Origin of the sequence: Rhodococcus sp. SMB37 (assembly GCF_004345605.1) — a bacterium.
Lineage (GTDB): Bacteria > Actinomycetota > Actinomycetes > Mycobacteriales > Mycobacteriaceae > Rhodococcus.
Genome location: NZ_SLVY01000005.1, coordinates 286336 through 344006 on the forward strand (window position 1 = coordinate 286336; position 57671 = coordinate 344006).

Annotated in this window: 56 protein-coding genes (2 of these 56 only partly in view); 28 read left to right on the forward strand and 28 right to left on the reverse strand. The window is 65.5% G+C overall.

Features of this window, described 5'->3' with window-relative positions; translation table 11 throughout:
• Positions 1–784 carry the 3' portion of a glycosyltransferase gene (locus tag EV641_RS10965; RefSeq protein ID WP_132471798.1) on the forward strand. It extends 455 nt beyond the left edge of the window, so 784 of the gene's 1239 nt are visible here — the last part of the coding sequence; its start codon lies beyond the left edge, outside the window; it ends in the stop codon at positions 782–784.
• A gap of 152 nt (positions 785–936) precedes the next feature.
• Here EV641_RS10965 and EV641_RS10970 read toward each other — a convergent pair whose 3' ends face one another.
• Complete coding sequence (locus tag EV641_RS10970) at positions 937–1362, reverse strand: STAS domain-containing protein (RefSeq protein WP_132471799.1); 426 nt, start codon at positions 1360–1362, stop codon at positions 937–939.
• Between the two features lie 303 nt (positions 1363–1665).
• On the opposite strand from EV641_RS10970, the gene EV641_RS10975 reads away from it, so the two are divergent.
• Positions 1666–2100: an ATP-binding protein gene (locus tag EV641_RS10975; protein ID WP_054713266.1), complete on the forward strand. Its 435-nt coding sequence runs from the start codon at positions 1666–1668 to the stop codon at positions 2098–2100.
• Positions 2097–2879 carry a SigB/SigF/SigG family RNA polymerase sigma factor gene (locus tag EV641_RS10980; protein ID WP_054713265.1) on the forward strand — a complete coding sequence of 261 codons (783 nt, stop codon included), beginning with the start codon at positions 2097–2099 and terminating at the stop codon, positions 2877–2879. The genes EV641_RS10975 and EV641_RS10980 overlap by 4 nt, the downstream gene beginning before the upstream one ends.
• 26 nt (positions 2880–2905) lie before the next feature.
• Here EV641_RS10980 and EV641_RS10985 read toward each other — a convergent pair whose 3' ends face one another.
• The 4 genes from EV641_RS10985 to aceA form a co-directional block, all read right to left on the reverse strand.
• A complete protein-coding gene (locus EV641_RS10985) occupies positions 2906–3967 on the reverse strand; it encodes an NAD(P)-dependent alcohol dehydrogenase (protein WP_132471800.1) in 1062 nt (353 codons plus the stop codon).
• A gap of 60 nt (positions 3968–4027) precedes the next feature.
• Positions 4028–6313: a 5-methyltetrahydropteroyltriglutamate--homocysteine S-methyltransferase gene (gene metE / locus EV641_RS10990; protein WP_132471801.1), complete on the reverse strand. Its 2286-nt coding sequence runs from the start codon at positions 6311–6313 to the stop codon at positions 4028–4030.
• Between the two features lie 71 nt (positions 6314–6384).
• Positions 6385–7281, reverse strand: coding sequence for a 3-hydroxybutyryl-CoA dehydrogenase (locus tag EV641_RS10995; RefSeq protein WP_054713631.1), 897 nt, complete (start codon positions 7279–7281; stop codon positions 6385–6387).
• 172 nt (positions 7282–7453) lie between these two features.
• Positions 7454–8743: an isocitrate lyase gene (aceA, locus tag EV641_RS11000; protein ID WP_132471802.1), complete on the reverse strand. Its 1290-nt coding sequence runs from the start codon at positions 8741–8743 to the stop codon at positions 7454–7456.
• Between the two features lie 528 nt (positions 8744–9271).
• Between aceA and EV641_RS11005 the strand changes: the two genes are divergently transcribed.
• From EV641_RS11005 to EV641_RS11065, 13 genes are all read left to right on the forward strand, one after another.
• A complete protein-coding gene (locus EV641_RS11005) occupies positions 9272–10432 on the forward strand; it encodes a globin domain-containing protein (RefSeq protein WP_241997047.1) in 1161 nt (386 codons plus the stop codon).
• Positions 10433–10486: 54 nt separating this feature from the next.
• Positions 10487–11899, forward strand: coding sequence for an acetate metabolism transcriptional regulator RamB (gene ramB, locus EV641_RS11010; protein WP_132471803.1), 1413 nt, complete (start codon positions 10487–10489; stop codon positions 11897–11899).
• A gap of 15 nt (positions 11900–11914) precedes the next feature.
• Complete coding sequence (locus EV641_RS11015) at positions 11915–12316, forward strand: TIGR03618 family F420-dependent PPOX class oxidoreductase (protein ID WP_054713632.1); 402 nt, start codon at positions 11915–11917, stop codon at positions 12314–12316.
• Between the two features lie 261 nt (positions 12317–12577).
• Complete coding sequence (gene urtA, locus EV641_RS11020) at positions 12578–13846, forward strand: urea ABC transporter substrate-binding protein (protein ID WP_054713633.1); 1269 nt, start codon at positions 12578–12580, stop codon at positions 13844–13846.
• A gap of 31 nt (positions 13847–13877) precedes the next feature.
• Positions 13878–14762 carry an urea ABC transporter permease subunit UrtB gene (gene urtB, locus EV641_RS11025; RefSeq protein WP_054713634.1) on the forward strand — a complete coding sequence of 295 codons (885 nt, stop codon included), beginning with the start codon at positions 13878–13880 and terminating at the stop codon, positions 14760–14762.
• Complete coding sequence (urtC, locus tag EV641_RS11030; protein ID WP_132471804.1) at positions 14762–15886, forward strand: urea ABC transporter permease subunit UrtC; 1125 nt, start codon at positions 14762–14764, stop codon at positions 15884–15886. The genes urtB and urtC overlap by 1 nt, the downstream gene beginning before the upstream one ends.
• A complete protein-coding gene (gene urtD, locus EV641_RS11035) occupies positions 15883–16665 on the forward strand; it encodes an urea ABC transporter ATP-binding protein UrtD (protein WP_132471805.1) in 783 nt (260 codons plus the stop codon). The genes urtC and urtD overlap by 4 nt, the downstream gene beginning before the upstream one ends.
• 1 nt (position 16666) lies before the next feature.
• On the forward strand, positions 16667–17359 hold the full coding sequence (urtE, locus tag EV641_RS11040; RefSeq protein WP_132471806.1) for an urea ABC transporter ATP-binding subunit UrtE: 693 nt from the start codon (positions 16667–16669) through the stop codon (positions 17357–17359).
• Complete coding sequence (locus EV641_RS11045; RefSeq protein ID WP_054713636.1) at positions 17359–18045, forward strand: GntR family transcriptional regulator; 687 nt, start codon at positions 17359–17361, stop codon at positions 18043–18045. The genes urtE and EV641_RS11045 overlap by 1 nt, the downstream gene beginning before the upstream one ends.
• 51 nt (positions 18046–18096) lie before the next feature.
• Positions 18097–18636 (forward strand): carboxymuconolactone decarboxylase family protein, encoded by a 540-nt coding sequence (locus EV641_RS11050; protein ID WP_132471807.1) that lies wholly within the window; start codon positions 18097–18099, stop codon positions 18634–18636.
• A 231-nt stretch (positions 18637–18867) separates the two neighbouring features.
• A complete protein-coding gene (gene uca, locus EV641_RS11055) occupies positions 18868–22476 on the forward strand; it encodes an urea carboxylase (protein WP_132471808.1) in 3609 nt (1202 codons plus the stop codon).
• On the forward strand, positions 22473–24188 hold the full coding sequence (gene atzF / locus EV641_RS11060) for an allophanate hydrolase (protein ID WP_132471809.1): 1716 nt from the start codon (positions 22473–22475) through the stop codon (positions 24186–24188). Before uca ends, atzF begins: the two co-directional genes overlap by 4 nt.
• Before the next feature lie 104 nt (positions 24189–24292).
• On the forward strand, positions 24293–24949 hold the full coding sequence (locus tag EV641_RS11065) for a GAF and ANTAR domain-containing protein (RefSeq protein ID WP_241997048.1): 657 nt from the start codon (positions 24293–24295) through the stop codon (positions 24947–24949).
• Positions 24950–24966: 17 nt separating this feature from the next.
• On the opposite strand, the gene EV641_RS11070 is transcribed toward EV641_RS11065, so the two are convergent.
• The 3 genes from EV641_RS11070 to EV641_RS11080 are packed head-to-tail and all read right to left on the reverse strand — an operon-like array spanning position 24967 to position 26754.
• Positions 24967–25302, reverse strand: coding sequence for a hypothetical protein (locus EV641_RS11070; RefSeq protein ID WP_054716632.1), 336 nt, complete (start codon positions 25300–25302; stop codon positions 24967–24969).
• Positions 25302–26114, reverse strand: a complete 813-nt coding sequence (locus EV641_RS11075) for a class I SAM-dependent methyltransferase (protein ID WP_054716635.1) — start codon at positions 26112–26114, stop codon at positions 25302–25304. Before EV641_RS11075 ends, EV641_RS11070 begins: the two co-directional genes overlap by 1 nt.
• A gap of 28 nt (positions 26115–26142) precedes the next feature.
• Positions 26143–26754: an ATP-binding cassette domain-containing protein gene (locus EV641_RS11080; protein ID WP_158289143.1), complete on the reverse strand. Its 612-nt coding sequence runs from the start codon at positions 26752–26754 to the stop codon at positions 26143–26145.
• Between EV641_RS11080 and EV641_RS29185 the strand changes: the two genes are divergently transcribed.
• The gene (locus tag EV641_RS29185; RefSeq protein ID WP_054716641.1) at positions 26743–27768 is read left to right on the forward strand and encodes an ABC transporter substrate-binding protein; all 1026 of its coding nucleotides are present in this window, start codon (positions 26743–26745) and stop codon (positions 27766–27768) included. The genes EV641_RS11080 and EV641_RS29185 overlap by 12 nt on opposite strands.
• A 5-nt stretch (positions 27769–27773) precedes the next feature.
• The gene (locus tag EV641_RS29190; RefSeq protein WP_158289144.1) at positions 27774–28592 is read left to right on the forward strand and encodes an ABC transporter permease subunit; all 819 of its coding nucleotides are present in this window, start codon (positions 27774–27776) and stop codon (positions 28590–28592) included.
• Here the strand turns inward: EV641_RS29190 and EV641_RS11090 are convergent.
• Positions 28555–29337: a hypothetical protein gene (locus EV641_RS11090; RefSeq protein ID WP_132471811.1), complete on the reverse strand. Its 783-nt coding sequence runs from the start codon at positions 29335–29337 to the stop codon at positions 28555–28557. The two genes, EV641_RS29190 and EV641_RS11090, sit on opposite strands and share 38 nt — an antisense overlap.
• 83 nt (positions 29338–29420) lie before the next feature.
• On the opposite strand from EV641_RS11090, the gene EV641_RS11095 reads away from it, so the two are divergent.
• A complete protein-coding gene (locus EV641_RS11095) occupies positions 29421–30104 on the forward strand; it encodes an ArsR family transcriptional regulator (protein ID WP_241997049.1) in 684 nt (227 codons plus the stop codon).
• 38 nt (positions 30105–30142) lie between these two features.
• Here EV641_RS11095 and lpdA read toward each other — a convergent pair whose 3' ends face one another.
• The 3 genes from lpdA to EV641_RS11110 form a co-directional block, all read right to left on the reverse strand.
• Positions 30143–31546 carry a dihydrolipoyl dehydrogenase gene (lpdA, locus tag EV641_RS11100; RefSeq protein WP_054715849.1) on the reverse strand — a complete coding sequence of 468 codons (1404 nt, stop codon included), beginning with the start codon at positions 31544–31546 and terminating at the stop codon, positions 30143–30145.
• Positions 31547–31624: 78 nt separating this feature from the next.
• Positions 31625–32440 (reverse strand): ABC transporter permease, encoded by an 816-nt coding sequence (locus EV641_RS11105; protein WP_054715845.1) that lies wholly within the window; start codon positions 32438–32440, stop codon positions 31625–31627.
• Positions 32437–33378: an ATP-binding cassette domain-containing protein gene (locus EV641_RS11110; RefSeq protein WP_241997050.1), complete on the reverse strand. Its 942-nt coding sequence runs from the start codon at positions 33376–33378 to the stop codon at positions 32437–32439. Before EV641_RS11110 ends, EV641_RS11105 begins: the two co-directional genes overlap by 4 nt.
• Before the next feature lie 93 nt (positions 33379–33471).
• Between EV641_RS11110 and EV641_RS11115 the strand changes: the two genes are divergently transcribed.
• On the forward strand, positions 33472–34170 hold the full coding sequence (locus EV641_RS11115) for a TetR/AcrR family transcriptional regulator (protein WP_241997052.1): 699 nt from the start codon (positions 33472–33474) through the stop codon (positions 34168–34170).
• 47 nt (positions 34171–34217) lie between these two features.
• Here EV641_RS11115 and EV641_RS11120 read toward each other — a convergent pair whose 3' ends face one another.
• The 6 genes from EV641_RS11120 to EV641_RS11145 all read right to left on the reverse strand — a co-directional run bounded on the left by EV641_RS11120 (position 34218) and on the right by EV641_RS11145 (position 39533).
• Complete coding sequence (locus EV641_RS11120; RefSeq protein WP_132471813.1) at positions 34218–34859, reverse strand: response regulator transcription factor; 642 nt, start codon at positions 34857–34859, stop codon at positions 34218–34220.
• Positions 34856–36085 carry a sensor histidine kinase gene (locus EV641_RS11125; RefSeq protein ID WP_241997054.1) on the reverse strand — a complete coding sequence of 410 codons (1230 nt, stop codon included), beginning with the start codon at positions 36083–36085 and terminating at the stop codon, positions 34856–34858. Before EV641_RS11125 ends, EV641_RS11120 begins: the two co-directional genes overlap by 4 nt.
• Before the next feature lie 56 nt (positions 36086–36141).
• On the reverse strand, positions 36142–36894 hold the full coding sequence (locus EV641_RS11130; RefSeq protein ID WP_132471815.1) for an ABC transporter permease: 753 nt from the start codon (positions 36892–36894) through the stop codon (positions 36142–36144).
• Between the two features lies 1 nt (position 36895).
• Entirely contained in the window at positions 36896–37819 is a 924-nt protein-coding gene (locus EV641_RS11135; RefSeq protein ID WP_054715836.1) for an ABC transporter ATP-binding protein, read from the reverse strand.
• 98 nt (positions 37820–37917) lie between these two features.
• Positions 37918–38757 carry an SDR family oxidoreductase gene (locus EV641_RS11140; RefSeq protein WP_132471816.1) on the reverse strand — a complete coding sequence of 280 codons (840 nt, stop codon included), beginning with the start codon at positions 38755–38757 and terminating at the stop codon, positions 37918–37920.
• The gene (locus EV641_RS11145) at positions 38742–39533 is read right to left on the reverse strand and encodes a MerR family transcriptional regulator (RefSeq protein WP_132471817.1); all 792 of its coding nucleotides are present in this window, start codon (positions 39531–39533) and stop codon (positions 38742–38744) included. The genes EV641_RS11140 and EV641_RS11145 overlap by 16 nt, the downstream gene beginning before the upstream one ends.
• 41 nt (positions 39534–39574) lie before the next feature.
• Here EV641_RS11145 and EV641_RS11150 point away from each other — a divergent pair, with 41 nt between their 5' ends.
• Positions 39575–40027: a DUF6194 family protein gene (locus EV641_RS11150; protein WP_199233208.1), complete on the forward strand. Its 453-nt coding sequence runs from the start codon at positions 39575–39577 to the stop codon at positions 40025–40027.
• 3 nt (positions 40028–40030) lie between these two features.
• Here EV641_RS11150 and EV641_RS11155 read toward each other — a convergent pair whose 3' ends face one another.
• Entirely contained in the window at positions 40031–41359 is a 1329-nt protein-coding gene (locus tag EV641_RS11155) for a wax ester/triacylglycerol synthase domain-containing protein (RefSeq protein WP_132471818.1), read from the reverse strand.
• A gap of 143 nt (positions 41360–41502) precedes the next feature.
• On the opposite strand from EV641_RS11155, the gene EV641_RS11160 reads away from it, so the two are divergent.
• On the forward strand, positions 41503–43512 hold the full coding sequence (locus tag EV641_RS11160) for a prolyl oligopeptidase family serine peptidase (protein WP_132471819.1): 2010 nt from the start codon (positions 41503–41505) through the stop codon (positions 43510–43512).
• A gap of 57 nt (positions 43513–43569) precedes the next feature.
• Here EV641_RS11160 and EV641_RS11165 read toward each other — a convergent pair whose 3' ends face one another.
• Together EV641_RS11165 and EV641_RS11170 are read right to left on the reverse strand one after the other, a co-directional pair.
• Complete coding sequence (locus EV641_RS11165) at positions 43570–44427, reverse strand: alpha/beta fold hydrolase (protein WP_132471820.1); 858 nt, start codon at positions 44425–44427, stop codon at positions 43570–43572.
• A gap of 4 nt (positions 44428–44431) precedes the next feature.
• Positions 44432–45508, reverse strand: coding sequence for a patatin-like phospholipase family protein (locus EV641_RS11170; protein ID WP_132471821.1), 1077 nt, complete (start codon positions 45506–45508; stop codon positions 44432–44434).
• A gap of 96 nt (positions 45509–45604) precedes the next feature.
• Here EV641_RS11170 and EV641_RS11175 point away from each other — a divergent pair, with 96 nt between their 5' ends.
• From EV641_RS11175 to EV641_RS11190, 4 genes are all read left to right on the forward strand, one after another.
• Positions 45605–45994 (forward strand): phage holin family protein, encoded by a 390-nt coding sequence (locus tag EV641_RS11175; protein WP_054714615.1) that lies wholly within the window; start codon positions 45605–45607, stop codon positions 45992–45994.
• Positions 45995–46185: 191 nt separating this feature from the next.
• The gene (locus tag EV641_RS11180) at positions 46186–46506 is read left to right on the forward strand and encodes a hypothetical protein (protein ID WP_132471822.1); all 321 of its coding nucleotides are present in this window, start codon (positions 46186–46188) and stop codon (positions 46504–46506) included.
• Positions 46507–46583: 77 nt separating this feature from the next.
• Positions 46584–46784: a PspC domain-containing protein gene (locus EV641_RS11185; protein ID WP_054714624.1), complete on the forward strand. Its 201-nt coding sequence runs from the start codon at positions 46584–46586 to the stop codon at positions 46782–46784.
• Between the two features lie 137 nt (positions 46785–46921).
• On the forward strand, positions 46922–47122 hold the full coding sequence (locus EV641_RS11190; RefSeq protein WP_054714620.1) for a PspC domain-containing protein: 201 nt from the start codon (positions 46922–46924) through the stop codon (positions 47120–47122).
• Between the two features lie 520 nt (positions 47123–47642).
• Here the strand turns inward: EV641_RS11190 and EV641_RS11195 are convergent.
• From EV641_RS11195 to htpG, 6 genes are all read right to left on the reverse strand, one after another.
• Positions 47643–48590 carry an alpha/beta hydrolase family protein gene (locus EV641_RS11195; protein ID WP_347238231.1) on the reverse strand — a complete coding sequence of 316 codons (948 nt, stop codon included), beginning with the start codon at positions 48588–48590 and terminating at the stop codon, positions 47643–47645.
• A gap of 304 nt (positions 48591–48894) precedes the next feature.
• On the reverse strand, positions 48895–49908 hold the full coding sequence (locus tag EV641_RS11200; RefSeq protein ID WP_132471879.1) for an alpha/beta hydrolase family protein: 1014 nt from the start codon (positions 49906–49908) through the stop codon (positions 48895–48897).
• A gap of 249 nt (positions 49909–50157) precedes the next feature.
• On the reverse strand, positions 50158–51783 hold the full coding sequence (gene groL / locus EV641_RS11205; RefSeq protein ID WP_132471823.1) for a chaperonin GroEL: 1626 nt from the start codon (positions 51781–51783) through the stop codon (positions 50158–50160).
• Positions 51784–52043: 260 nt separating this feature from the next.
• A complete protein-coding gene (locus EV641_RS11210) occupies positions 52044–52571 on the reverse strand; it encodes a DUF6764 family protein (RefSeq protein WP_132471824.1) in 528 nt (175 codons plus the stop codon).
• Positions 52572–52657: 86 nt separating this feature from the next.
• Positions 52658–53434: an HAD-IIA family hydrolase gene (locus tag EV641_RS11215; protein ID WP_054720823.1), complete on the reverse strand. Its 777-nt coding sequence runs from the start codon at positions 53432–53434 to the stop codon at positions 52658–52660.
• Positions 53435–53465: 31 nt separating this feature from the next.
• A complete protein-coding gene (gene htpG / locus EV641_RS11220) occupies positions 53466–55391 on the reverse strand; it encodes a molecular chaperone HtpG (protein WP_132471825.1) in 1926 nt (641 codons plus the stop codon).
• Positions 55392–55515: 124 nt separating this feature from the next.
• On the opposite strand from htpG, the gene EV641_RS11225 reads away from it, so the two are divergent.
• Positions 55516–56784, forward strand: a complete 1269-nt coding sequence (locus tag EV641_RS11225; protein WP_132471826.1) for an FAD-dependent oxidoreductase — start codon at positions 55516–55518, stop codon at positions 56782–56784.
• Here the strand turns inward: EV641_RS11225 and EV641_RS11230 are convergent.
• On the reverse strand, positions 56758–57315 hold the full coding sequence (locus EV641_RS11230; RefSeq protein ID WP_054720784.1) for a PadR family transcriptional regulator: 558 nt from the start codon (positions 57313–57315) through the stop codon (positions 56758–56760). The two genes, EV641_RS11225 and EV641_RS11230, sit on opposite strands and share 27 nt — an antisense overlap.
• A gap of 84 nt (positions 57316–57399) precedes the next feature.
• On the opposite strand from EV641_RS11230, the gene EV641_RS11235 reads away from it, so the two are divergent.
• Positions 57400–57671, forward strand: partial view of a DUF1707 domain-containing protein gene (locus tag EV641_RS11235; RefSeq protein WP_241997055.1) — the 5' portion only. Its footprint extends 370 nt past the window's final position; the window shows 272 of its 642 coding nt (coding positions 1–272); it begins with the start codon at positions 57400–57402; its stop codon lies beyond the right edge, outside the window.

A 57671-nucleotide genomic window follows, 5' to 3' on the forward strand; every position in this document is an offset into this window, starting at 1 on the left:
CCGTCTGGAGAAGCTCGTCGCCCGCGGTGCCACCAGAGTGGTAGCAGCCTGCACCGACGAAGTGTCCGAGCTCGCTCGCATGGGCCTACCTCGGGCTCGCACATCGGTCGTGCCCTGCGGCGTCGATGTGAGCCGATTCGAACCGGTGGGCCCCACACTCCTCCCCCGGCGAGCGAAGTATCGCATCGTTACCATCGGACAGCTCGTTCCTCGAATGGGTTTCGATGTCACGGTCGAAGCCCTGAGTGCACTTCCCGACACCGAACTCGTGGTGGCCGGAGGCCCACCTGACGGCGGCCTGGCCGAAGATCCGGAAGCATCACGGCTCTCTGAAGTCGCACGGCGGTGCGGTGTAGACGACCGAGTACGGATGCCCGGCAGGATCGCGCACTCGCAGGTGCCCGCTCTATTGCGTTCAGCAGATATCGTCGTGAGCAACCCCTGGTACGAACCATTCGGCGTCGTACCCCTCGAGGCCATGGCGTGTGGACGACCTGTGATCGCGTCCGCAGTCGGCGGCGTACTCGACATCGTGGTCGACGGTGTTACCGGCGATCTCGTACCACCCCGATTCCCCGGGGCCCTCGCGAAGGCCGCACGGCAGCTGCTCGGCGATCCGACTACACGCGACACCTACGGGATCGCGGGCCGCGACCGCGCCGTCGCACGATACTCGTGGGATCGCGCCGCTGCGGACACCGCCCGCGCGTACGACCGGTGCATCCCGCTGCCGCGCGAGGAAGCCCCCCGTCGAGTGGGAACGAGTCGAGTGGGAATGCGATGATCCGCTCTCGTCCCGCAACCCGCAACGCGGACACCGACATCACATAGCGTGAACATCGTCGAAAACACCGTTGCCGTGCAAGCATTCATCATGCACGGCAACGGCTTCGCGACATACTGACCACTACAGTCTGCCGCGTCCTTCGAATGGCATCACGCCGCGTGGCTCAGCGATCGCATCGCACTCTCCAGGGAAAAGTGCTTGGGGATGCGCTGTTCGGGGTCGGCAGCACGCAGTAGTCGCTCGACCGGTCTTCCGCAGACGAGCGCCCAACGTGCACTGTTCTGGCGAGTCACCTCATCGAGCTCGTCGAACACCGTCAGACCCGGCGTCCCGAAGAACCCGACTTCGGACAGGTCGAGGATCACCCGGGGCGAAGACCGAAGCTGCGTACAAGAATACTCGCTCAGCGCAGCCGCGTTACGGACGTCGATTTCTCCCCCGACGCCGACACGGACCAGGGCGGAGCTGATCTGCTGCGCGCAGAACTGAGCGCCCGCGGCCCAGCGGGTCGCGGCTCCGGGCGGACCAGCACGCATGGGCAGGGTCCGTACGGCAATGTTCTCGGTAGCTGTCATTGCACTTCCCAACGTCTGAGAAATTTCAAAGGCGCTGGAGGCGCAGACGCAGCGGCACAGAATCGCCCGCCGGAATACCGCCCATCACGCGGCACCTTCGACTTCCAGGCTGTGTGCTCAACCGTCTTCAACACTAGTGCAGACCCGACGCACGCTCAACCGGATCGGAATTTCTCCATCCGCAGTAATGGCAGCGTGGAGGATCCGGTGGGTTGAAACATCTCCGACTGGGTAGTCTCCCCCTGGAAACAGGAAGCAGGACATTACAGCACCGCTACACGCAGTCACGGAGAACAGGCACCCATGGCGAATTCCGCGTCGGTAGATTCGGCACACGAAGATGCACCCCCCACAGTCGAGCTGCGGGTAAGGGCCGATGCCGACCAGCTTTCGGTGCTGCGCGCGGTCGCGGCAGCGATCGCATTGCAACACGACTTCGATCTCGACACCGTCGAGGACATCAAACTCGCAGTCGACGAGGCAGCAACCCGGCTGATCGTGAACTCCACAGATCTGTCGACTCTTCTGTGCAGCTTCCAGGTCTCCCCGTCGGGGGTGAAGATCGCCTTGTCGGCACCCACCCGCACGGATGCTCCCACCCGGCAGCCCCGCTCGTTCGGGTGGCATGTGCTCAATTCGCTCACCGATTCGGTGTCGGTGTCGTCCGGTATCGACGACCACGGTGACACTGTGAGCACCATCGACCTGACGATCTCCGAACGTAGTGCCGCTCGGTGAAAGAGAACAACAGGAGGACGAACGACGATTACGCCGACGTCTTCGACGATCTGAAACGGATCGCTGTTCTCGACGTGAAGGATGCGGAACGCTCCCTGATCCGCGAGCATGTCGTCGAACGTTGTCTCCCTCTTGCAGAGCACATCGCGCGTCGCTTCGATGGGCGCGGTGAGGCGTTCGAAGACCTGGTCCAGGTCGCGCGTCTCGGGTTGGTCAACGCGGTCGACAGATTCGACCCGGAGCGCGGGGCCGACTTCGTATCGTTCGCGGTACCCACCATCATGGGTGAGGTGCGCCGGCACTTCCGGGACACCGCGTGGGCGGTGCGGGTTCCCCGTCGCATGAAGGAACTGCACCTGTCGTTGAGCCATGCGACCGCCGACCTGTCGCAGCGTCTCGGGCGCGCGCCCTCGGCGAGCGAGCTCGCGCAGGAGCTGGGTATCGACCAGGAAGAAGTGCTGCAGGGGTTGGTCGCGGGGAATGCCTACACCACTATTTCCGTGGATCGGTCGTCGCCACAGACCGACGACGGACTGACCCTGGCCGAGACACTCGGCGAGTACGACGCGGCCCTCGACGAGGTAGAGAACAATGAAGCACTGCGTCCATTGCTCGAGGCGCTGCCGGAACGCGAACGTTCCATCGTCATGTTGCGGTTCTTCGGCAATATGACCCAGACGCAGATCGCCGAACGGGTCGGGGTGTCGCAGATGCACGTCTCGCGTCTGCTGGCAAAGACTCTCGCGCAGCTGCGGGATCAGCTCGGCGACAACTTCTGACCCGTCCCGTTCCCCTCGGTTCCGGCTCAGAAGGTCGCGGCGTCGATGACGAATCGGTACCTCACGTCGCTCGCGACCACGCGTTCGTAGGCCTCGTTGATGCGATCGGCGGAGATCAGCTCGATCTCTGCGGCAATTTCGTTCGCCGCGCAGAAGTCGAGCATCTCCTGGGTCGACGCGATACCGCCGACATTCGATCCCGCTATCGCCCGGTCGTTGTTGCCGAGGGAGAACGCTCGCAGGGACAGCGGATTCTCGGGCAACCCCAGCTCGACGAGGACACCATGCAACGACAGCAGCGACAGGTACCGGTCCAGGTCGAGGTTGACCGACACGGTGTTGAGGATCAGGTCGAACTTGCCGCGAAGTTCCCTGAAGATCTCCTGATCGGTGGTCGCGCGGTAATCGACGGCGCCGAAGCGCAGGCCGTCGTCCTTCTTCGCCAAGGAATGGCTGAGCACGGTCACCTCCGCGCCGAGTGCGGCGGCGATCTTGACACCGACATGCCCGAGCCCACCCATTCCGATGATCGCGACCCGGGTTCCGGGGCCGGCCTTCCAACGCTTCAACGGTGAGTACAAGGTGATGCCGGCGCACAGCAAGGGCGTCGCCGCGGCAGGATCGAGCCCGTCGGGAATCCTCAGCACGAAGTGTTCGGTGACGACGATATGCGTCGAATAACCGCCCTGGGTGACCTGGCCGTCACTGCCGACGGAGTTATACGTCGCGGTGACCCTGTTGACGCAGTGTTGTTCGAATCCGGCACCACACGGATCGCACTCGCCGCACGAATCGACGAAGCATCCCACGCCGACCCGGTCGCCGACGACGTGCTTCGTGACGTCGGTGCCGATGGCGGCGACACGTCCGACGATCTCGTGACCGGGCACGACCGGGTACTTCGTGCCGCCCCACTCGTTGCGGGCCACGTGGATGTCCGAGTGACAGATGCCCGCGAATTCGATCTCGATCAGGACGTCGCGCGGCCCCAACGGGCGGCGCTCGATCGTGGTCTTCGTCAGTGGGGCGTCTGCGGATGTGGCGGTGAAGGCAACAGCAGTGATGGTCGGAACAGGCGAGTCGCTCATGCTCCTATACCTACTCGCTTGCGAAGCGCCGCGCACCCGGGGGCCTCACGGCCGGGGGCGTTACCGGTGTCGGTCCCCGGCTGCGGCCCGGCGACGGACCCTGCGCGCCGCCGCGACGAGGTTGCGCAGCGACGGTTCGAGTTGCCAGTTCCTGCGAGACTTGAGGCCACCATCCGGATTCGCCCACAGTCGGTCGAGGTCCACTGATCGGGCTGCTTCGGTCAGCAACTCGTCGAGCTCGTCGATGTCGGGGATCCGCGCCGAGCGCGACTCGTAGACACCCGGCCCGACACCGTGGGTCAGGGCCTGATCCTTGATCGCCTCGAGCACCCAGCCGATCGACCTGGTCGCGACGATCGCGGTGACGTCGGCATCGAGCCGTTCGATCGCGTCGACCACCGACTTCTGACCCGAGTACGTCAGGTGTGTGTGGATCTGGGTCTCGGGCGCTGCCCCACCGGTCGCGAGGCAGAACGCATCGACTGCCCAGTCGAGGTACTCGGCGCGCCCGTCCTGCCGCAGCGGCAGCAGTTCACGGATCGCCGGTTCGTCGACCTGGATGATCGCGATCCCGGCCTTCTCCAGATCGGAGATCTCGTCTCGGATCGCGAGTGCCAGTTGGTCGGCCGTCTCGTGACGCGGTTGGTCCGCCCGCACGTAGGAACGCGCCAGCATCGTGACGGGTCCGGTGAGCATTCCCTTGACCGGTCTGTCTGTGAGCGACTGCGCGAACGCGGTCCACTCGACCGTCATCGGTTTCGGCCGCACGATGTCGCCGTACAGGATCGGGGGGCGTGTGCAGCGCGACCCGTAGGCTTGCACCCAGCCGAAATGGGTGGTGGCGAAGCCCTCCAGCAGTTCGGCGAAGTACTGCACCATGTCGTTGCGTTCGTGTTCGCCGTGCACGAGGACGTCGAGGCCGATGTCCTCCTGCAGCCGGATCGTCGACTCGATCTCGGCCTCGATGAGCGTGGCGTACTCCTCGTACGACAGTCGTCCCTGGTCGAGCTCGTACCGCGCCTTCCGCGCCTCGGCTGTCTGAGGGAACGAACCGAGGGTGGTCGCGGGAACGGGCGGCAGCTTCAGGCGCTTCTGCTGGGCGACGCGACGCTCCTCGTAGGGGGCGCGGACTCGATGCTCGGCAGTGAGCGCGTTGAGGCGGGCACGCACCGTGTGCTTCTGCTTGAAATGCACCGAGACGGGCGGCCGGCGCCACTTCTCCTCGGCTCCGGTGGTGAGTGCCTTCGCGAGCGAGACGACCTCGCCGACCTTCTGCTTCGCGAACGCGAGCCGGTCTGCGACGTCACCGGGGATGTCGTATTCCATGAGGAGGTCGTACGGCACATGCAGCAACGTGGAGGACGTCGAGACGACGAGATCCGGCGCGATCGCAGCGAGCGACTGCAGATATTCGAGTGTCCGGCGCCGATCGACCTTCCACACGTTGCGGCCGTCGACGACGCCCGCGTAGATCCGCTTGCGCTTCAGGCCGGGGACAGCGGCGAGTTCGTCGGGAGTCATCCGTCCGTTGACGAAGTCCAGGCCGAGCGCTTCGATCTTCGACGCCGCCAGGATCGGCAGTGCTTCACCGAGATGGCCGTAAGGCCCGGTCACGAGGATGCGGGGCCGCAACGGTGCGTGCGAGAGCACCTCGTAGGCCCGCTTCAGCGCCGCGAGTTCGTCGGCGCTGCGGTCCTCGGTGAACGATGGTTCGTCGAGCTGCACACATGTGGCACCGCGCTTCGCGAGTTGCTCGAAGAGTCGCTCGTATTGTTCGAGCAGCGGATCGAGCAGGTCGAGCGTCGCGAATCCGTTCTGCGGGGAAGTCGGCGCAACCTTCGACAGCAGCAGCAGCGACACAGGACCGAGCACGACGGGCCTCAGTTCGACACCCTCGGCCATGGCCCGATCGAACTCGTCGAGCAACGCGGACGAGTTGAGTTCGAAGACGGTGCGCTCGTCGAGTTCGGGCTGACGGTAGTGGTAGTTGCTCCCGAACCAGCGGACCAGTTCGAGGGGCGGGAGGTCTGCGCGGCCACGACACATCGTGAAGTAGAAGTCGAGTGGGTCGAGTTCGTCGACGAGTGGACGGAACCGCTCCGGGACCGCACCGAACAGCAGTGCATTGTCTAGCACGTGGTCGTAGAAGGAGAACGTGTTGCCGGGGACTTGCGTCAACCCGGTGGCAGACAGTTCACGCCACATGTTCTCCTGCAGTTCGCGACCGACCGCGATGACATCGGCGCGTGTACCGTCGCCGTGCCAGTAGGAATCGAGAGCACGCTTGAGTTCACGACGGGGTCCGATGCGCGGGTAACCGAGAATGCTCGAGCCGTGGCCTGCCATGCCGGAATCGACCTCTCCCTGAATGCACGTCGCGCCCGGTGCGCGACAACTTCTCGGTGGGTGCCGCCTGACTAGCCGGCCTTCTTGGTCGCGCGACCGTTGTCGGCGTACTCGTAGAAGCCTGCCCCCGACTTCTTGCCGACGAGTCCGGCTTCGACCATACGGAGAAGCAGCGGAGGTGCCGAGTAGAGCGGCTCCTTGAACTCGTCGTACATGGAGTCCGCGATCGACTTGACGGTGTCGAGCCCGACGAGATCGGTCAGTTCGAGCGGACCCATCGGGTGGGCGCAGCCCAGCACCATCGTCTTGTCGACGTCCTCCTTGGTGGCGAAACCGGATTCGACCATCCGGACTGCCGAGAGGAGGTAAGGCACGAGGAGGGCGTTCGCGATGAAACCTGCCCGGTCGGACGACCGGACGACCTGCTTGCCGAGGATGTCACTTGCGAAGGCCGCCGCGCGTTCCGACACCGCGCGGCTGGTTTTGAGAGTGGTCACGACCTCCACGAGAGGGAGAACCGGCACCGGGTTGAAGAAGTGCATGCCGATGACGCGTTCGGGTGCCGTGGTCGCGATACCGAGCTTCATGATCGGGATCGACGACGTGTTGGAGGCGAGAACGGCGTTGGGGTCGGTGACGACCTTGTCGAGCTCCGCGAAGATCTCGGCCTTGATCTTCTCATCCTCCACGACCGCTTCCACCACGAGCTGCCGATCTGCGAAGTCCTCGAGGTCGGAGGTGAAACGAAGCCGCCACGCAGCCTGTTCACGCTCACGTTCAGTGATCTTCCCGGTGCTCACGCCCCGGTCGAGGGACCGGAGGATCCGTGCGCGTCCGGCCGCGGCGAGTTCGCGGGTCTTCTCGAACACCAGCACATCGACATGAGCGCGTGCACTCACCTCGGCGATACCCGAGCCCATGATGCCGGCGCCGATCACACCGACGCGCTGAATCTTGTCGCTGGTCACTCGAATCTCCTCAACTTGCCTGTGCTCGGTGACAACGGATGCAGGCGAGTACATGGGTAACTCACCGGGTACGCCCATCAGCCCCCGGATTCCGGACAGGCGGCCCGCAACGCGAAGTGCGGGCCGCCTGACTGGTGCGCTGAAACCGCGGAGAGGCGGTACAGTCCAGCTCCTAGTGGAACTGGCCTTCCTCCGTGGAGCCCTTCAGGGCAGCCGTGGAGGTGTTCGGGTCGACCGTGGTGGCGATGCGGTCGAAGTAGCCTGCGCCGACCTCACGCTGGTGCTTGATCGCGGTGAAGCCACGCTCTTCTGCGGCCTTGAACTCGCGCTCCTGCAGATCGACGAAGGCGGTCATGCCCTCGCGGGCGTAGCCGTGCGCCAAGTCGAACATGCCGTAGTTGAGCGAGTGGAAGCCGGCGAGGGTGATGAACTGGAACTTGAAGCCCATCGCGCCGAGCTCCTTCTGGAACTTCGCGATGGTCGCGTCGTCCAGGTGAGCCTTCCAGTTGAAGGACGGCGAGCAGTTGTAGGCCAGCAGCTGGTCGGGGAACTCGCTGCGCACAGCCTCGGAGAACTTCTTGGCGACCTCGAGATCCGGCACGCCGGTCTCCATCCAGATGAGGTCGGAGTACGGGGCGTACGCCTTGGCGCGAGCGATGCAGGGCTCGATGCCGTTCTTGACGCCGTAGAAGCCCTCGGCCGTGCGGGTGCCGTCGAGGAACTCGCGGTCGCGCTCGTCGACGTCGGAGGTCAGCAGGGTTGCAGCCTCAGCGTCGGTGCGGGCGATGACGACCGTCGGGACGTCGGCAACGTCGGCTGCGAGGCGAGCCGAGGTCAGGGTGCGGATGTGCTGCTGGGTCGGAATGAGCACCTTGCCACCGAGGTGACCGCACTTCTTCTCCGACGCGAGCTGATCCTCCCAGTGCGAACCGGCAACGCCGGCCGCGATCATGGCCTTCTGCAGCTCGTAGACGTTCAGGGCGCCGCCGAAGCCGGCCTCACCGTCGGCGACGATCGGAGCGAGCCAGTTGTCGACGGAGGTATCGCCCTCGACCTTGGCGATCTCGTCGGCGCGGAGCAGCGCGTTGTTGATGCGGCGAACGACCTGCGGGACCGAGTTCGCCGGGTACAGCGACTGGTCCGGGTAGGTGTGGCCGGACAGGTTGGCGTCGCCGGCGACCTGCCAGCCGGACAGGTAGATGGCCTTCAGACCGGCGCGAACCTGCTGAACGGCCTGGTTGCCGGTGAGGGCGCCCAGCGAGTTGATGTAGTCCTCGTTGTTCACGAGGTCCCACAGGATCTCAGAACCACGACGGGCGAGGGTGGCTTCCTCGACGACGGAGCCCTGCAGCTTGACGACCTGCTCGGCCGTGTAGTTGCGGGTGATTCCCTTCCAGCGAGGATTGGTGTCCCAGTCCTTCTGGATTTCTTCAGCGGTCCTCGGGGTGCCGGTGGTCGACATCAAAGCTCCACTCTCTAGATCTACTCCGCTCGGCGTCAGCAGTACGTCTGTACTACTTCACATCCTTTGCGGCCCATTCGGATGTACAAGACGACAATGACACAACTGAAAACCCCTCGCTACCTGTTGCTAATGCCAATCTCGGCAATTTTTACCCCCCTCTTTGCAAAGATTGCTAATCAATGGTGAGGCCAACGACCACGGCACCTGAGGCGAAAGTTACCCACCGGTAGCACTGACCTCGACTTTTACGGCCCGCGTGTTGCCGGTCGCGATGTAGCACCTCGACGCCGTGACCGGCCCGGAAAGCCCTCTGGCAAGTTCCCCACTGTGACCGTCTTCACACGACTTCGCGACCTACACACGCCATGTAAATGACCTTGAAAGCGCCCATCCCGGTCGTACGATGTGCCGCACGACCGGATCGGGGCCGGTCGCGCAGAGTGCTGCGCGCCTCCTGCTTCGGTTTGCCATCCGCACAACCGAGGAGCAGTCATCCTTTCACCTACGTCGCGTCCGATCGTCGAGATGACCCTGCCTGTGGTCGGGGCACACATCGGCGTGATCTCCGAGGTGTTCTACGAGAAACTGTTCACCGCAGTCCCCTCGCTACGCACCAACCTGTTCAACAGGACGAATCAAGCGAGCCGCACCCAGCAACAGGCGCTCGCAAGTTCGGTTGCTTCCTTCGCAACGCTGCTCGTCACCCAGGAGCCCGGCGACATCGACTCGATCATGTCCCGGATCGCCGCCAAGCACGCGTCCCTGGGCGTGACATCCGACCTCTACGAGGTTGTACGCACCCACCTGTTCGCCGCGATCGTGGAGGTCCTCGGCGACGCCGTCACTCCCCAGGTCGCAGCCGCGTGGAACGAGGTGTACACCCTGATGGCCAACTCCCTGGCCGAACAGGAGTCGCAGCTGTACCGGGATGTGGGTGTCGCCGAAGGCGAGGTGTGGAGGCAGGCCCTGGTCGCTGCGCGCGAGTACGACGGCGCCCACTCCGCAACCCTGTTCCTGCGTCCTCTCGACGGCAAACCGTTCCGCACCCACCGCCCGGGCCAGTACACCTCGGTCCGCATCCGCTTCGCCGACGAGACAGAACAGATCCGCCAGTACACCGTCACCCACGGACGCCAATCGGGTGAGTGGGCACTGTCCGTCAAACGGGTGCCGGACGGACTCGTGTCACCGATCCTCGTCGACAAGGTCGCGGAGGGTGATCAGCTCACCGTGTCGCAGCCGTTCGGCGGCGTCGTGGTCGACAACGACGACTCTCCATTGCTCCTGATCTCCGCCGGAATCGGCGTCACCAACACACTGGCGACCCTCCAATATCTGGCCACGTACAACCCCGGGCGTGAGGTGACGATCGTCCATGTGGAGAGGTCCGCGTACGAACACGTGAGGCGCATCGAGTTCAGCACCGTGGTGAAGGCCCTACCCAACTCCGAGCTGTTCCTGCGCTACAAGGATTTCGACGGCGAGCACGAGGACGGCCGAAACCCACTGACGCGCGTCCCGTTACCGTCGGGTGCCCAGACGTATGTGTGCGGACCGGTCGAGTTCATGCGGTCCATCCGTCGCGAACTGATCGGCGCCGGACTACCGCCGGCATCGATCCATTTCGAAGCGTTCGCCCCGGGCTCGTGGCTCGGGCTCGAGAGCGAACATGCACCCGTCCCTTAGCCAGGTTGCAAACCCTACGTTGCAAAGCTGGTGGAAGCGCCTTACGCTGGGCGAATGGCCAAGACCTACGTCGGCGCCCGCCTGCGCCAGCTACGGACCGAGCGTGGACTCAGCCAAGCCGCACTCGCGAAGACACTCGAGATTTCCGCGAGTTATCTCAATCAGATCGAACACGACGTCCGGCCGCTCACCGTGCCGGTGCTGCTGCGGATCAGCGAAGTGTTCGGCGTCGACACGACGTTCTTCTCGTCGCAGGACGACACCCGCCTGATCGCCGAGATGCGTGAGGTCGCGCTCGACCAGGAGATGGGTATCGAGGCCGACGCACAGGAGATCGCCGAAATGGTCGCGGCGCATCCCGGTCTGGCGCGCGCGATGGTCAACATGCACCGCCGATTCCGCAACACCACAGCACAGCTCGCCGCCGCGACGGAAGACCGCTACAGCGACGGCAGCGGAAGCGGCGCGATCACGATGCCGCACGAAGAGGTCCGCGACTACTTCTATCAGCGGCAGAACTACCTCCACGAACTCGACACCGCGGCCGAGGAGCTCGCCAACCGGATCCGATTCCACCGAGGTGACGTGGGTGGCGAGATCGCCAAACGCATGGCCGCGGTCCACGACGTACAGGTCGTCAAACGCATCGACCTCGGCGAGAACGTCCTGCACCGCTACGACCCCGAGACCCGGGTGCTCGAGATCGCACCGCAGCTGTCCGGAGGACAGCAGGTGTTCAAGCTCTCCACCGAACTCGCCTACCTCGAGTGCGGTGATCTCATCGACAAGCTCGTCGACGACGGGGGCTTCACCAGCGACTCGTCGCGCACACTCGCGCGTCTCGGGCTCGCGAACTATTTCGCAGCAGCACTGATTCTCCCCTATTCGCAGTTCCACGAGATCGCCGAGGACTTCCGCTACGACATCGAGCGTCTCTCGGCGTTCTACGGTCAGAGCTACGAAACAGTCGCGCATCGCCTTTCGACGCTGCAACGTCCGAAGCTGCGCGGTGTGCCGTTCTCGTTCGTGCGCGTCGACCGTGCGGGCAACATGTCCAAGCGGCAATCCGCCACCGGATTCCACTTCTCGACGAGCGGTGGCACCTGCCCGCTGTGGAACGTGTACGAGACATTCGCATACCCGGGCAAGATCATGACCCAGATCGCGCAGATGCCTGACGGTCGCCGTTATCTGTGGGTCGCGCGGACGGTCGAACGCCGCGCCGCCCGCTTCGGGCAACCGTCGAAGACCTTCGCGATCGGCCTCGGCTGCGACCTGCGCCATGCGCACCGGCTCGTCTACGCGGAAGGCCTCGATCTCGACGAGTCGAACCCCGGCACTCCCATCGGCTCCGGCTGCCGGGTGTGCGAGCGGATGAACTGCCCGCAGCGTGCATTCCCTCCCCTAGGCAAGGACATCGACATCAACGAACACCGCAGCTCTGTCTCGCCTTACCTCGTCCGCTGAGTACCCTCTAGCCACATGTCACGCACTTCCGCCGCACTGGGCGACCGGGCCCTCGAGTTCCTGTCCGAATACCACCTCGCGACCCTCACGACGTTGCGCAAGGATGGGACCCCCCACGTCGTCGCGGTCGGGTTCACGTGGGACGCCGATACCGGACTCGTCCGGATCATCACGTCGGAGGGCACGCAGAAGGTACTCAATGCCGAGCGAGGCGGATACGCCGCCGTCAGCCAGATCGACGGCCGGCGGTGGCTGACATTGGAAGGTCCGGCGCGAGTCACCCGCGACAGCGACTCCGTCGCCGAGGGCGAGCGCCTATACGCGGCCCGCTACCGCGAGCCCCGTCCAAACCCCCGACGCGTCGTCATCGAGATCGTGGTCGAGCGGGTCATGGGTTCCGTCCTCGACCCTGCGTAGCCTCTTCCCGCGAGGGGATTTGCCATCCGCGGCCGCGATCGCGGCCGCGGGAAGCAGAAGATGTCGCGACCAGCGTGCGTGCGCCAAGCGAACAGCAAACCCACTCGCGCACGAGTGTGAGCACGACGTAACACCGATGTCATCATCGTCATGGAACGGTCACCGGAAGACACTCCGGCGCAATAACACCCACCTATCGTATGGATCCACGGATACAGCGCTGTATACGCCGCCCGGTCCCCTTCCACGAAGGACACCTCCATGACAGTTGCCCGATCCAAGTTCGCCACGAGCGCCGCAGCGCTGGTCGCCGTCGGACTCACCCTCACCGCGTGCGGAAGCAGGGCTGCGGACACCTCCGCGGGAGACACATCCGCCTCCGCCGGTGCGTCGTGCGTCGACACCGCCGGTGACAGCATCAAGGTCGGCTCCTTGAACTCGCTGTCCGGAACCATGGCGATCTCCGAAGTCACCGTGCGCGACTCGATCGCCCTGGCTGTCGAGCAGATCAACGCCGACGGCGGCGTGCTCGGCAAGCAGATCCAGATCGTCGCGGAAGACGGCGCCTCCGAGCCGACCGTGTTCGCAGAGAAGGCCGAGAAGCTCATCAGCGCCGACTGCGTCGCAGCGGTGTTCGGCGGCTGGACGTCGTCGAGCCGCAAGGCGATGCTTCCGGTGTTCGAGGACCGGAATTCATTGCTGTACTACCCCGTTCAGTACGAGGGGCTCGAGTCGTCGTCGAACATCTTCTACACCGGCGCGACGACCAATCAGCAGATCGTCCCCGCACTCGACTACCTGAAGGAGCAGGGCGTGCAGTCCCTGTACCTGGTGGGTAGCGACTACGTCTTCCCACAGACGGCCAACCGCATCATCCGCGCTTACGCCGACGCGAACGGCATGGAGATCAAGGGCGAGGACTACACGCCGCTCGGCTCGACCGACTTCTCCACCATCGTCAACAAGGTCCGTACGGCCGACGCCGACGCCGTGTTCAACACGCTCAACGGCGATTCCAATGTCGCGTTCTTCCGGGAGTACACGAACGCGGGTCTCGATGCCGCAGAGATGCCCGTCGTGTCGGTCTCGATCGCCGAAGAAGAGGTCGTGGGTATCGGCGCGCAGAACATCGAGGGCCAGCTCACCGCGTGGAACTACTACCAGACGGTGGACTCCCCCGAGAACACCGCCTTCGTCGAGGCGTACAAGGCGAAGTACGGCGACGCGAAGCCGACATCCGACCCCATGGAAGCCGCCTACACCTCGGTGTACCTGTGGAAGAACACCGTCGAGAAAGCCGGGTCGTTCGACGTCGCAGCGATCCAGGAGGCCGCAGACGGGGTGACGTTCGACGCGCCCGAAGGCACCGTGACGATCGACGGCGACAATCACCACATCACGAAGACCGCCCGCATCGGCGAGATCCGTGGCGACGGCCTGATCTACACGGTCTGGGAGTCCGACGGACCGGTCGATCCCGATCCGTACCTCGAAACCTACGACTGGGCCTCGTCCCTCTCCGGGAACTGACCGGTACCGACCGTCGACGAGGAGGACCGACATGGATATTGTTGCAGGACAGTTGTTCACAGGATTGAGCATCGGATCGATCCTACTGCTGGCGGCACTGGGACTGTCGCTGACGTTCGGTCAGATGGGCGTCATCAACATGGCCCACGGCGAATTCATCATGGCGGGTAGCTACACCGCATTCGTGGTACAGCAGGTGATCTCGTCCGCAGGCATCTCCCTGTTCGTGTCCCTCCTCGTCGGTTTCCTCGTCGGCGGTGCACTCGGCGTCCTCCTCGAGGTCACCCTCATCCGGCGGATGTATCACCGCCCCCTCGACACACTCCTCGTCACGTTCGGCGTAGGCCTGCTCCTCCAGCAGCTCGCCCGCGACATCTTCGGCGCACCTGCCGTCAACGTCATTGCACCGGAATGGCTTTCCGGTGGGGTCGAGATCCTCGGTGCGGTGGTTCCCAAGACCCGCCTGTTCATCCTCGTGCTCGCCACCGCGTGCGTGGTCGTCCTGATCACCGCGATGAAGTATACGTCCATGGGTCGCCGGATCCGCGCGGTCGTGCAGAATCGCGACCTCGCGGAAACCGTCGGGATCTCGTCCCGCCGCACCGACCTGACCACATTCTTCCTCGGCTCCGGACTCGCCGGCCTCGCCGGGGTGGCGCTGACGCTCATCGGATCGACGAGCCCGACCATCGGATCGGCCTATCTCATCGACGCGTTCCTCGTCGTCGTCATCGGCGGCCTCGGCCGAATCGAAGGCGCCGTCATCGCCGCTGTGGCCCTGGGCCTGCTCAACTCGTTCATCGAGTACTCGACCACCGCATCGATCGCGAAGGTGATCGTATTCGTGCTCATCGTGATCTTCCTCCAGGTCCGCCCGCAGGGCCTGTTCGCGGTCAAGACAAGGAGTCTGGTCTGATGTCGACGACCTTCCACCCCCGCGACCTCACCCGCCCCGGTCCCCTGCGCACAGCCGCGGGATTCGCCCTCGCCGCCTCGATGCTCTTCGCCGTCGCCCCCGCAGTGCTGTCCGATTTCCGCCTCGGACTACTCGGCAAGTTCCTGTGCTTCGCGATCGTCGCCGTGGGTATCGGACTCGCGTGGGGCCGCGGCGGAATGCTCACACTCGGCCAGGGCGTGTTCTTCGGACTCGGGGCCTACATGATGGCGATGCACCTCAAGATCGCCGACGCCGAACTCCGCGGCGACACCGTCCCCGATTTCATGCAGATCGCCGGAATCCGAGAGCTACCCGGCTATTGGGCGCCGTTCTCCTCTCCGATCATGACCGCCCTCGCGATCGCCCTGCTCCCGGCCCTCCTCGCACTGCTGCTCGGCCTCGGCGTCTTCAAGCGTCGTGTCAAGGGCGCGTACTTCGCGATCCTCTCGCAGGCGCTCGCCGCTGCCTTCGCGATCCTGCTCGTCGGTCAGCAGTCGACCGGAGGATCCAACGGCCTCAACCGATTCCGGAGCTTCTTCGGTTTCGATCTGGCAGATCCCGCCAACAGGCGGATGTTGTTCTTCATCGTCGCCGCAATCCTGCTGCTCGTCGTTGCCGCGACCCGCCAGCTCATGCAGTCCCGCTACGGCGAACTACTCGTCGCAGTCCGCGACCAAGAGGAACGCGTCCGATTCCTCGGATACGACCCCGCCAACATCAAGGTCGTCGCCTACACCGTCGCCGCGTTCTTCGCCGGAATCGCAGGCGCGATGTTCGTTCCGATCGTGGGCATCATCTCTCCCGCCGACATCGGGATCGTGCCCTCGATCGCCTTCCTCATCGGTGTCGCGATCGGTGGCCGCACCACTCTGCTCGGCCCCGTCCTCGGCGCGATCGGTGTCGCATGGGCCCAGACCACCCTGTCGGAAAGCTTCCCCTCCGCCTGGACCTACGCGCAGGCCCTGCTGTTCATCGTTGTCATCGGCTTCTTCCCCGCCGGAATCGCCGGGCTCGCCAAGCTCCGCAGACGCCGCGCGAAAGCGGATTCCACCGACGATCCGACGACGTCCCCGTCCGAACCCGAACTGGAGCCGGCCCGATGAGCGCACCCGAATTCGGCGGCAACGCCGGAATGTCCGCCGAGTACCTCGAAATTCGTGATCTGCGAGTCCAATTCGACGGGTTCACTGCCGTCGATGGTGTCGACCTCACCCTGTTCCAGGGCGATCTGAGGTTCCTCATCGGCCCCAACGGCGCCGGCAAGACGACACTCGTCGACGCGGTCACCGGTCTCGTCCCCGCGACCGGATCGGTCACCAAATCCGGTGTCGAACTGCTCGGCAGGAAGACCCACAAGATCGCCCGTCTCGGTGTCGGCCGCACCTTCCAGACCGCATCCGTGTTCGAGGAACTGTCGGTGCTGCAGAATCTCGACATCGCCGCCGGCGCCGGACGCTCACCGTGGCAGCTGCTCCGCCGCCGCAAGGACGTCCTACCCGAGATCGAACAGGCCCTCGAGACGATCGGACTCACCGCTCACCGCGACACCCCCGCCGGCATCCTCGCTCACGGTCAGAAGCAGTGGCTCGAGATCGGGATGCTGCTCGTGCAGAACGCCGACGTCCTGCTCCTCGACGAACCGGTCGCCGGCATGAGCGGTGCCGAACGCGAGGAGACCGGGCAACTGCTCCGGCGGATCGGCGCGCAGCGCACCGTGGTGGTCGTCGAACACGACATGGACTTCATGCGCGCCTTCGCGACGTCGGTGACGGTGCTCGCCCGCGGCAAGGTCATCGCCGACGGCACGGTCGAGGAAGTACAGAACAATCCGCAGGTCCAGCAGGTCTATCTCGGGACCACTGCTGCAGTACAGGAGGCGTGAGATGCTCGAACTCGTCGACGTGCGCGTCGCATACGGACGCACCGAGATCATCCACGGCGTCTCCATCGAAGTCCCCGGCGACGGGGTGGTTGCCGTGATGGGCCACAACGGAGCAGGTAAGACGACGCTGCTGCGTGCCGCGGTCGGCCTACTGCCCGTCACGCAAGGAAAGATCCTCTTCGACGGCGAGGACATCACCGGCCTGCGACCCGCCGCCCGCGTCGCGCGCGGCCTCGCATACGTGCCGCAGGGCCAGCAGTCGTTCGGTCAGCTCACCTGTTCCGAGAACCTGCAGGTTGTCGCCGACGGACGCAAGAACGGCAAGAAACTGATCGCGGACATGCTCGAACTCTTCCCCGCGCTCGTCCCGCTCCTCGACCGACGCGCCGGACTGTTGTCCGGTGGTCAGCGACAGCAGCTCGCCATCGCTCGAGCGCTCATCACCGAACCGCGCATGCTCATACTCGACGAACCCACCGAGGGCATCCAACCGTCGGTCGTCGCGGAAATCGAGAACACCATCGTCGAACTGAGCCGCTCGGGCAATCTCGGCGTGCTGCTCGTCGAGCAACACATCGGATTCGCGCTCGACAACGCCCTGCGCTACTACGTCGTCGAATCAGGCCGCGTCACCTCTACCGGTGACGGCGGCGCCGAGGCGGCACACACCGTCCGCGAAGCGATGGCGATCTGATGACGACCGCTACCCACCGCGACCGGGTGTACCGGGCATTGCGCGACGACCTGATGTCCGGGGCATTGGCGGCCGACGAACGACTCGGCGAGGAGAAGCTCGCGGATCGCTACGAGGTATCCCGCACACCCGTGCGCGAGGCATTGGCGAGGTTGGTTTCCGACGGGCTCGTCGAACGCCGCACGGGTGGCCTGTTCCCGTACCGCCCGCGTTTCGACGACCTCGCCGATCTGTACGAACTGCGTATCACCCTCGAGCTACACGGAATTCGGCGTGCACTCGAGAATCCGACGATCCGTCACGACCCCGCAGTCCTCGGCCCGGAGCTGGACAACTGGTACACGTTGCGCGCCGACCCGCCTGCACCCGATGCCGGTTTCGTCGCTCTCGACGAGCAGTACCATCTGGCAGTACTCGCGTCGTCCGGAAACCGCGCGTTGTGCGACGCCCTCGCCACGGTGAACGGCAAGGTCCGGCCGGTACGAATGTTCGATTACCTGACCCCGGACCGCATGACCGCGACCATCGACGAGCACATCGAGGTGGCCGAACTCCTGCTCGACGGCAGACTCGACGACGCTCACGCGGTGCTGCTCGGCCACATCGACACCTCCCGGGCCGTCGTGATCCGGCGCGCCGAGGAAGCGCGCGCGATGGCGCGCTTCGCGCAAGCGCTCCGGGACTGACATGCACGTGTCGCGCGTGACTCATGCCCGGCACTCGTGCACACTACGACCGTGACGCCACGAATCCAGCCCGGACGACTGAAGGAGCTCGGCCCGATCAACTGGGTTGCGTGGAAAGCACTGTCCCGTGCCGCGGGCACGCCCGACGCACATCTGTTCAGCACCCTCGGCCGATCGGGCCGACTCTTCCGCGGCTGGCTGCACTATTCGGGCATGCTGATGCCGTTCGGCAAGCTGAGCCGTTTCGAAGCGGAGATGGTCATCCTGCGCGTGGCCCACCTGCGTGCCTGCGACTACGAATTCGACCACCACACACGCCTCGGCCGGCGTGCCGGGATCACCGACGAGATCCGCGGACGAGTCGTGACCGGACCGTCCGCCGAGAGCCTGAGCCGACGTCAGCGCGCAGTCCTGACCGCCGTCGACGAGTTGGTCGGCACCCGGAACCTCACCGACAAGACCTGGGCGGCCCTCGCGGAATTCTTCGACGACCGACGCATGATCGAGTTCTGCCTCCTCGTCACGCAATACGACGGTCTCGCCACCACCATCGGTGCGCTTCGACTCGACCGCGACTTCGGCAGCGAATAGCGCTTCCGTCCCCCTTCTGACATGCCGGTATCTTCCGGCATTTCGTGTTCCACCCGGCACCAGCGGTGACAGCTCTTCCTAACCGACGCTTTACCGCAGGAAACCGGGACGAAACACCGGGCCCATAGCGTATACAGCAGTGTCCACAACGACGGATACAGCAGCGGCACACCCATTTCCGCGCTGTTCATTGTGGATTCTGTTCGCCCGCCAATTTCGAAGGAGAACGCCGTGGCATTCGGATTCGACACCCTTCTCGTCGCGAATCGCGGTGAAATCGCGTGTCGCATCATGCGCACCGCGCATCTGATGGGACTGAAGACGGTTGCGGTGTACTCGGATGCCGACGCGTCCGCCGCACACGTCGAACTGGCCGATATGGCGGTACGTCTCGGCCCTGCTCCTGCCGCGGAGTCCTATCTGCGCGCCGACCTCGTGATAGAAGCTGCACTCGCCTCCGGGGCCGGCGCGATCCACCCCGGCTACGGATTCCTCTCCGAGAATGCAGAATTCGCCGCCGCATGCGAAGCCGCCGGCATTGCGTTCGTCGGCCCGACGGCCGACCAGTTGCGCGTGTTCGGCGACAAGCACACGGCGCGCGAAGCCGCACGCGCAGTGGGAGTTCCCCTGGTCGCCGGAAGCGGCCTCCTCGGCTCCCTCGACGAAGCGCTCGCCACGGCGGACGAGATCGGATACCCGGTGATGCTCAAGGCCGTCGGCGGAGGCGGCGGCATCGGCATGCAGGCCTGCCACGAGCCCGACGACCTGCGCGGCGCCTACGAACGCGTGCTGCGACTCGCGTCGGCGAACTTCTCGTCGTCGGGCGTCTTCCTCGAACGGTTCATCGCGCACGCCCGCCATGTCGAAGTCCAGGTCTTCGGGGACGGACTGGGCCGCACGGTCAGCCTCGGTACGCGCGACTGCTCACTTCAGCGACGCAATCAGAAGGTCGTCGAAGAGGCACCCGCACCGAACCTGCCCGACGAGATCGTCGAGCAGATGCTTACGTCGTCGCGGACACTCGCGTCGTCGGTGCAATACCGATCCGCCGGCACAGTCGAGTTCGTATACGACACCTCGCGCGGCGAGGTGTCGTTCCTCGAGATGAACACCCGGCTGCAGGTCGAGCATCCGGTCACCGAAGAAGTGACCGGCGTGGATCTCGTCGAGTGGATGTTGCGTCTCGCCGGGGGCGAGACGACCCTGCTCGACGCGGTACCCGATTCGGGACCCGAGCTCACGGGTCACGCCGTGGAGGCCCGCCTGTATGCGGAGGATCCGGACCAGGACTACCGGCCCAGCTCCGGCCTGCTCACACACGTCGAGTTCCCCGCGCACACCCGCATCGAGACCTGGGTCGACACCGGCACGGAGATCAGCCCGTTCTACGACCCGATGCTCGCGAAGGTGATCGTGCGAGGGGAATCGCGCCGGACCGCCTTTGCCGGGCTCGCGGAAGCGCTCGACGACACCAGTATGTACGGGGTTCGGACGAATCTTTCGCTACTGCAGACGATCTGCTCGGAGCCCTCTGTCCTGTCCGCCGAGCACACCACTTCCACACTCGCCGCGCTGCCCGGAGCGACGCGCCGGATCGACGTACTACGCGCCGGGACCATGACCACCATCCAGGACTTCCCGGGACGAACAGGGTTGTGGAAGGTCGGTATTCCTCCCTCCGGGCCGATGGACGACCTGTCGTTGCGCGCCGCGAACGTCGCGGTGGGCAACGCGGAAGGTACGGCGGGACTCGAATGCACGCTCCAGGGTCCGCGATTGAGCTTCTCCGATTCCACCGTCGTGTGCGTCACCGGGGCACCGACGGAGGTCACACTCGACAGTGAAGCTGCGCCTATGTGGGAGCCGATCGAGGTGTTCGCAGGTTCGGTGCTCGATGTCGGAACCCCGGCCGACGTGGGTCTGCGCACCTACGTGGCGGTACGCGGCGGCCTCGATGTGCCGCTCTACCACGGCAGCGCCTCGACATTCACGCTCGGCGGTTTCGGCGGGCTCACCGGTGCAGCAGTTGCCACCGGCGATGTCCTGGGACTTGCGGATTCCGTCGCCGTCACAGCGCCGGCACTCGTACCCGCAGACCGGCGACCGGAGTTCGGTCACACCTGGCACCTCGCAGTGACCGAGGGCCCGCAGCCTGCGCCCGCGTACTTCACCCCCGAGGACATGGCCCAGTTCTACGACACGACGTGGACCGTCCAGACCCACGCGAACCGCACCGGTATCCGCCTGGACGGCCCCAGGCCGACGTGGTCACGCACCGACGGTGGCGACGCCGGGTTGCACCCGTCAAACCTGCACGACAATCCGTACAGCGTCGGAGCCCTCAACGTCTCGGGTGACACACCGATCCTGCTGGGCCCCGACGGGCCGAGTCTGGGCGGTTTCGCGTGCCCTCTCACCGTGGTGTCGGGACATCGGTGGAAGCTCGGCCAGATCCGCCCCGGCGACTCCGTCCGATTCGTGCCGGTCTCCGACGAGGACGCCGCCGCCCTCCGCCACGGCGCGAAACGCACCGGCGACGTGCCACCGTTCACGCCGCGCACGACCGTCGACGGCGGACGTCTCGGCCACTTCGGCGCGATGCTCGACCGACCCGAAGTGGCGTACCTGCGCGGCGGCGACGACAACATCCTCGTCGAATACGGCGAGATGACCCTCGACCTCGGCCTGCGCATGCGGGTTCACGCATTGTCCGAAGCCCTGACCGCAACGCAAGTGCCCGGCATCATCGACGTCACCCCCGGCGTGCGGTCGCTGCACATCCACTTCGACCCCGATGTCCTCCCCCAGTACCGGTTGCTGGGCGTGCTCCAGGATCTCGAAACCGAACTGCCGGCGACACACGATCTCGTGGTACCCAGCCGCACGGTTCGGCTTCCGCTGTCGTTCGACGACCCGTCCATCTCCGAGGCTCTGTCGCGCTATCGCAGTGGTGTGCGCGACGACGCACCGTGGCTGCCCTCCAACATCGAGTTCATCCGCCGCATCAACGGTCTCGACTCCGTGGACGAGGTCCGCGACACCGTGTTCGACGCCGAATACCTCGTTCTCGGTCTCGGCGATGTGTATCTCGGCGCGCCACTGGCAGTTCCGCTCGATCCCCGGCATCGGCTCGTGACCACCAAGTACAACCCGGCTCGGACGTGGACACCGTCGGACGCCGTGGGCATCGGAGGCAAGTATCTGTGCGTCTACGGGATGGAATCTCCCGGCGGCTATCAACTCGTCGGCCGCACGGTGCCGATTTGGTCCGGCTACCGGCAGTCGGGACCGTTCGAGAACGGTAAACCGTGGTTGTTCCGGTTCTTCGACCGCATCGTCTGGGAACCCGTCTCCCCGGAGCAGTTGCTCGAGTACCGGGCTGCGGCGAAGGCCGGGCGGTTCGACGCCGACATCTCGGAGGGAACGTTCGCCCTCGCCGACCATCTCCGGTTCCTGGAGAACAACGCCGAGTCCATCGCAGACTTCGACGCGAAGCAGTCCACCGCGTTCGAGATCGAGAAGACGGCGTGGCGCGACTCCGGTGAATTCGACCGCGTCGAGGCCGCTCCGATCGAGGTCTCCACCACGGTCGACCCACTTGCCGGGATGCCCGACGGCTCCACTGTCGTCGAAGCGTCCCTCGTCGGTAACGTGTGGCGCGTCGAGGTCGCCGAAGGTGAGATCGTCGATGCGGACACCACCGCAGTGATCCTCGAGGCCATGAAGCTCGAGATGCCGGTCCGCAGCGAACGGGCCGGAACCGTCCTGAAGGTGCTCGTCACTCCGGGCTCGAAGGTCGCGCCGGGCACCCCCCTTCTCGTGATCGGACCCTCCGCATGACCGCCGATGTCGTCACTTCCACCACAGCCGCGACCGACCGCGCGCGACGTGCTCTGAGCCGGATCGAGGAGGTCGACCGCCCCGAGGTCTGGATCACCCTGCGCGATGCAGCCGACATCCTCGCCGACGCTGCCGCCGTCGACGCACGTGTCGCGGCGGGCGAAACGCTTCCGCTCGCAGGTCTCGTGGTCGCGGTCAAGGACAACGTGGATGTCGCCGGCCTCCCGACCACTGCGGGGTGCCCCGAGTTCGCGTACACACCGCAGACGACTGCATCGGGTATTTCCCGCCTCCTCGACGCGGGCGCAGTGGTCCTGGGGAAGACCAACCTCGACCAGTTCGCGACGGGCCTGGTGGGCACCCGCAGCCCATACGGCGCGGTGCGGTGCGCATGGGATCCCGAGCGCGTCTCCGGTGGGTCGAGCTCAGGGTCCGCGGCTGCGGTGGCCCTGGGTATCGCCGACATCGGAATCGGTACCGACACAGCCGGTTCCGGTCGTGTACCGGCGGCGCTGCACGGCATCGTCGGGATCAAGGCCACGCTCGGAGTGACCCCGACGCACGGAGTGGTACCGGCGTGCGTCGACTACGACTGCCTCACCGTGTTCGCCGAATCCCTCGACCTGGCTACGCATGCGGCCGCCGTGATGGCAGTGCCGGACGAACGCGACCCGCGTAGTCGCGCGTGGCCGGCCGATGTGCGGCTCGCCGCTCCCTCGCAGATCCGCATCGCGGTGCCACGACCGGAAGACCTCACCGCACTGTGCGCCGAGTACCGCGACGCGTTCGACACGACCGTCTGCGATGCCCGCCGGTCGGGCATCGAGATCACCGAAGTCGACATTTCACCGCTTCTCGATGCCGCAACCTTGCTGTACGACGGAGCCCTGGTCGCTGAACGGTATGCAGCCGTGGGCGAGTTCCTCGAAACCGAACGGGCCGGCGCCGACCCCACTGTTGCCGCAATCGTCGCATCGGCAGCAAGCCCGGCCGCGCACGAACTGGTGTCCGACCTCGATTCCCTGATCCGCACCCGGGCATATGCGCGCGTGCTGCTGGACGGCTTCGACGGCCTGCTGCTCCCGACCACCACCGAGCATCCGACGATCGCTGCCGTGCAGGATGACCCGGTGGTTATCAATCGCCGGATGGGTACCTACACCAACTTCTGCAACCTGCTCGACATGGCCGCGGTTGCGGTGCCCGGCGCTGCCACCTCCGAGGGGCATCCGTTCGGCGTGATGGTGGTGGTGCCCGGGTTCGACGACCAGGTGGCGGTCGACATTGCGGCGCACCTCACCGGCGTCGAAGCACCGACGTTCGTCGACGCCGGAGTCGAGCTGGCGGTATTCGGCGCCCACCTGCGGGGTCAGCCGTTGCATTTCCAGCTCGAAGACATCGGTGCCCGTTTCTCCGAGCAGGTGCACACCTCGGACTCGTACCGGTTGATGGCGCTGAACACCACTCCGCCGAAGCCCGGCCTGGTACGCCACAGCGCCGGTGAGGGCGCCGCGATCGTCGGCGAGCTGTTCCGGGTATCCGAGGCCGGGCTGGGCAGGTTCCTCGCGGCCCTGCCGGCACCGATGACACTCACGAGCGTCGAACTCTCGGATGGTCGCTGGGTCGTCGGATTCGGCTGCACCCACGATGCATCCGCCGACGCCGTCGACATCACCGGATTCGGCGGTTGGGTGGCGTACACGACGAGTTGAAAGGCATGTCGTCCGGAGCGGGATACGGCAGGATATCGTTCCCGAGGTAGACGACGAAGGGATGACGGGCGATGCCGGACCAGGACGAACGATTGAGCCGGATCATGGCTGACCTTGCTCGTTCGATGTCGGACGAGACCGATCTCGAGTCGTCCCTCGAACGCCTGACTGCAGCCGCGGTCGAACTGATTCCCGGTGCCGACACTGCCGGGATCCTGATGGTCACCGGACCGTCCGAGTTCGAGTCACACGCCGCCACCTCCGAGTTGACGAGACGGGTGGACAAGATCCAAGCAGAGCTCGGCGAGGGCCCGTGCGTCGATGCCGCGCTGGAAGCGGAGATGACACACACCGCCGACCTGCGATCGGAGCCGCGGTGGCCGCGGTTCTCCGCAGCAGCGGTCGAGGCAGGCGTGCTCAGCATGTTGTCGTTCCGGCTGTTCACGCATGGCGACGAGTCGGGCGCCCTCAACCTGTTCGCGGCCGAACCCGGTTCGTTCGATGCCGAGTCGATGCACGTCGGCGGGGTCCTCGCGGCGCACGCCGCGATCGCGGTCCTCTCGTCCCGCAAGGAACTGCAGTTCAAGTCTGCACTCGCCAGCCGCGACCTGATCGGTCAGGCCAAGGGCATGCTCATGGAGCGGTTTGCCGTGAGGGCCGAACAGGCCTTCCAGATGATCGTGCGGCTGTCGCAGGAGACGAATACGCCCGTCTCGGTGATCGCGGCCCGGATTGTGGAGGCCGGTCCGGGCCGCAACTGAGTGCTACGGGCGACCGGTCAGCGCAGGATCGTCAGCATCACCACGGAGTCGGCGTTGGCAACGAGCTTGTGCATCACGCCCTCGTCGACGTGGACCGCGACACCCGGGACGAGCGAGACCGTCTTCTCAGCAGTACTGAACGACACGTCGCCGCTCGTCGCCTGCACGAGGATCGGTGCCGGCGCACGGTGGTCCTTCAGTACCTGGCCCTGCGCGAAACCCATTCGGATCACGGTGGCCCCCGCACCCGAGGCAAGCTTCTCGAGACGCGGGGCGTCGCCGTCTTTCTTGTCGAGGTGCGTGAGCCCCTCGATCACGGTCATCGTTCCGGCCGAACCGCTGGAGTCACTCATCATGCCGCCTTCTTGGTCGCGATGATCTCGATCGCGACGAGATGTTTCTTGTACTTCGTGAACGTCGAACGCATCTGCAGCACGCGCGCGCGAGCGTCGGAGTCCCGCAGTACGTTTCCCACGAATTTCACAGTACCCACGAGACCTTCATCGGCAAGGATGCGCTGAGGTTCGAGGAGAGCCATCGGGGCGAAACCCACGGTCTCGACCTCGAATCCGGCGTCGGTGAGGAGCTTCGTCCATTCGGCCGCGGTGAGCGGCCGCGCGTTGACCTTGATGGACCGTGCAAGCGACTTGCGGATCTCGTTCTTGACCTCGTCATCGACCTCGTCGGGCTCGATCGCGAGTTCGTGGATCGCGTAGCGCCCGCCCGGACGCAGCACGCGCAGCGCCTCTTCGATGATCTGAGTCTTGTGCTTGTCGGTCTGCATCGTGAGCATTGCCTCTCCGACGACGACATCCGCGGTCGCGTCGTCGAGCCCGGTCTTCGATGCCTCACCGCTGACCACCGTGCCGGCAGACCCGAGGACCTTACGAGTCAGATCGGCTGCGCTTTCGTCGGATTCGACACCGGTATAGCTCTTCGGGGCGAACTCCAGGATGCTCTGCGCGGTTCGCCCCAGCCCGGGAGCGAATTCGACGACATCGACGCCACGCAACTTCGCGTCGGTCAGCATCCGCGCGGTCAGCTCCTTGCCTCCGGGCCGCAGGACACGCTTGCCGAGCCGTGCAAGCAGCCAGTGTCCGGGCAGATGGGCAGCATCCCGATCGGCCAACGGCAGTGCGTCGTCTGCTCCGTGCTTGTCGTTCATGGTCGACCCCTCTCGCTGCACATCCTATTTACAGGAATAATGTACGGTAATTTCCCATGGTGGTGAATATGTCGGTGATCTCATGCGCGGTCATCAGCACGCCCGCCCCCTCTGCCGCGACTCGCCCCAGCGCAACGCCCACGGTCTTCGCCGACGCAGAGTCCAGATGCGCGAACGGTTCGTCGGCGAATACCACCGAGGGGCGCGCGAACAATGCTCGGGCGAGAGCCGCGCGACGCTGCATCCCGCCCGACAATCGGAAGGGCGGTAGATGCGCGACATCTCTGAGCCCGACCTCGTCGAGCGCACTCTCGACGTCCGGGCGGGGCCCCGGCCTCCACACATCTCGTCCGGGCGCACCGAGCAGAACATTTCTCTCCACGGACATCCACGGCAACAGCCGTGCCTCCTGGAACAGCATTCCCTGCCGCTCGCACCAGCGGGTGACGGTGCCCGACGACGGTTCGAGCAATCCGGCGGCGGCGTGCAGCACCGTGGTTTTTCCCAGCCCGGACTCGCCGAGTATCACCAGGATTTCACCGGCGTCGAGTCGTAACGACACGTCGTCGACTATCACGCTGCCTCCGCGGGACAGACCCACCTTGTCGAGTTCGATCAAAGGATCTCCGTGAACCGTCATCATTTCCCCTCGAGGATTCGCGCACTGGTCGTCACACTGTCTGTCGCCACGATGCTGCTCACCGCATGCGGCACCGACGACGATGCGGCGGCCTGCGGAGCCGAGACCACCGTGAGCGGCGCCGGCTCGGGCCTGCCCGACTCCCTGAACGTCGGTGTCGCGAACAACGTGGCAATGGCTGCGCCGTTGACCGGGCTCGACGACATCGGGGTCGCCACCACCTCGACGAGTACCGCGAGTACTCCGGAAGAGTTGCGCACCAACTTCATTGCCGGAAATTACGATCTCGCCGCCATGCCGATCAACATCGCGGCGAACCTGTGTGCGCAGGGTATCGATCTCGTTCTCGTCGGCACGGTGAGCGGGAACATCGTGTATTTGATGGGCCCCGAAGGCACCACGCTGGACGATCTGCGCGGACAGACCGTCCACATCCCGTTCCAGAACGACATCATCGATCTGGTGACTCGGCAGATCCTCGACACCGCCGGGATGACCTATGCCGGCGAAAATCCCGATGTGAACCTGCAATACCACCCCACACCACTCGACATCGCGACCGGATTGACGTCGGGGTCGATGCAGTACGCGATCCTGCCGGAGCACCTCTCGACGGTGGTCGCCGGAGCAAGCGACAACATCGCCGAAGCGCAGAGCATGCAGGACCTGTGGGTGGAGCAGACCGCAGCGTCGTCTCTGCCGTTCGCCGGATTCGTGCTCCGCGGCGAAGTAGCGCGCGAGTATCCGGATCTCGTCGGCGCCCTGCAGACCACTCTGCTCGGCTCGGTCATCGAGGTCGTGTCCGACCCTCAGCAGGGCGCAGTCGCGGTCAGCGACATCGTCCCGATCCCCGCCAACGTGGTCGGGCAGGTCCTGCCGGAATTGCGACCTACCTACCTGCCTGCCGCAGAGGGACGCGCCGATACAGAGTTGCTCTACGAGTCGCTCATGAGGACGGTGCCGGATTCGATCGGCGGCGAGATGCCTGCCGACGGCTTCTACGGCGCGAGCTGACGAGCGTGAACGCCTCGTCTGCGGGTACCCGGTCGCCGCTGTACGCGCTCGGCGCCGCGCTGTGCGTCGCCGTCCTTCTGGGGGTCTGGCACTGGTTGTCACTGGGTCAGTCCCCCGCCGTGATGCCGAGTCCTGTGCAGACACTCGAAGCACTGTGGGACGTCGTGGCCGACGGCTCGCTCGCGACCGAGTTGACGCTCACGCTCGTGCGCGCCGCCACCGCGACGGTGCTTGCGCTCTGTGTCGGGATCCTGTTCGGATGGGCGGCGACAGTGTCGTCCTTCGCCGACGGTGTACTCGCACCGCTCCGCGCGATCCTGCAGGGCCTACCTCCGATCGTGCTGATCGTGTGCCTCGTGCTGTGGATGGGCAGCGACCCGTCGATCACGATCATCGTGTGTGCGACCGTGATGGTGCCGATCATCGCCTCGGCGACTGCTTCGGCGTTGCAGTCGATCGACCCGAATCTGCTCGAACTCGGCACCGGCCTCCGGTTGAGTCGCTCGCGACGGCTGGTGTTCATCGTCGTGCCGTCGATCCTTCCTCCGATCGTCGCGGCGACGGGAGCGGTCGCATCCGGGTCGGTGCGTGTCGCGGTGATGGCCGAACTGCTTTCCGCCCCGGACGGCGTGGGCGCTGCCATCGCGCAGACCCGGACGCTGCTGCAGACACCCGAGTTGTTCGCGTGGACGCTTGCGATCATCGTCTGCGCGCTGCTGGTGGATCTGGTCATCCGTGTCGTGGTCAAGAGCTGGACCGCCGTGTTCTCACCGAGCGACCGTGCCGCTACCGCACATACCCGGAAGGGCACGAGAATCCGTTGAACGATGCCACGTCGCACACACTGCGCGCCGACAGCTTCCACATTCCGTCGAGGTATACGAAGGTCAGGCGCAGCGGTGTCTCGGGACCGGGAGCCCCGGCGAACGTCACCTGGAGGCGACCCGCCGCGGCAGTGCCGTCGAAGTCGATTGGGTCGACGACGCGCGGCTGGACAACCTGCAGCATCGTCCCTGCGCGTGCCCCGATCTGTTCGAGAACAGGTCCGGCTTCCGCACCCCGTTCGACATGCGACCGGCGGTACGAGAGCGAGTTTGCCGGGTCGACCGCCGAGTGGAGCGTCGCAGTGAGCTGTTCGGCGCTGGGTGTGGGCGTCTGCGGTGCGGAGGCCGCAGGTTCGGGCGCCGGGACGGCCGTCCCCTGGGGCGCCGGAGCGCCGGAAGCGGCAGGCACGGGCCCCGGCGCCACAACTGCCGGCGCAGTTGGAGCGCCCTCTTCCGGAGCAGGCTCGACCTCGCCTGTCGGCGCGGGTTCGCCGGCGGGAGCCTGCGTGGCCGCGGCGCCTCGGTCGGCGGCGAGCGACTGCAGCGCGGCGAGGATCGCGGCGTTCGACGTCGACTCGGCGACCGACTGCCGGTCCTGTCCGTGCACCTCGACGGCGATGAATACCGCCGCGGCGGCGACCACCATCGACGCGACCGCGATGAGTGCCAGGGCAAGGGTAGCCGCAGTTCCCAGACCTCCGCGGCTCGGTCGTACCGTGGATGGCGAATCGGTCGCTGCCTTCATGGCGACGACTATAGGGGATTTTTCTCCTTTTAATAAGGTGACCCTCACCTAAGGGGCGCCACAAACCGCGACAGGAGTGCGAGTTGGCAAGGCGGGTGAAGCAACGCGAGCGAGTGCTCGACATGCTCCGGGAATCCACGGGACCTCTCGACGCGCACCATCTCGCGGCCGCGCTCGACCTCCATGTCACGACGATCCGGTTCCATCTCTCCGGGCTCGTCGACGAAGGGCTCGTCCGAATCCGGCCGCTACCGGCCGAGAAGGTCGGACGACCGCGAATGGGCTATCTCGCTGTGAGGGAACCGTCCTACACCGATCTCGTCGCCCTGCTCGCTGCGCGCATCGGTGGTAGCGCCACCGAACGAGAACGGAAGGCCTTCGAAGTCGGCGACGACTGGGCCGGAATGCTCGGACTCTCCCCGGCCCCCACCACCGACGCCGGAGCGCTCGTCATCGAATCGCTCCACCAGCTCGGCTTCGAGACACAGACGGCGACCAACGCGTTCGGCACCCACAGCATCACGCTCTGCACCTGCCCGTTGGCCGAGATCGCGCGCAGCAACCCCGAAGTGGTACGCGGCATCCAGCGCGGCCTGATCCAGCGCGTCCTCGACGACCATGCCGACGCACTCGGAGCCTCGTACACCGTCGACGTGTTTCCCGACCCTCAGGACGGCAACTGCCTCGTCGAGCTCGTATTGCACCCCGCACCGAACAGAGCCGGAACGACAGCAGCCCGCGGTGACGGTCAAGTCACCACGGGCTGAGCCGGTACATCCGAGCGGGGGTCCACCCGCGCGGAAGGTCAGAAGTTGATCATGTGGCCTGCGAGGCCATGGATGGCTTCCTGCAGCGCCTCACTGAGCGTGGGGTGCGTGTGGACGTTACGCGCCAGTTCGTTGACGGTCAGGTCCCACTTCTGCGCGAGAGTCAGCTCAGGCAACAGCTCGGAGACGTCGGGGCCGATGAGATGGCCACCGATGAGTTCGCCGTGTGTCTTGTCGGCGATCAGCTTGACGAAGCCGTTCGGGTCGCCGAGGCCGTGGGCCTTGCCGTTCGCGGTGAACGGGAAGGTCGCGACCTTGATGTCGTAGCCTTCGGCCTTCGCCTGCTCCTCCGTCAGACCGAACGACGCGACCTGCGGCTGGCAGAACGTCGCGCGCGGCATCATCCGATAGTCGCCCAACTCGAGGGTCTCGGCATCGCCGATGGTCTCGGCAGCGACGACGGCCTGCGCCTCGGCGACGTGCGCGAGCTGCAGCTTGGCGGTGACGTCACCGATGGCATAGACACCGGGGACGTTGGTGCGCATGCGCTCGTCGATCGCAATGGCGCCGCGATCGGTGAGGGCCACTCCCGTGTTCTCGAGGCCGTAGCCCTCGACGCGCGGCGCGAAACCGACCGACTGCAGCACCTTGTCGACGGTCAATGTCTCGATATTGCCGGACTTGTTGTCCTTGATCTCGACGGTGACGTTCGAGCCGTTGTCGACGATCTTCTGGACACCCGCACCGGTCTTGATGGTGACACCGAGCTTCTTGTACGCCTTGGTGATCTCCTTGGAGATGTCGGCGTCCTCGTTGGGCAGGGCACGATCGAGGAACTCGACGATCGTGACGTCGACCCCGTAATTCTTCAGGACGTAGCCGAATTCCATGCCGATGGCGCCGGCACCGACGATGACGATCGAGCCTGGGAGCTCGCGGGTGAGGATCTGCTCCTCGTAGGTCACGACGTTGTCGCTGAGCTGCGTACCCGGCAGCAACTTGGTGACCGAGCCGGTGGCGATGATGACGTTGTCGAAGGTCACCTGTTCTGTGCCGCCCTTGGTGAGCGCCACCTCGATGGTCTTGGCATCGACGAACGAGCCCTTACCGTCGTACTCGGTGATCTTGTTCTTCTTCATGAGGAAGTGCACACCCTTGGTGCGACCGTCGGCCACCTTGCGGCTGCGGTCGAAGGCGGCACCGAAGTCGAACGACACGTCTCCCGAGATGCCGAAGGTCTTGGCCTCTTTGGTGAAGAGATGTGCCAGTTCGGCATTGCGGAGAAGCGCCTTCGAGGGGATGCAGCCCACGTTGAGACAGACACCACCCCAATACTTCTGCTCGATGATGGCGGTGCTCAATCCCAGCTGTGCCGCGCGGATAGCAGCGACGTACCCACCGGGACCGGCTCCGAGGACAACGACGTCATAGTGTGAGGTCACAGCCATACAGGGTAGTCCTGCCCGATCCCGCTGTCTGCCGATGGTCCGGTTACCCGCCGGTAAGGTGGATTTGCGCACTCACCGTTGCGCACCGTACTGCCTCACCGCGACAGGCACCGACACCGCGAGGATCACCGCGATCCATCCGAATGCCGCGACGACAGGGTGGTGCATCGGCCACGCCGCATCCGCCGCTACCGCAGTTCCCGAGCCGAACAGTTCCCGTAGCGCCGCCACCACCGCGCTGATCGGATTCCACTCCGCGATCGCGCGAACGACGGACGGCATCGCTTCTGTGGGTGTGAACACGTTCGAGAGCATGATGAGTCCGAAGATCATCGGTGCAGCCTGTTGGAGTACCTGTTCGTCACGGATCGCAATGCCGAGCAGGATGCCGAGCCAGCTCAGTGCCGCCCGGAATGCGAACAGCAGAAGGACAGCCAGGGCGACATCACCGGCGGGTGCGTCGATACGCCACCCGACCAGGTACCCGATCCCCATCATTGCGGCGAGGGCGACCGCACCGATCACGGTCTCGGCGAGTGCGAGCCCCGTCGGCACTCCGGAACGCGCAATGGGCAGGGCACGGAACCGGTCGGTGAGTCCGCTGCTCAGATCCGCATTGGCAGTGCTCGCCGTGGCCATCGAACCCAGAGACGCGACGAGGACGAACACGCCGGGCATGAGGTACGACCGATACGCCGAGGGGTCGGCGTCACCGGCGATGGTGCCGCCGAAGACGTAGCCGAACAACACGACCATGCCGAGCGGCGCTGCGAGCGAGACTCCGAGCAGAGCCGGCGAGTGCCGGTAGGTGGCGACGGTGCGGCCGAACACCACTCGCGCCGCCGTGGCCGTGCCTACGGAGGGATGCACCTGGGTGTCGATGGTCATGGTGCGGTGGCCCTTTCAGTGAGCGCAAGGAAGGCTTCGTCGAGGCTCGCGCGGCGTCTGCCGATGTCGTGGACGTCGATCCCGTCGGCGTCGAGAGCCCGCAGGATCGGGAGGAGTTCCGGTTCGTCGTCCAGCCCGAACGACAGGCGGATCGAGTCTTCCCGCACGGCAGTGGATCCGACTTCTCGCGCGCCGAATCCGGTCAGGAGCTCCGCTGCCCGGCCATGATCGGCAGACGCGACAACCAGATCGAGGCCGACACCGACCGCGGCGGTGATCTCGGCGGGCGTACCGGTGGCGACAGTGCGACCGCCGTCGAGGATCGTGATGGCGTCCGCTAGGCGTTCGGCCTCGTCCAGATACTGGGTGGTGAGCACCACCGTGGTGCCTTCCGCCACGAAATTCAGGATGTATCCGAATATGTCGTTGCGACTACGCGGGTCGAGACCGGTGGTGGGTTCGTCGAGGAACAGCACTGCGGGGCGCACGACGGTGCCTGCGAGGATGTCGAGCCGGCGACGCATGCCGCCCGAATAGCTCCGGATCCGATGGTCGGCCGCCTCGGCAAGATCGAAGCGCTCGAGCAGGTCGCGAGCGTGACGACGAGCGGCACGAGTCCGCATCCCGGAGAGCCGCGCGAACATCGTGAGATTCTCGGCGCCGGTGAGCCGCGGATCGACGGAGTGGAACTGCCCGACCGATCCGATACGTTGCCGTACCCGAACAGCGTCGGCGACGGTGTCGAATCCGAGGACCCGAGCCTTCCCCGAAGTCGGACGCAGGAGCGTCGACAGCATGCGCACGGTGGTGGTCTTACCCGAGCCGTTCGGCCCGAGCAACGCATGCACCGAGCCTTCCCGCACTCGGAAATCCAGCCCGTCGACGACCGTGCGGTCGCCGTAGCGACGGGTCAAGCCTTCGGTTTCGATGACGTTCACGGGAATCTCCTCATCTGTGAACAGCGTTCGCAGATGCAGTGTAGCGATCCGCGAACGATGTTCGCAAATGCCTCCTCGAGGCATGCTGAGTCCATGCCGACCTCATTGTGGCTGCGATCCGACGAACCGAAGCGCGGCCCCCGCCCCGCACACACGCTCGGCGATATCGCCGCGGTCTGCGTCGACCTCGTCGATCGAGAAGGCATGCGCGCGCTGTCCATGCGCCGTGTCGCCGAGGCGCTCGGCACCTCGGCCGCATCCCTGTATCGGTACGTGTCCGGGAAGGACGATCTGCTCACATTGATGGCCGACCACGTCGCCGGCGAATACGAGTTCGCGCCCCTCACCGGCGACGTGCGTACCGATGTCCTGGCCGCAGCGGAACAATCGCGCGCGCTGCACCGGCGCCACCCGTGGCTTCGCGAGGTGCCCGCCACCGACATGGGTCCGAACACCGTCGCCTATCTCGATCACCTCGTCGGAGCACTCGCACCGGCGAAGCTCGACACGACATCCACCATGATGGGCGTCGCGCTACTGAGCGGGTGGGTGACGAATTTCGCCGCGCAGGAATCCGCCGGCGACGTCGCCTCCGAGTCGGGAGGCGGCGCCGAGTACATCGCGGCCATGCTCGGCTACGGTGACTACCCACACCTGAGTGCGCTGTTCGCCAGTACAGGCGAGAGCTCCCCTACCGCTCCACTCGACAACGACACGGCGTTCACCGCCGGCATCGACGCGATGCTGTTCGGCATCGCGCCACCACACGCCCCCACCCATGACCGAAGGTGACATTCATGCACTTCGGCGTCATCGAGGTGACATTCGGCCATGCGGATTCAGCCCAGGATGCCTCGCTCGTAGGCCGCGGCCACGGCCGCGGCGCGGTCCGACACCTCGAGCTTCCCGAAGATGTGGGTGAGGTGCGTCTTCACGGTCGCCTCGCTGATGAACAACACCCGCGCGATCTCGCGATTGGAGGTCCCCTTCGCCACGAGTGCCAGCACCTCGCGCTCGCGGGAGCTGAGCGACCGTGGAGTATCCGCACCACGCACCCGGGACATCAGGCGCGACGCCACCACCGGCGACAGCACCGTTCGCCCCTCCGCGGCCGCGCGCACGGCAGCGAACAGTTCGTCGCGCGGTGCGTCCTTGAGCAGATACCCGGTAGCACCCGCTTCGATCGCGGGAATGGTGTCGGCGTCGGTGTCGTAGGTCGTGAGCACCAGGACTCGGCTACGGACCTGCCTCGACGAGAGTTCGGCGATCGCGTCGACACCGCCGCCTCGCGGCATCCGTAGATCCATCAGCACCACATCGGGATCCAGCCGGGCGACGAGTGCCACCGCTTCACGCCCGTCCCCCGCTTCACCGAGGACCGTGAACTCGCCCGAGGCCGCGAACATTCCGCGCAGGCCGTCACGGACCACAGGGTGGTCGTCGACGATCAGCACGGTGATCCCCTGCGATTCGCTGCTCACGACACCGACCCCGCACGCACCTGCGGTACCCGCACCGAGACCGCTGTTCCGGAGCCGATTTCGGACTCGACGTCCATGACACCGGCGACACGGGCGACACGGGAACGCATCCCCCTCATCCCGAATCCGTCCGCTGACACCGCCGCCGGATCGAAGCCGATCCCGTCGTCACGGATATCGACGCTCACCTCGTCGCCCATGTACGACACTGTGACACCGACGCGGTGCGCCGAAGCGTGCTTGGCGACGTTCGCGAGAGCCTCCTGGGTGATTCGCAGCAACGTTACGGCGATGTCGTCGTGCAGCGGTTCCGCATCCCCCGTCACTGTGAAGTCCGTCCGGATCGCGTGCTCGACAGACCAGCGATCCACCGACTCGGCCAACACCGATTCGAGTGTGTCGTGTTCGAGTGCTTCCGGCGCGAGATTCTGCACCGAGCGCCGAGCATCACCGAGGCTGCGCCTCGCGAGGTCTGCCGCCACGGTGACATGGCGCCGCGCCGCATCGGGATCGTCGGCGTCGCCGGCAGCCTGAAGCTGCGTGATGATCCCGGTGAGACTCTGCGCCAAGGTGTCGTGGATCTCGGCGGCAAGACGACGCCGCTCGTCGTCGATCCCCGCCTCACGCGCGTGCTGCACCAGCTGGGCATGCAACGCACGATTCTCGGAAAGTGCTTGTTCGAGTCGGGTGTTCATACGTTCGAGTTCGGCGATGGCCTCGATCCGTTCCTCGGTCCTGCGTAGGTCGCGCTCGCCGATCCGGTACATCACCATCGAGATCACTGCATTGAGCACGAACAGCAAGCCGAACACTGTCCACTGCATGGAATCCGAAGGAGGTAGACCTCCCGACTGTGACCCGGCCATAGTCACTGCCGTCGCCAGCAGACCGAGACGGGCCCAGCGCTCGGTGATCAACCACGGTGCATCGAAGTAGCCCACCAGGGCGTAGATCGCGAAGAACGGATTGAACCAGCTCAAGGCGAACGCAATCACAGTCCGCAGGATGTAGTACACAGCCCCTGTGCCAGGACCGGTGCGCCACCACCATACTTCCAAGGCGGCCGCGGCCACGGTGAGCACCGACACCGGAATCCATTCGGCGGGTGTCATCACCAGCGACGCCGTCCCTACACACAGCACGATCCCGAGTGCAAGCAATATCGGTGGGCTCCAGCGGTGGAATCGGCTCCACGAGTCCTCCCCGAAATGCGATGCCGGTTCCACGCACGATGCTCCCGAATGAGATGTAGTCACAGTCTCCAGGGTGACCGGCGACGCCATCACTGCCAACGGAACCACTTGACTGCGGCTGCAGTGAGCACGATCGCCCAGCCCGCCACCACCGCGACACCGGTCATGCTCGGCCAGCTACCCGACGCCGCCTGGTCGAGGATCTGTGAGGCAGCACCGAACGGTGTCACTTCGACGACCCGCCGGAGCAGGTCGGGCATCGTCTGCACCGGAAGCCACACTCCCGCGCAGAACATCATGGGGAAGAACACGATGGTGCCCACCGTCTGCGCGACCCGCATCGACGACGACACCGCCGCGATCGCCGCCCCCATGCTCAGGGCGGCAGCGAGCGTGAGAACGACGGCCAGCGCGTAGCCGAACGGTTGTGCCGGTAGCGCGACGTCGAACACGACACGACCCACGAGCAGCGCGAGAACGACGGACACGGCGACAGCCACCGCGTGCACAACGATCTGCGCCATCAACAAATACGTGGGCTTCGCGGGGCTCGCCTCCAGCCTCCGCAGGATTCCGCGCTCCCGATACGACGCCAACACACCGGGCATGGTCTGGATGCCGGCCACAATCATCGCCAGGAGAACGGTGACCGGGACGTACAGGTCGATCAGTCGGAGGCCGCCGAGATTCGGGTCGGTCTCCCGAAACATCGGAATGACGCCGAGAATCGTCAGCAGCCCCACGGGGAAGATGAGGATCCAGAACATCGCGGCGGGCTCACGCCCGAACAGCCTGGCTTCGGTGCTCAGTACTGCCACCGCTGGATTGGTTGTGGTCTGCATGTCAGCTCCCTGCATGTCCGGGCTCCGAGGATGTGATGTCGAGGAATGCGTCGTCGAGCGTGGCGTCGGTGACGCGAAGTCGCTCGGCGGACAGTCCGCGTCGCGCGAGTAGTGACAGCACCGCGTCGACGGTGTCGTCGCTGCCCTCGATGACGATCCGCTCGCCGTCGCCCCGCACCGCCGATGCGCCGGGAAGTGTTTCGAATTCGGACCGATCGAGCGGCGACCCACCGGTCGGTCGGAACGACACGACAACGGCCGAGGCCGACCGTCCGACCAGCTCGGTGGGGCTGCCGAGGGCCTTGATCGCACCCGCGTCGAATACGGCGACGCGGTCGCACAAGCGCTGAGCTTCTTCCATGAAATGGGTGACGAGCAGAACCGTCACCCCCGAGTCGCGGACCTCCTCGATCAGCGACCAGGTTTCCCGTCGACCGCGCGGGTCCAGGCCTGTGGTGAGCTCGTCGAGCACCACCACGCGCGGCCGTCCGATCAAAGCGAGGGCAATGAACAGCCGCTGTTGCTGACCACCCGACAGCTGCGCGAATCGGGTGCCGAAGACCGGCGCGAGACCGAGTCGCTCCGCGAGCGCCATGCCGTCGGCGGGATCGGGATAGAACGACGCGTACAAACCCAGCGCCTCGCGCACGGTCAGCTTCGGTTGCAGCGCACTCTGCTGAAGTTGCGTGCCGAGTATTTCGGTGACGGCGTGATGGTCGGCGACGGGATCGAGCCCTGCTACACGGACTGTGCCGCGGTCGGGTACCCGGAGGCCGGACACACATTCGACGGTGGTGGTCTTCCCCGCCCCGTTGGGGCCGAGGATCCCGAAGATCTCTCCGTCGCCGACGTCGAAACTGACGCCGTCGACGACCGTGCGTTCTCCGTACGATTTGTACAGGTCTGTCACTTCTACGATGGGCATGCGTCGAGCGTGCCCGCCGGCACCGGGTCTTCACATCGACCGAGCGGGTCGGATCCGCATCAACCGATCGGATGATGCGGGTGGGCGGGCACAGCGTGTCAGGGACGGAAACGGAACATCTGGAGCAGGTATCGGGGAAGGCCACTGAGCGGAACGGCAACGGGCCAGTCCCCGGACCGGAAATACGCCTCCGTCCCGCCGTCGACGGTCACCACGCTGCCCACCATGAAATCCGCCGTGCGCGACAGCATGAACTCGACCCACTCGGCGATCTGCTCGGCGTCACCGAAACCACCGATCGGCACGGGAAAACCTTCGACCCGTTTCGCCTGCGGACCGGCCAGCTGCGTTTCGAGCAGGGGAGTCGAGACTGCGCCCGGGGCAAGGACATTGAGCCGGATTCCGGATCCCGCCCAGTCGTCGGTGACCGCGGCGCGACGAGCCCAGCGGGTCACCGCGATCTTCGTCGCCGCGTAGGTGAACGGCGCGGCGGCGGCGCGGATGCGGCTCGCGCGCTTGACGCCCTTGTCGAGGTCGCCCGCGAGGAACGACCGCACAGCGGACTTCGGCACACCGGGTGTCGCGGTTGTCGAATTCGATCCGAACACCACGACCTTGCTGTTACCGGTCGCGGCGAGGGCAGGCCGCCAGCCCACCAGCAGCTCGATCACGCCCCGCACATTGACCTCGGCGATCACCTTTTCCTTTCCTGCAATCGGGCCCAGTCCGGCCGCGAGCACGGCGCCGTCGAGGAGTCCGTCGGCACGATCGAGAGTCTTGCGGATCGCGGCCGACCGTCCTGCCGTTGTCGACAGATCCGCGACGATGTCGGTGTCCCGCAGATCGATCCCGATCACCGTGTGCCCTGCGGCGCGCAGTCGTTCCGCGCTCGCCCTACCCATACCGGATGCAGCACCGGTCACTACGTATGTACCCATGTGTCCCCCTTCACGTCGTGCCGACCAGTACAACATGTCGCCTGCACAGCCTCGTGTGAGGTGATGATCTCGGCGAGTACGGACCCGGCACGCAGCAGCGAGAGGGTTCGCGCTGCGATGTCGTCGACCCTCGTGTCCAACGCCCTCAGCGACGCCTCGATATCCTGGAGGTCACGGAGTGCTGTGAGGGCTCTACGGACGTCGGGTATGCGGTAGCCGGAGGCCCGCAGCCCTGCCACGATGCGAGCCTCACGGATCGCCGCCAGCGGATAACGACGGGCCGATCCTGCGCGCGTGGCCACTCGATGTGGCGTCACGAGTCCCTCTGTCTCCCAGAATCGCAGAGTCGAGGCCCGAACACCGAGTGCGCCTGCGAGTTCGGTGATCGTCATGGTGTCGCTCTCTGCGGGTTCGAGCTCGATCGCAGCTTCCGCGCGGATGACGACAAGCGCGCGCCGGGCCTCGAGCACGTGGTCGCGCTCGCGAGTGAGTCCGGTGTGGAGCGAGGCCACCAGCGCGGCTGCCTCGTCGCGCACGAGAACACGGATCTGCCGCATGACCCGCCGTGCCTCCACCGGACCGACAGCACGAGCGAGGTCGCGGTATGCACGCAGATCTCGAACGTGTCGAGTGGAGAACACCCGGTACCCGTTGGCTTTCCTAGGAGCGCACTCGACGACGCCGCGAGCCTCGAGGTCGCGGATCTGCTGTGCCGAGTAGCCGGTCGCCGCCGACACGGCGGCGGTCCTCAGTTCGATGTCGTCGCCATGGGCCATTGCCGAACCCTCCATAAGGACTTCAACCGCACACTCGAACCATGAGTATGGAGCAGATTCTCGAGACGGTGCGCGGATTCGACGGGATTCTCGAACTCGCACCCGTCGAAGGAAGTGGGTTCCCCGAGGTCGCATGGGGCGATCATTTCTTCTACTACGCCCCCGACGGTCAGGTCCCGCTGCGGACGCAGCCGTTTGCGACGATCGTGACGAAGGACTGTCCCGGCGACACCGAGTCCGAGCTGGACCTACCGGACCGGTGGCGCTTGAACATCCACGTCGGCAGGGCGAGATTTGCCGAGCTCACCGGCGAGGAACCACGGGCCGCACAATCCTCGGTGGACTTCAGCGTCGCCGACACCGTTCTTCCACATCCGGTCTATCGGACTCAGGGGTGGATTGCGATCGTCAATCCTGGCGTCCGGACCTCGACCATCGCACCCGACCTCCTTCGTCATGCCTACGAGGACGTCCGACGACGAGCCACCCGATAACGCTCAGTCGCAGAGCGCTGCCGCGACCTCATCGATCGCTTCACGCAGCATCGCCTCGTACTCGTCGAGGTCGGGCACCGCGCGGGGACTCGAATTGATCCCGATCGTGACGGTCTCACCGAGGCCGTACACGCCGTGGGTCAATGCCATCACCGGTGACAATCCCGGAAACCCCGCGCTGAATACGACCGGGGCGCCCGCTATTTCGAGATCTGCGGGGCCTCGGTTCACGCTCGACACCACCGTGTTCCCGGTGACGGTATCGGGAATCTCGTCCAGCGAGTAGCGATCGACCCCGAACTTCAGCAGCGGCGCCGGGACGAACTCTTCGGCCGAATCACGTTGCGCCAAAAGCCGGCTCGATAGCCTTGTGCGACGATCCGCAATCTCGACGGCGATCCGAGCAGCCCGTGTACGCAGGTCGGGTTCGGCCACGAACAGGTCGACGCCGGCGTTGCGATAGTTGTTGCGGGACGCACCCGTGGCGTCGACCACGATGGTGACTTCGGCGCCGAGCCGATCCGGCACCGGCTCACCGCGCAACTCCAGAAAGCGGGGCAGGGCGATGGAAATCGCTGTCAGTGCCGACACAGTGACAGTGACGCCGGCCCCGCGGAAGACCTCGGCGGGGCACACCACCATCCGCACGGCCCGATCGTCCCCGGGGGCGGTATTGACGCCGACGAGAGGACGGCCTGCAGCCGGCGCGGGAATCTCTCCTGCGGTTGTCGCGTCGGTCAGCGCCCGGTCGGCAGCGGCAGCCCTGCGTCCGGCCGCGACGAGTCGCGCGAACTGGACCGGAAACCGGAGCAACCGCGCCAGCATCGTCGATATCGGGACCGGTTCCGGAGCCGACGAGCGCGGTGGTTCCTCCGCACCGAACAGCGCGCGCACCAGTTCCGTCGCCCGAGCACCGTCGGCGAATGCGTGCGACACCTGGAACACCACGACAGCGGCGGACCCGTCACAGCGAGGAGCGCCGCGAACACCGGCGAAGACGTGCACCCTCCACGGGCTCATCCGGGCATCGATCGAGGTGGCCACGAGCGACCCCAACGCCGCCTGCAACCCCGCCCACGATGCGTCTGCGAGCCGGTGCTCGACGACCTGGTCGTCGCTGTACTCCCGCGGCTCCCAGTACGGATAGTCGAGGCTGCCCGGGACGGCGCGGATCCTGTATCGAAGATCCCCCATCCGCGCGACACGTCGCCGGACGACCACACGCACCGCATCGGCGTCGACGTCGCCCGCGAAGCAGTACAGCAGGAATTGATCGCTGCGAATTCGCTCGGCGAGCCAGTACATCTGCGCGTCGGAGGGGGTCAGCTGCACATCGGCCAGCGTACTGAGCCCCGCACAGGCTCGCAGTTTCGTTCGCCTCGATCAGCACTGCGCCGGGGATTCATTCGCTCACACCCCGGCGGGCGACACCGGCCGGTCCGAGGTCAGGAGCCACGGCAGGTAGAAATAGGTACATGAGCGACAGCACGACCGACCCCCACCTCTGGCTCGAGGACGTCACCGGCGAGAAGCAACTCGACTGGGTGCGCTCCCGCAACGACCGCACGGTCGACGCCTACACCCGCACCGACGACTTCACGACGCTGGAATCCCGGATTCGGGAGATCCTCGACACCGACGCACGCATCCCCTACGCCCGACGCCGCGGCCGGTACCTGTACAACTACTGGCGCGACGCCGAGCACGTACGCGGCCTGTGGCGGCGCACCACCCTCGACCAGTACGTCCTCGACGACCCCGAGTGGGAAATCCTCGTCGATCTCGACGCCCTGGCTGCGGAAGAGGGCGAAAACTGGGTGTGGTCAGGAGCTCAGGTTCTACGACCCGACCAGAACCGTGCACTCATCAGCCTGTCGCGCGGCGGTGCCGACGCAACCGTCATCCGCGAGTTCGATCTGGTCGCACGACGGTTCGTGTCGGGTACCGACAGTTTCGAACTTCCCGAGGCGAAAACCGACATCAGCTGGATCGACGTCGACACAGTCTTCGTCGGAACGGATTTCGGCGCCGGATCCCTGACCGATTCGGGCTACCCGAGGATCGCGAAGCGCTGGCGACGTGGAACACCGATCGCCGACGCCGAGACGGTGTTCGAGGGAGAAACCACCGACGTAGCCGTCGGCGCCGGCTACGACAACACTCCCGGGTACGAACGCAGCTTCGTCGACCGCGCCATCGACTTCTACGCCGCGTACCAGTACGAACTGAAGCCCGACGGCACCCTGGTCAAGCTCGACGTACCGGACGATGCGCGGGTGAGCGTGTACCGCGACCACATGCTGGTCCGGCCCCGGTCCGAGTGGCTCGGCTATCCGGCGGGCTCCTTGCTCGCAACCGACTACCCGTCGTTCCTCGAGGGCTCGCGAGACATGACGGTGCTGTTCACTCCCGACGAGCACACGTCGCTCGAGCAGTACACGTGGACGCAGAACCATCTGCTGATGGTGACCTTGCGAGACGTCCAGACCCGCATGCGCGTCCTCACTCCGGGACCCGACGGGTGGACCGACGAGGAACTCGACGGGCTCCCGGATGCCACGACGACGTCGGTCATCGATGTCGACCCGCGCGAGGGCGACGATTTCTTCCTCAACTCGAGCGGCTTCACGACCCCTGCAACCCTGTTGTCGGGGACGGTCGGGCAACGGCTCGAGGCCATAAAGCAGGCGCCGTCGTTCTTCGACTCCGGCGACATCACCGTCACGCAGCATTTCGCGACCTCCGACGACGGCACTCAGGTCCCCTACTTCGTCGTCGGCAGCAATACGGACACGGCGTCGCCGACGCTGTTGTACGGGTACGGCGGATTCGAGAATTCGATGGTGCCTGCATACAGCGGCGGTGTGGGCCGGGCGTGGCTCGAACGCGGAAACACCTATGTGATCGCGAACATCCGCGGTGGCGGTGAATACGGCCCCACCTGGCACACGCAAGCATTGAAGGCGAACCGCCACAAGGTGTTCGAGGACTTCGCCGCGGTCGCGAAAGATCTTGTTGCGCGGGGTATCACGACGACCGAACAACTCGGGGTCCAGGGCGGAAGTAACGGTGGCCTGCTGATGGGGGTGATGCTCACCCGATATCCGCAGTTGTTCGGCGCGATCGTGTGTCAGGTGCCGCTGCTCGACATGTTGCGTTACCACCTGCTGCTCGCCGGAGCGTCGTGGATGGCGGAGTACGGCGACCCCGACAACCCGGATGAGTGGAAGTTCCTGTCGGAGTATTCGCCGTATCAGAACACCGATCCCGACGTGGCCTACCCACCGATCCTGATCACGACGTCCACCCGCGACGACCGTGTGCATCCCGGGCATGCTCGCAAGATGGTGGCGCTCCTCGAGGAGCAGGGCCACGAGGTCTGGTACTACGAGAACATCGAAGGTGGGCACGGCGGCGCCGCAGACAACGCGCAGGCGGCGTTCAAATCGGCGCTGACCTTCACTTTCCTGGCCGAGAAGCTGTAGGGATGAAGTGTGGATCCGAGTCCGATTGCTCGGATCCGCACTGTGGATCCCAGGATCTCAGCGGTCGCGCAGCCACGCCACGACCCGCTCGACCGTGTCGTCGTTGTCGCGGATCCAGCCGTTGTGACCGAGCGACCGACCCAGATGCCACGTGGTGACGTCGGCCGCGGGCAGCTTCTCGAGCAGATGCCGAGCCGAGGCGACCGGCGTCAAATCGTCACCCTCGACCGTGATCGAGAGAATCGGAATATCCAGCCGAGCGAGACGCTCCTCGTAGTCGATATCGGCCCCGGCCGGCTCGAACCGGCCACTACGGGCGAGCCTCGCCCAGTCCGAAATCAAGGGACGCGACTGCCGTCCGAAGCCCGCTACACCGAACCGGTCGCCGGGCCAGAATCCGGCGACGCTCGCGGTGAGCGACATCGCCGTCGAGCCGAACAGGAGCCCTGGCCCGCGCGCCCCGGGGAAATGGCGGTAGTACGGGGTGCCGGAGGCCACGAGCACAAGCCCACCGAGGCGACCGCGAATACGCGCGGCGTACAGCACGCCCAGCTGACCGCCCATCGAATGCCCGAGCAGGTACGGGGTGGAGTCGGGGAATCGTTCACGCACGACCTCGAACATCGCGGGGAAATGCACCGCGACGATGTCCTGGTAGCCGTAGGTACTGTCGGGTCCGGGCTTCGGGCGGCTGTCGCCCTGACCGGCGAGCTCGCAGATCGCGGCGTCGAATCCGTGTTCGGCGAGGGCGTGCGCGAACGGTTCGTAGTACCCCGCCGGGATCCCGAGGCCCGGGACGATCACTACGACGGTCCGCGACGAGTCGAGCCGGCTCTCGTGGTCGTGATCCGGCCCCGGGAACAAGCGGACCGCGGTCGTCGTGCTGTCGGGAAGCTGGATCGGTACGGTCTCCACCAATTCAGACTAGGCCCGAATCGCCCTCCTGGTCAGCAGACCGAGGTGCGGGGGCTCCGTATCCTGCGGCGTCGAGGGTGGTCTCGGTGAGCGATCGTCCCAGGGCGATCATGTCGACGGCCTTGTGGAAATCGAGGCTGCGGCACGCGGTGCGTGGGACCTCGACCAGTACATCCGGCGGATACGCCGCGAGCTGGTGGCGAGCGAGAGCCGACTGCATGATGTCCAGCGAACGGTTCATCACTGCAACCCGGCTGAACTTCGGAGCCGCGATCTCCTCGTTGCCGTCCTGGATGCCGGCGTCAGCGTCGTCTGCCGGGTCGGCGTCGGTGTCGTCTGCCGGGTCCGTGTCGATGTCTTCGCGGCCGAGTTGTTCGTCGGTCGCTCCTGCACCGAACCGGCCGACGACCGAGCGAACGATGTCGCTGTCGAGCAGCAGCGATGCAGACCGCCGGAAGCGTCCGACCCATTCTTCCGCCGGCTGCGGTTCCGCACTCGCGTTCTCCGGCGCGTGTGTACGACCGCGTTCCTCGGCGCCGAGGCTGATCCCGATCGTCAGATCGGACGAGACACCGACCGTCGGAGCCACCGGCAGCGGAGTGAGCGTGCCACCGTCGGTGAGGACACGGCCATTGAGGACGTACGGCGTGATGACACCGGGGATCGCGATCGACGCGCGGATCGCAACGTCGACCGGTCCCCGCTGGAACCACACCGGGCGACCTGCCGCCAGGTCGGTCACCACAGCTGTGAACGGGATCGGGAGATCTTCGATGACGACATCCCCGATGAGGTCGCGAACTTTGTTGAGGACCTTCTCCGCGTGGATGACACCCGGGGACGTGACCGACACGTCCAACAGCCGGACGACATCGAGTTGGGTCAGGCTCTCCGCCCACTGGGTGTATTCGTCGAGTTTTCCCGCGGCGTAGACCCCGCCGACAAGGGCGCCCATCGACGAGCCGGCGATGCCCACGATCTCGAATCCGCGCTCCTCCAGAACCTGGATCGCGCCGATGTGGGCGTAGCCTCGCGCGCCCCCACTACCGAGGGCGAGGGCAACACGCATCCGATCGGCCATGGTCCGATGGTGCCATGGCCGGACGGTCCGCGGCGCGACGGAGACTCTACGCCGCAATACGCGGCACAGCGGGTCGACCGGAGATACCCTGACACCATGATCAGGCTGCTCGCCACCACAGTTGTTGCGTTGATCGCCAATGCGATTGCTTTGATCGTCGGAGCCTGGGTCCTCCCCGGCATGACGCTCAGCTCGTTCGCGTTCGTCATCGCCGTCGCGATCTTCACTGTCGCCACGGTTCTCCTCGATCCCTTCATCCGACAGGTTGCGATGACGAAGACCCCGGTGCTCATCGGGAGCAGTGCGCTGATCTCGACCCTCCTCGCTCTCATCGTCACTGCGATCGTGAGCGACGGACTGCGGATCGATGGCATCACGACCTGGATTCTCGCTACCGTCATCGTCTGGGCTGTGGCATTGATCGCGCGCTTGTTGCTGCCGTACATCGTCTTCAAGAAGACACTCGCCAAACGCAGAAGTGCCTGACGCTCTCCGTCGAGAACAACACACTCGAAGCACCCGTACGGGAAGTTCCGTGCGGGTGCTGTCGTAGAGAACCCTGACCGAAAGTTCAGGGTACGAACGGGGGTCTGTCCCCGATGTGCCCGAAGTGGTCCGAGGCGCAAGATCGATGCATCGGTTCGACAAGCCCCCTACAGCCACTTCGGGAGATTGAAATGCGTAAGACCATCATGACCGCACTGCTCACCGGCGCCGCAGCTCTGACGATCGGAACAGGATTCGCCGCAGCCGATTCCGCGCCCAGCGTCGTCGGAATGGAAGAGCACGCAGCCGCCTCCACGCTCTCCGCCAACGGTACGCCGTACTCGGTCACCAACCGCTCGGGGAACATCTCCGGCACCTGCGCGGTGACCGAGCAGCGCGACCGCGGCTACCGGACCGAGACCGAATCGACGTACAACTCCCGCACCGACAGCTGGGAAAGCAAGGAAACCAAGATCTGGCGCGGCATCGGATTGACCATCGTATGCCGCTGACACCCAGCGTTGTCTCCGACGTACCGATGCCCACCCACTCGACTGTTCACATATCCCACAAGGAGGACGAAAACCTCATGACCTTCGACAACAACCCGCCGCGTCCGTTCATCCGCTCGACCTCGCAGCGCATGCTCGGTGGCGTATGCGGCGGAATCGCCGAATACTTCGGTATCGATACCAATCTCGTACGGGCCGGCGCGGTCCTCACTGCCTTCCTCACCGGCGGCACCGCAGTCCTGCTGTACCTCGCACTCTGGATCATTCTGCCGGAATGACATATTCGGCGTCGACGCTGAGCAGTGGCTGCACCGCTGAAGGACGCCCGGCGCACGAGACCCCGAGAAGAAGTTCAGGGTGAAGATCGGGGCGTGGCCCTGATGTGCACACACTCGACAAGGAGCACGATTACCTCATGACCTTCGACAGCAACACACCCCGCACCTTCACCCGCTCGACCTCCAAGCGCATGCTCGGCGGCGTCTGCGGAGGAATCGCCGAATACTTCGGCATCGACGTCAACATCGTCCGTGCCGCTGCCGTGGTTGCGTCCTTCATCACCGGCGGCACCGCAATCCTGCTGTACCTCGCACTCTGGGTGATCATCCCAGAATGACAGCGCAAAGGCCGTGAATCCCGGAGAGACGAGATCCACGGCCTTTCAACACTTCCGACCTACAGCGACCCGGTGAGTAGCGCCGGCGCAATGGCCAGTACGAGCCCAATGAGCTGGTTGATGACTTCGAGACCGCCGGTAATACTGCCCATCTTTCCTCCAGTGTGTCGCCGGAAGCCTCACACTTCCGGACGTCGGATCAACAGATTCAGTGGATTCAGCTGAGGAATTCTGCGCTCTGCGAAAGCAACGAGAAGATGAAGGTGATGATTTCGGTGATGGTAGTGCTACCCATTGATCCTCCTACGCCCGGATGGTTGAGGTGATGCGGCACTGACGAACTCGATAACACGGTGTGCCGTAACTCACATTACGACACGGCATCGGAAGCGTCAATGATGTTGCGTAAGAATTTATTTGAAACTACAAGACCCGAACATAGTGAACTGCACTAGATCTCGATTACGACACCAAAGGTAGGCCGCCCCGCCGGAAGCCGGGCTGCGAGCAACTCACGCGATCACAATCCGATAGAACCCGCGATCATCGGCCAGGAGGCGTGGAGGTCGTCCTGCCAATAGCCCCACGAATGCGTTCCATGGGAGCGGAATTCGAATGTCGCGGGGATGTCCAGTTCCTCGAGCCGGGTCGCCAGGCGATGCGTACAATCGTTCACCGCAGCCTCGATGACACCCCCGACAACGATCTGATTCAACAAAAGCCCAGGATCGCCCTCGACCGATCTCGCCCCCAGGTTCTCGTGCGCCCCCGGCAGCCCGGTCGCAGACGAGATGTACAGGTCGATACCCCGCAACTTCTCCGCGTTGACGTACGGGTCGTTCGCGGCCCAACCGGGCCCATCGAGCGGGCCCCACATGTTCTCGACGTCCGCCTCCCCACGACTCTCGACGACGGTACGGACATAGAGTTGCCCCAGCTCCGTACTGGTCTCGGCACACCCGCTGTACGCCCCGACCGCCTCGTACAGCGACGGTTCCTCGATCGCCAGACTCAAGACCGATGTACCCGACATCGACAGACCCGCAATCGCGTTCACACCCGTGGTGCCGAACGCCTCGTCCACGATCGGCGGCAGCTCCTGCGTAAGGAACGTCGTCCATTTGTTGCGGCCGAGCGCCGGATCGTCGCGTTCCCAATCGGTGTAATAGGTGAACGACCCATCGAGCGGCGTGACGACGTTGACATTCTTGTCAGCGAAGAACTCGTCGATATCGGTACGGGCGTCCCATGTGGCCTTCCCCTCCCCGCCTCCTGCCCCATTGAGCAGGTACAGCGTGGGCCGCGGAACGCTCGCGTCGGCCGGTGTCCGCACCCGGAGAGGGACGACCCGATCCATCGCCGCCGAGTAGACGTGCGCGACGACCGTACGATCTGCCTCGATCTCGATGCGAGACAGACTCGAAACGGGTTCGGCGGCAACTTCACTCGCGAATACCGCTGACGACACACATGTAAGAGCGGCAACCGACAACGCCGCACACGTTCGCCGGAACGAGACCACCCGACCGTCCTCCCGAATCCTCGGACCCCACTGAGCGAACGTCGATCACGACACCCCACCCAGCCGTAGTGAAATCATTTCTACACTATGAAGCTCCGCAATAGTCACGAAACGGTCAAATTCGCGGAATCCGAGTTGCAGACACCGAACGGCGAGGGCCGGCTCTGAGCCGGCCCTCGCCGAAGATGGGTGAGGACGCTACAACCCGATGGGTACCGCCGCCGTCACAACCCGATGGGTACCGCCGCCGTCACAACCCGATGGCTGCCGCCATCATGGGCCACGACTTGTGCAGATCGTCCTCCCAGTAATCCCACGAATGCGTACCGTTCCGCCATTCGAAGTGAGCGGGAATCTCCAACTCCTCGAGCCGCTCCGCGAGGCGCGTCGTGCAGTGGTGCACGGCCGCTTCGATGCTCCCGCCGACGACGAGCTGCCCCACGAGACCGAGCGGGTCGTAGTTGATCGACCTCGAACTCAACTGATCGTGCTCCCCTGGAAGGCCTGTTGCCGCCGACACGTACAACTCGACCCCGCGGAGCTTCTCCGCATTGAGATACGGGTCGTTCTCGATCCACCCCGGCCCACCGACCGGGCCCCACATGTTCTCGGGGTCGCCGCCCTTGGCCCGCACTACGGCCTGGACGTACGCCTGCCCCACCGGAGTACTCGTCTCTGCGCAGCCACTGTAGGCACCGACAGCGCGGTACAGCTCGGGTGCGGCGGTCGCCAGGCCGAGCACCGATGTGCCCGACATCGACAGACCCGCAATCGCATTGGCTCCAGTGGTCTCGAACTGCTCGTCGATGATGGGCGGCAACTCCTCGGTGAGGAACGTCGTCCACTTGTTGCGGCCGAGCTCCGGATCGTCCCGCTCCCAGTCGGTGTAGTAGCTGTAGCGTCCGCCCAGCGGAGTCACCACGTTGACGTTCTTGTCGGCGAAGAACTCATCGACGTCCGTCTGCTCGTCCCACGTGGCAATACCCTGGCCACCGCCCGATCCGTTGAGCAGATACAGCGTGGGCCGTGGCTCACTGGTGTCGGCCGGCATCCGCACCCGGAGCGGCACGACGGTATCCATCGACGCCGAATACACGTGCGCGATGACCGTACGGTCGTTCTCCACCTCGATGTGCGACAACTCCGAGGTTCGCTCACCGGCGGTCGACGATCCCGGACCGGGTTCGGCCGATGCCCCCGCCGGTACACACACAGCGGCCGCCAGTCCGACCGTCACCGCACCACACACACGTCGGAACCACATCGACCCCATGAACCCACCCCTTCGCAAACTGCCTGATCCCACGACACATCACGACGACCCGCCCAGCGCTCCCCGACAAGCCCCGAATTACACGCCTGTTTCTACACGATCCCCACCGGAAGGTCACGAAAGGGTCAAGATCTTGGTACGGAACACAGGGGCGGAACCCACACCACGAGACGAGGCCCGACCCCACCGAAGTGGGATCGGGCCTCGCGACGAGCTACCTGGCGTGTGCCGGGGGCTGGATCAGAAGTCCATGCCGCCCATGCCACCGGTCGGGTCGCCGACGGGAGCGGCGGCCTTCTCCGGCTTGTCGGCCACGACGGCCTCAGTGGTCAGGAACAGAGCCGCGATGGACGCAGCGTTCTGCAGCGCCGAGCGGGTGACCTTGACCGGGTCGTTGATGCCGGCTTCGAGGAGGTCCTCGTAGTCACCGGTGGCGGCGTTGAGGCCGCTGCCGGCGGGCAGGTTGCGAACCTTCTCCGCGACGACGCCGGGCTCGAGGCCGGCGTTGAAGGCGATCTGCTTCAGCGGAGCCTCGAGGGCGACCTTGACGATGTTGGCACCCGTGGCCTCGTCGCCCTCGAGCTTGAGGTCGTCGAGAACCGGAGCGGCCTGCAGCAGGGCCACGCCACCGCCGGCGACGATGCCCTCTTCGACGGCAGCCTTGGCGTTGCGCACAGCATCTTCGATGCGGTGCTTGCGCTCCTTGAGCTCGACCTCGGTCGCAGCGCCGGCCTTGATGACTGCAACGCCACCCGCCAGCTTGGCGAGGCGCTCCTGCAGCTTCTCGCGGTCGTAGTCCGAATCCGACGCCTCGATCTCGGCGCGGATCTGGTTGACGCGACCGGCGATGGCGTCGGGATCGCCCGCGCCCTCGACGATGGTGGTCTCGTCCTTGGTGACGACGACCTTACGGGCCTGGCCGAGCAGCTCGAGACCAGCGGTCTCGAGGGAGAGGCCGACCTCTTCGCTGACGACCTCGCCACCGGTGAGGATAGCGATGTCGGCGAGCTGAGCCTTGCGACGGTCACCGAAGCCCGGAGCCTTGACGGCGACGGACTTGAAGGTGCCGCGGATCTTGTTCAGGACGAGGGTGGACAGAGCCTCACCCTCGACGTCCTCGGCGATGATGACAAGCGGCTTGCCCGACTGGATGACCTTCTCCAGGAGCGGCAGCAGGTCTTTGACCGTCGAGATCTTGGAGCTGACGAGCAGGATGTACGCGTCTTCGAGGACGGCTTCCTGACGCTCGGCGTCCGTCGCGAAGTAGAGGGAGATGTAGCCCTTGTCGAAGCGCATACCCTCGGTCAGCTCGAGCTGGAGGCCGAAGGTGTTGGACTCCTCGACGGTGATGACGCCTTCCTTGCCCACCTTGTCGATGGCCTCGGCGATCAGCTCACCGATCGCGGGATCGCCGGCGGAGATGCCTGCGGTCGCTGCGATCTGCTCCTTGGTCTCGACTTCCTTGGCGGTGTCGAGCAGCTTGGCGGTGACGGCCTCGACGGCCTTCTCGATGCCTCGCTTGAGGCCGAGTGGGTTCGCGCCGGCAGCAACGTTGCGCAGACCCTCGCGCACGAGCGCCTGGGCGAGCACGGTAGCGGTCGTGGTGCCGTCACCCGCGACGTCGTCCGTCTTCTTGGCAACTTCCTTGACCAGCTCGGCGCCGATCTTCTCGTACGGGTCCTCGAGCTCGATCTCCTTGGCGATGGACACACCATCGTTGGTGATCGTGGGGGCGCCCCACTTCTTCTCGAGCACGACGTTGCGACCCTTGGGGCCCAACGTCACCTTGACAGCGTCGGCGAGGCTGTTCAGGCCCCGCTCGAGGCCGCGACGGGCCTCTTCGTCGAACGCGATGATCTTGGCCATTGCGAAGTGATCCTCCGGATATCGGGGTGACACGCAGGACGACCAATCGTCGGTCGCCCCAAGTAACGCCTTCGGCCGGAATCAGTGCCCGCGACGGACGACCAGGGGTGTCGATATTTCCCGGTCTCACCGTCCCGACCTGGCACTCGCTTGTTGTGAGTGCCAACTGCATTTTTAGCACTCGAGGGTGGCGAGTGCAAGGTTACCGGCACTCGACCACCCTCGTCACGGTGCAGAAGGCTCCTGCACCGACCCATCGACTAGCGAGGCGTGGAGCCCACACCCACGGCGCACCACTGCCCCGTGGCGGTGTTGACCGCGAACGACTGAGCACCGATGCACGTGACACCGGTCGTGTCGGCCGTCGCTCCCGAACCCCAGCCCGCCACCGACAACGTGGTCGCCGGACCCTGCGCCCACGAATGGCTCAGACCGCCGCCGAGCGCGTACGCGTACGAGCGGCCGCCGTCGCGCGCCGCACTGAGCGCCGTGCCGAACCCGGTTGCCTGGGATTCGGCGGCACCCGCGGACTCGGCGACCGACACCGCAGTGCCGCTGTCGGCTGCCGATGCCCGCGCGAAGCCCTCGCCGGTGGTCGTCGCACCACAGCTCGCCGTATCCGACACCAGGATCTGATTCTCGGACGGCGGCGACACACACGTCACCGGCGCGGCCGACGCCGTACCCGCGCCCACCGAGGCGAACGATGCTGCGCCGACGGCAATCGCCGCGAATGCCTGCGCAACACGACGGCCGGAGAAGACGGACCGGAGAGAACGAATGGACAAGAAGTGCTCCTCTGCGCTGGAAGAAGGAGGGAGAATGCCCCCGGGGCGCAGGGTACCGGGCTCAGGTGCGGCGCGCGAGAGCCTGATCACACCGATCGAAGCAACTCCGGAAGATCGGCGACCGAGTCGATCACATGGTCGGGCCGGTCGACGGCGAGCTCGAGCACGGACCGGCGGAATTTTCCGGTGCGCACCAGGACTCCCATCATTCCGAGCCGCTGCCCAGGCAGCACCTCGCCGTACAGATCGTCACCGACCACGACCATGCGCGACGGGTCGACATCCATGATGTCCGCGGCCGCGAGGAAGCCCTGCATCGACGGCTTTCCCACCGTCACCACCGATTGACCGCTGAGCTCCTCGAGCCCGGCAAGATAGGCACCCGTGTCGAGGCGCAGTCCGTCGGGCCCCTGCCAGCTGGCCGCGCGGTGCATCGCGACGACGGGGACACCGTCGAGCATCAGCTCGGCAACCCGACTCATCGTCCGATGCGTGAATTGCTCCCCCGCACCGCCGAGCACCACCACATCGGGATCGAGGTCGTCGCGCTCGATCCCGTCGAGATCGGCATCGACGTCGCCGGCGTTGAGCACCCAGCACCGGCGCCCCGGGTACGTCTGCTTCAGATACTCGGCTGTGAGCGACGCGGCCGTGACGATCTCGCTCGGCTCGACGGGCATGCCGAGATCGCTGAGCGTTGCAGCGATCTCGGCACACGTCCGTGACGTGGTGTTGGTCAGGAACGCCCGCGGCACCCCACTCTCGCGGAGCTGCGCGAGGACGTCGGCGGCGCCGGGCACCGGCTCCCACGACGTCACGATCACGCCCTCGATATCGAACAGCACTCCCGCCACGTCGCTCATACCCCCGAGCCTATAGCCCGAGTGAACCGGTTCAGACCGTGCGGGCGAGCCGGTCCGCGAGCAGATGCGTGAAGCGTGCGGGATCGTCGACCTCGCCGCCCTCGGCGATCAAGGCCATCCCGTACAGCAGCTCCGCGGTCTCGGCGAGCGCCGGGTCGTCGGTGCGGCCATCGTGCGCCGCGCGCAGCCCCGACACGAGCGGGTGCCCCGGGTTCAGTTCGAGGATCCGCTTGGTGTGCGGCACCGGCTGACCCGACGCCTTGTACATGCGCTCGAGCGCCGGCGACATGCTGAATGTGTCGCCCACGATGCACGCCGGCGACGTCGTCAGGCGCGACGACAGACGCACCTCCTTGACGTGCTCGTCGAGGGTCTCCTTCATCCACGTCAGGAGATCACCGAACTCCTTCTCCTGCTCCTCGCGTTCGGCTTCGGCCGCCTTCTTCTCGTCCTCGGTGTCGAGGTCCACCTCGCCCTTCGCGACCGACCTGAAGGCCTTGCCCTCGAATTCGGGAACCGACGTCACCCACATCTCGTCGACGGGGTCGGTCAGCAACAGCACCTCGATGCCCTTCGCCGTGAACGCCTCCATGTGAGGGGAACTCTCGAGCAACTGACGGGACTCGCCGGTGATGTAGTAGATCTCGTCCTGGCCGTCCTTCATTCGCTCGACATATCCGGCGAGCGTGGTCTGCTCGTCGGCGCTCGCCGTGGAATCGAACGACGTGATCGCGAGCAACGTGTCGCGGTTGTCGGTGTCGGAGATCAGACCTTCCTTGAGTACGCGCCCGAACTCGTTCCAGAAGGTGCGGTACTTGTCTGCGTCATGGGTCGCCATGTCCTTGACGGTGGACAGGACCTTCTTCGTGAGACGACGACGAATGGCCCGGATCTGGCGGTCCTGCTGCAGGATCTCACGGGAGACGTTGAGCGACAGGTCCTGCGCATCGACGACACCCTTGACGAAACGCAGGTATTCAGGGATGAGGTCTTCGCAGTCGTCCATGATGAACACGCGCTTGACGTAGAGCTGGATGCCCGTCTTGCGCTCGCGGGCGAACAGATCGAACGGGGCGTGCGTCGGAATGAACAGCAACGCTTGGTATTCGAATGTTCCCTCGGCACGCATCGGGATGATCTCGAGCGGTTCGTCCCACGCGTGGGCGACGTGCTTGTAGAACTCGTGGTACTCGTCGTCCGACACCTCGTCGCGCGAACGCGCCCACAACGCCTTCTGCGAGTTGAGGGTCTTGGTCTCGAAGGTGACCTCGTCGGCGCCGTCCTCACCCTTGGTGGTCCGGGAGACCTCCATGCGGATGGGCCACGCGATGAAGTCCGAGTACTTCTTGACGATCTCCTCGAGCTTCCACTGCGACGTGTAGTCGTAGAGATGGTCGTCGGTGTCCTCGGGCTTGAGATGGAGCGTCACCGAGGTTCCCTGCGGCGCATCCTCGACGTCTTCGATCGTGTAGGTGGATTCGCCGCTCGACTCCCACCGGGTTCCTGCATCCTGACCCGGCTTGTGTGTCACGAGCGTGACCTTGTCGGCCACCATGAACGCCGAGTAGAAACCGATACCGAACTGGCCGATCAGCTCCTCGGACGCTGCCGCGTCCTTCGCTTCGCGCAGCTTCTTGCGCAGCTCACCGGTGCCGGATCGGGCGAGCGTGCCGATCAGGTCGACGACCTCGTCGCGCGACATGCCGATGCCGTTGTCGCGGATGGTGAGGGTGCGGGCGTCCCCGTCGACATCGAGCTCGATGTGCAGGTCGGACGTATCGACGTTCAGGTCCTTGTTCCGGAACGCCTCCAGACGGAGTTTGTCCAGCGCATCGGACGCATTGGAGATCAACTCACGCAGGAAGGTGTCCTTGTTGGAGTAGATCGAGTGGATCATCAGATCCAGCAGCTGGCGCGCCTCGGCCTGGAACTCGCGCTGTTCGACGTGTGTACTCAACTCACTGTCCCCTTCGACAAGCAGATTTCCCCCTCGAATATTAGGACGGCCGGCGCCACGCGTGCACAAGCCCCCGATAGAGCCATGATGGAGGGACGTACCTCTGCGTCGACAGGAGTTGGTCATGACGATTCGTCGAGTGGCCGTGGCCGGTGCCGGCATCGTGGGGCTGTCCACCGCGTGGTTTCTGCAGGACCGAGGTGTGGCCGTCACCGTCGTCGACAGGACCGGAGTCGCGACGGACGCCACCGACCCGACCGGACGCGAACGCGCCTCGTGGGGCAACGCCGGGTGGCTCGCGCCCGCCCTGACACTGCCCCTACCGGAGCCGTCGGTACTGAAATACGGGCTGCGCGCGATGTTCGACCCGTCGTCACCGGTGTATGTGCCGCCCACGCTCGACCCCAAGCTGATCCGCTTCCTCGCGGATTTCGCCCGGCACTGCACCACACGGCATCAGATGGCGGCCCTGGAGGCGTTTGCCCAGGTCAACAGGGTTGCACTGGGGGCATACGACGACCTCGCGGACGGCGGCGTTGCCGAGCAGACCCGCGACGCCGACCCCTTCCTCGCGGCGTTCACCGCGGAAACCGACCGCGACCGCCTGCTCGAGGAATTCGATCACGTGCAAGCTACGGGAGGGGAGGTCGACTACGAGGTCCTCGACGCCGAGGCGGTGCACTCGCTCGAACCCCTGCTCAGCGACAAGGTGCGCGCGGGAGTGAGGATCCGCGGTCAACGATTCATCGATCCACCACGGTTCGTCGCCTCGCTCGCGGATGCGGTGCGAGCACGCGGTGGTGAGATTCTCACCGGGTTCGACGTCACCGAGGTGCGCGACCCCGGCAACGGCGTGGTGGACGTGATCTCCACGAACGGGGACAACGTGTCCGTCGATGCGGTAGTCCTCGCGACCGGAGCGCACCTGAACGCACTGGCCCACGACTTCGGGGTGCGCACCCTGGTTCAGGCCGGTCGCGGGTACAGCTTCAGTGTGGTGCCCGACGAACTTCCCAAGAACCCGGTGTATTTCCCCGTGCAGCGCGTGGCCTGCACTCCCCTGCACGATCGGTTCCGCATCGCCGGAATGATGGAGTTCCGCAACCCCGACGCGCCCCTCGATCCGCGGCGGATCCGCGCGATCGTCGACACGACCCGTCCGCTGCTGCGCGACGTCGACTGGGACGACCGGAGCGAGGCATGGGTCGGGTCGAGGCCGTGCACGGCCGACGGGCTGCCGCTGATCGGTGGCACTCGGTCGCCGCGGGTGTTCGTCGCAGGCGGTCACGGTATGTGGGGTGTCGCGCACGGACCGCTGACGGGTCGGCTCCTCGCGGGTGCGGTGACCGGCCACACCGATCCGGTGCTACGGCATTTCGATCCGCTCCGTTGACGGACTCTGCTGCCGGCTCGCGAGACGTGCGTCCATGCCCTCGAGCCACGTGAGCGCCGCGCGTTCGTACGCGATTCCGAACTCGACGGTGGCAGCGGAGAAGTCCGGCAGGTCGTGGTGGGCCATGAGGTCTTCGTAACCGGCGAGCTGCTTCTCGTGTTCGGCCCGATAGTGCGCGAGTATCTCCGCGAGCCGTTCCGGACGCAGGTGGTCGGCGAAAGCGACGGTGAGGAGCAGCGGGTGCCGGATGTTCTCCGGTCCGGGGTCACGATCGATCCATTCGGCGAACGCCTGCCTGCCGGCGTCGGCGAGTGTGTAGGGCTTGCGGTCGCGCGGACCCTTCTCACCCGGCACGATCAGGCCGTCTCGTTCCATCGCGGCAAGTTCCCGATACACCTGGCTGGTAGTGAGCGACCAGAACTTGCCGATCCGCTCCTGCGCCGTGGTCACCAGGTCCCATCCCGTCATCGGACCCTCGTGCAGAAATCCCAGCAGCGACGCTGCGGTCGCGTTGAGCGGACGTCCGGCCATCACGCGCTCCCTTCATCCCGTCATCCAGAAAAGCGTTGACATTCCACTGTGTCATATCCATCATGGAAGCAACGATGTTCCACAATGGAAGCTCATAAGGGCAGGAAATCTCTGCTGGAGGACCTCATGGCCACCGAGAACCCCTACATTCCCGACTCCGACAGGATCTCCGATTCCGAACGCGAGCGGTTCGTCGACGAACTTGCACAGCACGTCGGCGCCGGGCGCCTCACCATCGACGAGTTCGACACCCGCGCCTCCGCCGTCTACGCATCGACGACCGTCGCGGAGGCGCGCGCGCAGTTCACCGGCCTTCCCCGGTCTGCTCCTCCAGCGCCGACCACAGCACGTGCTCG

Excerpts from the sequence above, each read along its gene's own strand:
- EV641_RS11185 (WP_054714624.1), top strand. The coding sequence starts at position 46,584 with ATGACCTTCGACAACAACCCGCCGCGTCCGTTCATCCGCTCGACCTCG.
- EV641_RS10975 (WP_054713266.1), top strand. The coding sequence starts at position 1,666 with ATGGCGAATTCCGCGTCGGTAGATTCGGCACACGAAGATGCACCCCCC.
- EV641_RS11130 (WP_132471815.1), bottom strand. The coding sequence starts at position 36,894 with ATGCAGACCACAACCAATCCAGCGGTGGCAGTACTGAGCACCGAAGCC.
- atzF (WP_132471809.1), top strand. The coding sequence starts at position 22,473 with ATGACCGCCGATGTCGTCACTTCCACCACAGCCGCGACCGACCGCGCG.
- EV641_RS10985 (WP_132471800.1), bottom strand. The coding sequence starts at position 3,967 with ATGAGCGACTCGCCTGTTCCGACCATCACTGCTGTTGCCTTCACCGCC.
- aceA (WP_132471802.1), bottom strand. The coding sequence starts at position 8,743 with ATGTCGACCACCGGCACCCCGAGGACCGCTGAAGAAATCCAGAAGGAC.
- EV641_RS11105 (WP_054715845.1), bottom strand. The coding sequence starts at position 32,440 with ATGACCATCGACACCCAGGTGCATCCCTCCGTAGGCACGGCCACGGCG.
- EV641_RS11175 (WP_054714615.1), top strand. The coding sequence starts at position 45,605 with ATGATCAGGCTGCTCGCCACCACAGTTGTTGCGTTGATCGCCAATGCG.
- EV641_RS11080 (WP_158289143.1), bottom strand. The coding sequence starts at position 26,754 with ATGACGGTTCACGGAGATCCTTTGATCGAACTCGACAAGGTGGGTCTG.
- ramB (WP_132471803.1), top strand. The coding sequence starts at position 10,487 with ATGGCCAAGACCTACGTCGGCGCCCGCCTGCGCCAGCTACGGACCGAG.
- EV641_RS11215 (WP_054720823.1), bottom strand. The coding sequence starts at position 53,434 with ATGAGCGACGTGGCGGGAGTGCTGTTCGATATCGAGGGCGTGATCGTG.
- EV641_RS11045 (WP_054713636.1), top strand. The coding sequence starts at position 17,359 with ATGACGACCGCTACCCACCGCGACCGGGTGTACCGGGCATTGCGCGAC.
- EV641_RS11230 (WP_054720784.1), bottom strand. The coding sequence starts at position 57,315 with ATGGCCGGACGTCCGCTCAACGCGACCGCAGCGTCGCTGCTGGGATTT.
- EV641_RS11160 (WP_132471819.1), top strand. The coding sequence starts at position 41,503 with ATGAGCGACAGCACGACCGACCCCCACCTCTGGCTCGAGGACGTCACC.
- EV641_RS11225 (WP_132471826.1), top strand. The coding sequence starts at position 55,516 with ATGACGATTCGTCGAGTGGCCGTGGCCGGTGCCGGCATCGTGGGGCTG.
- EV641_RS11170 (WP_132471821.1), bottom strand. The coding sequence starts at position 45,508 with ATGGCCGATCGGATGCGTGTTGCCCTCGCCCTCGGTAGTGGGGGCGCG.
- EV641_RS11015 (WP_054713632.1), top strand. The coding sequence starts at position 11,915 with ATGTCACGCACTTCCGCCGCACTGGGCGACCGGGCCCTCGAGTTCCTG.
- EV641_RS11150 (WP_199233208.1), top strand. The coding sequence starts at position 39,575 with ATGAGTATGGAGCAGATTCTCGAGACGGTGCGCGGATTCGACGGGATT.
- EV641_RS11200 (WP_132471879.1), bottom strand. The coding sequence starts at position 49,908 with ATGTGGTTCCGACGTGTGTGTGGTGCGGTGACGGTCGGACTGGCGGCC.
- EV641_RS11090 (WP_132471811.1), bottom strand. The coding sequence starts at position 29,337 with ATGAAGGCAGCGACCGATTCGCCATCCACGGTACGACCGAGCCGCGGA.
- EV641_RS11070 (WP_054716632.1), bottom strand. The coding sequence starts at position 25,302 with ATGAGTGACTCCAGCGGTTCGGCCGGAACGATGACCGTGATCGAGGGG.
- EV641_RS11140 (WP_132471816.1), bottom strand. The coding sequence starts at position 38,757 with ATGGGTACATACGTAGTGACCGGTGCTGCATCCGGTATGGGTAGGGCG.
- urtC (WP_132471804.1), top strand. The coding sequence starts at position 14,762 with ATGTCGACGACCTTCCACCCCCGCGACCTCACCCGCCCCGGTCCCCTG.
- EV641_RS11115 (WP_241997052.1), top strand. The coding sequence starts at position 33,472 with ATGCCGACCTCATTGTGGCTGCGATCCGACGAACCGAAGCGCGGCCCC.
- metE (WP_132471801.1), bottom strand. The coding sequence starts at position 6,313 with ATGGCAGGCCACGGCTCGAGCATTCTCGGTTACCCGCGCATCGGACCC.
- EV641_RS11135 (WP_054715836.1), bottom strand. The coding sequence starts at position 37,819 with ATGCCCATCGTAGAAGTGACAGACCTGTACAAATCGTACGGAGAACGC.
- EV641_RS11190 (WP_054714620.1), top strand. The coding sequence starts at position 46,922 with ATGACCTTCGACAGCAACACACCCCGCACCTTCACCCGCTCGACCTCC.
- urtE (WP_132471806.1), top strand. The coding sequence starts at position 16,667 with ATGCTCGAACTCGTCGACGTGCGCGTCGCATACGGACGCACCGAGATC.
- EV641_RS11005 (WP_241997047.1), top strand. The coding sequence starts at position 9,272 with ATGACCCTGCCTGTGGTCGGGGCACACATCGGCGTGATCTCCGAGGTG.
- urtA (WP_054713633.1), top strand. The coding sequence starts at position 12,578 with ATGACAGTTGCCCGATCCAAGTTCGCCACGAGCGCCGCAGCGCTGGTC.
- groL (WP_132471823.1), bottom strand. The coding sequence starts at position 51,783 with ATGGCCAAGATCATCGCGTTCGACGAAGAGGCCCGTCGCGGCCTCGAG.
- EV641_RS10970 (WP_132471799.1), bottom strand. The coding sequence starts at position 1,362 with ATGACAGCTACCGAGAACATTGCCGTACGGACCCTGCCCATGCGTGCT.
- EV641_RS11075 (WP_054716635.1), bottom strand. The coding sequence starts at position 26,114 with ATGAACGACAAGCACGGAGCAGACGACGCACTGCCGTTGGCCGATCGG.
- EV641_RS11145 (WP_132471817.1), bottom strand. The coding sequence starts at position 39,533 with ATGGCCCATGGCGACGACATCGAACTGAGGACCGCCGCCGTGTCGGCG.
- urtD (WP_132471805.1), top strand. The coding sequence starts at position 15,883 with ATGAGCGCACCCGAATTCGGCGGCAACGCCGGAATGTCCGCCGAGTAC.
- urtB (WP_054713634.1), top strand. The coding sequence starts at position 13,878 with ATGGATATTGTTGCAGGACAGTTGTTCACAGGATTGAGCATCGGATCG.
- EV641_RS11065 (WP_241997048.1), top strand. The coding sequence starts at position 24,293 with ATGGCTGACCTTGCTCGTTCGATGTCGGACGAGACCGATCTCGAGTCG.
- EV641_RS11180 (WP_132471822.1), top strand. The coding sequence starts at position 46,186 with ATGCGTAAGACCATCATGACCGCACTGCTCACCGGCGCCGCAGCTCTG.